At 61.6% G+C, this 46,772-nt stretch carries 37 protein-coding genes (1 of these 37 only partly in view); 34 read left to right on the forward strand and 3 right to left on the reverse strand.

Features of this window, described 5'->3' with window-relative positions:
* Positions 1–95, reverse strand: partial view of a DJ-1/PfpI family protein gene (locus H7B90_RS14920; RefSeq protein ID WP_185136686.1) — the 5' portion only. Its footprint begins 703 nt before the window's first position; the window shows 95 of its 798 coding nt (coding positions 1–95); it begins with the start codon at positions 93–95; the stop codon falls past the left edge of the window.
* A 722-nt stretch (positions 96–817) separates the two neighbouring features.
* On the opposite strand from H7B90_RS14920, the gene H7B90_RS14925 reads away from it, so the two are divergent.
* The 27 genes from H7B90_RS14925 to H7B90_RS15055 all read left to right on the forward strand — a co-directional run bounded on the left by H7B90_RS14925 (position 818) and on the right by H7B90_RS15055 (position 33,302).
* Positions 818–2,140: an ABC transporter substrate-binding protein gene (locus H7B90_RS14925; RefSeq protein WP_185136687.1), complete on the forward strand. Its 1,323-nt coding sequence runs from the start codon at positions 818–820 to the stop codon at positions 2,138–2,140.
* Positions 2,141–2,250: 110 nt separating this feature from the next.
* Entirely contained in the window at positions 2,251–3,138 is an 888-nt protein-coding gene (locus tag H7B90_RS14930; protein ID WP_185136688.1) for a carbohydrate ABC transporter permease, read from the forward strand.
* Entirely contained in the window at positions 3,126–3,968 is an 843-nt protein-coding gene (locus tag H7B90_RS14935) for a carbohydrate ABC transporter permease (RefSeq protein WP_306421788.1), read from the forward strand. Before H7B90_RS14930 ends, H7B90_RS14935 begins: the two co-directional genes overlap by 13 nt.
* A gap of 36 nt (positions 3,969–4,004) precedes the next feature.
* Positions 4,005–5,822 (forward strand): cache domain-containing sensor histidine kinase, encoded by a 1,818-nt coding sequence (locus H7B90_RS14940; protein ID WP_185136689.1) that lies wholly within the window; start codon positions 4,005–4,007, stop codon positions 5,820–5,822.
* On the forward strand, positions 5,816–6,607 hold the full coding sequence (locus tag H7B90_RS14945) for a response regulator transcription factor (RefSeq protein ID WP_185136690.1): 792 nt from the start codon (positions 5,816–5,818) through the stop codon (positions 6,605–6,607). The genes H7B90_RS14940 and H7B90_RS14945 overlap by 7 nt, the downstream gene beginning before the upstream one ends.
* Positions 6,608–6,622: 15 nt before the next feature.
* The gene (locus H7B90_RS14950; protein ID WP_185136691.1) at positions 6,623–8,392 is read left to right on the forward strand and encodes a glycoside hydrolase family 35 protein; all 1,770 of its coding nucleotides are present in this window, start codon (positions 6,623–6,625) and stop codon (positions 8,390–8,392) included.
* A 118-nt stretch (positions 8,393–8,510) separates the two neighbouring features.
* Positions 8,511–9,677, forward strand: coding sequence for a Gfo/Idh/MocA family protein (locus H7B90_RS14955; protein ID WP_185136692.1), 1,167 nt, complete (start codon positions 8,511–8,513; stop codon positions 9,675–9,677).
* Entirely contained in the window at positions 9,674–10,855 is a 1,182-nt protein-coding gene (locus H7B90_RS14960; protein WP_185136693.1) for a trans-sulfuration enzyme family protein, read from the forward strand. The genes H7B90_RS14955 and H7B90_RS14960 overlap by 4 nt, the downstream gene beginning before the upstream one ends.
* A 26-nt stretch (positions 10,856–10,881) precedes the next feature.
* Positions 10,882–12,570 carry a DUF4091 domain-containing protein gene (locus H7B90_RS14965; protein WP_185136694.1) on the forward strand — a complete coding sequence of 563 codons (1,689 nt, stop codon included), beginning with the start codon at positions 10,882–10,884 and terminating at the stop codon, positions 12,568–12,570.
* Positions 12,571–12,763: 193 nt separating this feature from the next.
* Positions 12,764–13,420 (forward strand): response regulator transcription factor, encoded by a 657-nt coding sequence (locus H7B90_RS14970; RefSeq protein WP_185136695.1) that lies wholly within the window; start codon positions 12,764–12,766, stop codon positions 13,418–13,420.
* Between the two features lie 6 nt (positions 13,421–13,426).
* The gene (locus H7B90_RS14975; RefSeq protein WP_185136696.1) at positions 13,427–14,863 is read left to right on the forward strand and encodes a sensor histidine kinase; all 1,437 of its coding nucleotides are present in this window, start codon (positions 13,427–13,429) and stop codon (positions 14,861–14,863) included.
* Positions 14,860–15,618, forward strand: a complete 759-nt coding sequence (locus H7B90_RS14980; protein WP_185136697.1) for a hypothetical protein — start codon at positions 14,860–14,862, stop codon at positions 15,616–15,618. Before H7B90_RS14975 ends, H7B90_RS14980 begins: the two co-directional genes overlap by 4 nt.
* Before the next feature lie 156 nt (positions 15,619–15,774).
* Complete coding sequence (locus H7B90_RS14985) at positions 15,775–16,926, forward strand: DUF418 domain-containing protein (RefSeq protein ID WP_311772730.1); 1,152 nt, start codon at positions 15,775–15,777, stop codon at positions 16,924–16,926.
* Positions 16,927–17,006: 80 nt separating this feature from the next.
* The gene (locus H7B90_RS14990) at positions 17,007–18,680 is read left to right on the forward strand and encodes an acyltransferase family protein (protein WP_376701733.1); all 1,674 of its coding nucleotides are present in this window, start codon (positions 17,007–17,009) and stop codon (positions 18,678–18,680) included.
* Positions 18,681–18,876: 196 nt separating this feature from the next.
* Positions 18,877–19,719: a MerR family transcriptional regulator gene (locus tag H7B90_RS14995; protein WP_185136699.1), complete on the forward strand. Its 843-nt coding sequence runs from the start codon at positions 18,877–18,879 to the stop codon at positions 19,717–19,719.
* A complete protein-coding gene (locus tag H7B90_RS15000; protein WP_185136700.1) occupies positions 19,694–20,056 on the forward strand; it encodes a DMT family transporter in 363 nt (120 codons plus the stop codon). The genes H7B90_RS14995 and H7B90_RS15000 overlap by 26 nt, the downstream gene beginning before the upstream one ends.
* Positions 20,056–20,370 (forward strand): DMT family transporter, encoded by a 315-nt coding sequence (locus H7B90_RS15005; RefSeq protein WP_185136701.1) that lies wholly within the window; start codon positions 20,056–20,058, stop codon positions 20,368–20,370. The genes H7B90_RS15000 and H7B90_RS15005 overlap by 1 nt, the downstream gene beginning before the upstream one ends.
* 175 nt (positions 20,371–20,545) lie before the next feature.
* Entirely contained in the window at positions 20,546–21,526 is a 981-nt protein-coding gene (locus H7B90_RS15010; protein ID WP_185136702.1) for an ABC transporter permease, read from the forward strand.
* A complete protein-coding gene (locus H7B90_RS15015; RefSeq protein ID WP_376701734.1) occupies positions 21,526–22,407 on the forward strand; it encodes a carbohydrate ABC transporter permease in 882 nt (293 codons plus the stop codon). Before H7B90_RS15010 ends, H7B90_RS15015 begins: the two co-directional genes overlap by 1 nt.
* Before the next feature lie 32 nt (positions 22,408–22,439).
* A complete protein-coding gene (locus H7B90_RS15020; RefSeq protein WP_260411048.1) occupies positions 22,440–23,999 on the forward strand; it encodes an extracellular solute-binding protein in 1,560 nt (519 codons plus the stop codon).
* 93 nt (positions 24,000–24,092) lie between these two features.
* A complete protein-coding gene (locus H7B90_RS33420; RefSeq protein WP_185136703.1) occupies positions 24,093–26,423 on the forward strand; it encodes an AraC family transcriptional regulator in 2,331 nt (776 codons plus the stop codon).
* An 11-nt stretch (positions 26,424–26,434) separates the two neighbouring features.
* Complete coding sequence (locus tag H7B90_RS15030; RefSeq protein WP_185136704.1) at positions 26,435–28,132, forward strand: glycoside hydrolase family 2 protein; 1,698 nt, start codon at positions 26,435–26,437, stop codon at positions 28,130–28,132.
* Between the two features lie 183 nt (positions 28,133–28,315).
* Complete coding sequence (locus H7B90_RS15035) at positions 28,316–28,678, forward strand: (2Fe-2S) ferredoxin domain-containing protein (protein ID WP_185136705.1); 363 nt, start codon at positions 28,316–28,318, stop codon at positions 28,676–28,678.
* Positions 28,679–29,123: 445 nt separating this feature from the next.
* Positions 29,124–29,396, forward strand: a complete 273-nt coding sequence (locus tag H7B90_RS32975; RefSeq protein ID WP_260411049.1) for a hypothetical protein — start codon at positions 29,124–29,126, stop codon at positions 29,394–29,396.
* Positions 29,397–29,729: 333 nt separating this feature from the next.
* Positions 29,730–31,064: a sugar ABC transporter substrate-binding protein gene (locus H7B90_RS15045; protein ID WP_185136706.1), complete on the forward strand. Its 1,335-nt coding sequence runs from the start codon at positions 29,730–29,732 to the stop codon at positions 31,062–31,064.
* 100 nt (positions 31,065–31,164) lie between these two features.
* Positions 31,165–32,472: a sugar ABC transporter permease gene (locus H7B90_RS15050; protein ID WP_185136707.1), complete on the forward strand. Its 1,308-nt coding sequence runs from the start codon at positions 31,165–31,167 to the stop codon at positions 32,470–32,472.
* Positions 32,469–33,302 (forward strand): sugar ABC transporter permease, encoded by an 834-nt coding sequence (locus H7B90_RS15055; protein WP_185136708.1) that lies wholly within the window; start codon positions 32,469–32,471, stop codon positions 33,300–33,302. The genes H7B90_RS15050 and H7B90_RS15055 overlap by 4 nt, the downstream gene beginning before the upstream one ends.
* A 57-nt stretch (positions 33,303–33,359) precedes the next feature.
* Here H7B90_RS15055 and H7B90_RS15060 read toward each other — a convergent pair whose 3' ends face one another.
* Positions 33,360–33,707: a winged helix-turn-helix transcriptional regulator gene (locus H7B90_RS15060; RefSeq protein WP_246578781.1), complete on the reverse strand. Its 348-nt coding sequence runs from the start codon at positions 33,705–33,707 to the stop codon at positions 33,360–33,362.
* Positions 33,708–33,851: 144 nt separating this feature from the next.
* On the opposite strand from H7B90_RS15060, the gene H7B90_RS15065 reads away from it, so the two are divergent.
* Positions 33,852–35,330 carry a DHA2 family efflux MFS transporter permease subunit gene (locus tag H7B90_RS15065; protein WP_185136709.1) on the forward strand — a complete coding sequence of 493 codons (1,479 nt, stop codon included), beginning with the start codon at positions 33,852–33,854 and terminating at the stop codon, positions 35,328–35,330.
* Between the two features lie 179 nt (positions 35,331–35,509).
* Here H7B90_RS15065 and H7B90_RS15070 read toward each other — a convergent pair whose 3' ends face one another.
* A complete protein-coding gene (locus H7B90_RS15070) occupies positions 35,510–36,358 on the reverse strand; it encodes a helix-turn-helix transcriptional regulator (protein WP_246578782.1) in 849 nt (282 codons plus the stop codon).
* 176 nt (positions 36,359–36,534) lie between these two features.
* Between H7B90_RS15070 and H7B90_RS15075 the strand changes: the two genes are divergently transcribed.
* From H7B90_RS15075 to H7B90_RS15100, 6 genes are all read left to right on the forward strand, one after another.
* On the forward strand, positions 36,535–38,862 hold the full coding sequence (locus H7B90_RS15075) for a glycoside hydrolase family 95 protein (RefSeq protein WP_185136711.1): 2,328 nt from the start codon (positions 36,535–36,537) through the stop codon (positions 38,860–38,862).
* Positions 38,863–39,016: 154 nt separating this feature from the next.
* Positions 39,017–41,314: a helix-turn-helix domain-containing protein gene (locus H7B90_RS15080; RefSeq protein WP_185136712.1), complete on the forward strand. Its 2,298-nt coding sequence runs from the start codon at positions 39,017–39,019 to the stop codon at positions 41,312–41,314.
* Positions 41,315–41,327: 13 nt separating this feature from the next.
* A complete protein-coding gene (locus tag H7B90_RS15085) occupies positions 41,328–43,037 on the forward strand; it encodes a type 2 periplasmic-binding domain-containing protein (RefSeq protein WP_260411050.1) in 1,710 nt (569 codons plus the stop codon).
* A gap of 299 nt (positions 43,038–43,336) precedes the next feature.
* The gene (locus H7B90_RS15090) at positions 43,337–44,260 is read left to right on the forward strand and encodes an ABC transporter permease (RefSeq protein WP_260411051.1); all 924 of its coding nucleotides are present in this window, start codon (positions 43,337–43,339) and stop codon (positions 44,258–44,260) included.
* A gap of 21 nt (positions 44,261–44,281) precedes the next feature.
* Positions 44,282–45,181, forward strand: a complete 900-nt coding sequence (locus tag H7B90_RS15095) for a carbohydrate ABC transporter permease (protein WP_185136714.1) — start codon at positions 44,282–44,284, stop codon at positions 45,179–45,181.
* A 124-nt stretch (positions 45,182–45,305) separates the two neighbouring features.
* Positions 45,306–46,772 (forward strand): extracellular solute-binding protein (locus H7B90_RS15100; protein ID WP_185136715.1); only part of this gene is annotated, 1,467 nt, incomplete at its 3' end.

Here is a 46,772-nt window from a genome sequence, read left to right on the forward strand (position 1 = left end):
GTCCCCGGCTTGTCCTTGGTTTGCGCGCTTGCCCCCGGGCCGACCAGACCCAGAACGAGCGCTAACGTCAATAGCAATCCCAACGCTTTTCTCATCCTTCAACCTCTTCCCTTCGTTCGTAGTATTCGTCCTCGCATGAACCATGATAAGCGACGAATCTCTCGAACGAAGCTAGGAAACGGTCACGATCCCGTCACGATATCGAACGATTTCCGCGCGCGGCCGCGGAACCCGGCAGGCGAATCTCGAAGACGGTCTTGCCCGGTTCGTCGACCCGCTGCGAACTCGGGCGGAGGAGGCGAGATGTCGGGCACGACCTCCTCTACTTGGACGCCGAGAAGAAGGTTCCGGTGACGAGCTCCGTCCCGGCGGCAACGGCGATCTTCGTCGGCTACATGCAGATTTGGGGACTTTTTCTCCCTCTGATGCGCAAGGGGAGCTGCAGATCCATAAGCGGGCGTCTTCCTTTCGGGAGGCGTCCCGTTTGCCTTATTGGACGGAAGACGGCGACCGGCCGGCAGGCTACAAGATCGCCTAGCCAAGTCCGATGTCGAGGGTTCCGCGGAACGATTGTGGAAAAGAAAAGGGATGTTCGTGTCAGGAAACATAACTCGACAATGAAGATCCTTCCGATAAGTAAACGCTTCCTAAAAATGTAAGCGAAGACAAATAGAAATGAAAACGCCTCATTGTCCGCAAGAAACAAAATCAGGCTAATAAAAGCAAAATGCGGCCATTTGAATGTGATTATAATTTACATACTATTGGATTAGGCACAACAAGAAGAAGCGAGATAAGCACACGGGGAGGACGACAGATGAAAAAGAACGTAGCAGCGGGACTCGTTATGACGATCGGCGTAGGGCTGCTGGCAGGCTGCGGGGGCTCGAACGACGATTCGAACGCATCGCCTTCGGCAAGCGCGCCCGCGGAGACGGGCGCTTCCGCCGGCGCTTCGGCAGGTTCGGACGGCGGCGCTTCCGGAAGCTCGGACATCAAGGGCACGATTACGTGGGCAACGCACCGCACGGAGCTGGCGGAGACGGATTTGAAGAAGTACGTCGAAGCGTTCGAAGCGAAATATCCGGGCACGGAAGTCAAGATCGAAGGCTTGAAGGACTACGAGCAGACGATCCGCGTGCGGATGGCGGCCAACGAGCTGCCGGACGTCCTGTCTCTCGTCGAGACGACGCAATCGGACCTGCCGAAATTTTACGAGCCGCTCGACGATCTCGGGCTTAACGACAAGATCTACTTCAAGGACTACAACTCCTACGAAGGCAAGCTGTACGGCATTACGCAGCAGGTGGCGATCAACGGCTTGCTCTACAACAAGAAGGCGTTCGAGAAGGCCGGCATCGCGGAGCCGCCGAAGACGCTGGACGAGCTGTTCGCCGACGCCGAGAAGCTGAAGGCCGCGGGAATCGTGCCGATGGCGACCGCGTTCAAGGACGCCTGGACGCTGCAATATTGGACCGACCCGGCGGAATTCATCTACGGCAGCACGAGCCTGCGCAACGACAAGATCAAGACGGACACGCCGTTCACGGTAGACGGACCTTACGGTCAAGGCCTCGGCATTCTGAAGCAGCTCTACGACAAAGGCTATCTGGAGAAGGACGTCTTCTCGGCGACGTGGGATCAGACGCAGAAGGATCTCGCTTCCGGCAAGGCGGCGATGATGTACATCGGCAACTGGGCCATCTCGAACCTCGTGAGCAACGGATTGCCGCTCGACGACATCGGATTCGTTCCGCTGCCTTACGACAACAGCGGCACCTACAAGGGCATGATGCGCAACGACTGGGCGTACGCGGTCAGCTCGACGAGCAAGAACAAGCCGCTCGCCAAGGCGTTCATCAAGTTCATGCTCGAGGAATCGGGAGACTATGCGGATCACATGATCATCTCGCCGCTGAAGGATCAGCAGCAGAGCCTGAAGCAGATCACCGACTTCATGGCGTACAAGCCGGAGATGCTGGAAGCCCGGTCGATCAGCGAGGACGTCAAGGCGGTCGAGAACAAGATGCAGTTCGATCCGTTCAAGTTCATTCAGGAAGTGACGGTCGGCAAGATGCAGGACGTCTTCGACGGCTACAACAAGAAGTGGAAGTCCACGAAGACGGCGCTGGGCAAGTAATCCCTTCTTCGGGAGGCGACGCGGTTTGACCGACAGAGCGGGTGGCCGGTTCGACGGAGCATCCGCTTTGTCGTCTGCGCCTCCCCGGAAGGAAGATAGGAGGGTCTCGGATGGTGGGCAACATGTCGTACGGCTTGCAGAAAAGAATCTTGATCATCCTGTTCCTGCTCGTGCCGATCGCCCTTCTGGCGACGTTCGCGCTGTATCCGGCCGCGTATCTCGTCTATCTCAGCTTCATGACTTGGGACGGCTTCAGTCCGGAGAAGACGTGGGCCGGGCTGGCGAACTACAAGGAAGTGTTCGAGAGCAAGGAGGTCTGGGCCGCGTTCGGCCACAACTTCGTCTATTTGGGCTGGGGGCTGCTGCAGAACGCGCTCGGCCTGGCGTTCGCGCTGCTGCTGAATTCTCGCCTGAAGGGGCGCAACGCGTACCGGGTCATGCTGTTCATGCCTTACATCATGAACGGCGTGGCCGTCGCTTACATGTTCAACTACGTGTTCAACTCGGAATACGGTTCCTTCAACACGCTGCTTCGCGGGATGGGGCTCGATTCGCTCGCGATCAGCTGGTTCGGCTCGCCGAAGGCGGTCAATCACGTGCTCGGCTTCATTACGCTGTGGAAGTTCATGGGCCTCAACATGGTCATCTATCTGGCCGCCCTTCAGTCCGTGCCTTCCGAGATCGAAGAAGCGGCCCGGATCGACGGGGCTTCCCGGTTCCAGGCGATCCTCCACGTCGTTCTGCCGAACATCACCAAGGTCATCGAGCTGAACCTGTTCCTGACGATCATCGGCACGCTGGAGATCTTCGACCTGCCGTTCATTCTGACGGGCGGAGGCCCGCTCGGGGCGAGCGACACGTTCCTGACGAAGACCGTCGCGACCGCGTTCAAATTCAACAACTTCGGCATGGCTTCCGCGATGAGCGTCACCCTGATCGCCGCCGTCGTCGTCGTGCTTAGCGTCCAGAGGCTGGTCACCCGGAGGTGGTCGAATTGACGGCGAAGCGCTTCGGTCCCGTCTCCCTGATCAAGCACGCCATCCTGTGGGCGGCCGTCGCCATGATCGTGTTCCCGCCGTACGTGCTGGTCCTCAACGCGTTCAAGAGCAAGGAGGAGTTCTCGCAGACGAGCGTCTTCAAGCTGCCCGACAGCTTCCTGAACTTCGACAACTTCGTCTCCGTCATGACGAGAGCCCACCTGGACCGCGCCTATCGGAACACGGTTATCATCATCGCCGTCGCGGTCATCGGCAACGTGGCCTTGGGCACGATGGTGGCGTACATTCTCGGACGCTTCGACTTCAAGCTGAAGAAGGCCGTCATGGGCGCCTATATCGCGGTGTCGTTCGTTCCGACGATCACGACGCAGGTCGCGACGTTCACCGTCGTCCACAACCTCCACCTGTACAACACGCTGTGGGCGTCCATCGTGCTTCATCTGGGGACGAACGTCCTTCAGATTTTCATCTACCTGCAATTCCTGAGCAATATTCCGAAGGAGCTCGACGAGGCGGCGATGATGGAAGGGGCTTCGCTCTTCCGGATCTACCGGACGATCATCTTCCCGCTGCTCGCGCCCGCGACGGCGACGATCGTCATCATCAAGACGATCGACATCTACAACGACATGTTCATCCCTTACTTGTACATGCCGGCCCAGAAGCTGACCGTCGTATCGACGAGCCTTATGAACTTCTCCTCGGAGCGCAGCACCGAATGGGAGCTCATGTCCGCGGCGATTCTGATGATCATGGTGCCGATCGTCGCGCTCTATCTGTTCTTCCAGAAGTACGTGTTTGCCGGTATCGTGAACGGTGCAGTAAAATAGCTGTACTCGCGAGGCGGACAACGGAGGGATGGGCGCATGAGAAGGCAAGCGTGGCGATGGGCGGACCGGCTGTGGGTGGCGTTCGCGAACCTGAGCATGCAGCAGAAGCTGCTGATCGTCTTCCTGGCGCTCGTCTGTCTGCCGCTCGTCATGATCGGCTACGCTTCTTCTTCCTATTACACCCGTTCGATTCAGGAGAACACGACCGATTACGCGGCCGAGATTACGTCCAAGACGCTGCTTAAGCTCGACGACTATGTGACCGACCTGTACAACATGTCGGCGATGCCGCTGTACAATTCGGACTTCCTGGACTGGCTGGCCGATCCGAACACGACGTTCGCCAAAGAGCAGGGAATGGATCTCTATATTCGGAATCTGAACAAAATCAAGCCCGACCAGGTGTCGGTGTACGTCTTCGACAACTACGGGCACGTCAAATACAACATCCGGACCGGCGGCAAGCGGACCGATCTCGACGAAGTCGCGGGCGAATGGGCGAAGGCCGCGAAGAAGGCCGACGGCAAGCCGGCGCTCGTCAGCCTGCAGGAGAAGGCGGCCGGCGCGGGCAACTATTACGCGTTCTCCGTCGTCCGCGAACTGAAGCAGGTGAAGTTCGATCTCAGCCCGATCGGCTTTATCGTCTTCGATACCAACATCTCGGCCTTCGAGCGCCAATTCCAAGACCTCGACGCCGTGACCAAGGGCGAGACGATTCTGCTCGACGAGAACGACAAGGTCGTGTACGCGAGCGACCGCGCGATGCTGGGCCGCGACCTGTCGGGCGACGATTCGGTGCGGCGGGCTGCGTCGGCGAACGGCGCCGTGCCGGTCGTCATCGAAGGCAAGAAGGATATCGTGACCTTCGCGAGATCGGCTCTGACCGGGTGGAAGCTGCTCGTCTACATTCCGATGGAGGAAGCGACCCGGCAGGCGACGGTGACCCGCAACGTCACGCTTCTCATCTCGGGCGCCTTCGTCCTGTTCGCGCTGGTCATCGCCATCGCCATCTCGTATGCGCTGACCCGCCCCTTGAGCAAGATCAAGAAGCTGATGCAGGAGGTGCAGACCGGCAACCTGGACGTCAGCTTCAACCAGAAGTACCGGGACGAGGTCGGCATGCTGGGCCGGCACTTCAATATTATGGTGAATCGCGTCCGCGATCTTCTCGAGGAAGTGAAGCAGACGCAGTCGCGCAAGAAGGAAGCGGAATTCGCCGCGCTGCAGAGCCAGATCAACCCCCACTTCATCTATAACACGCTCGAGACGATCCGGATGAAGGCGGAGCTGAACGACGACGAGGAAGTGGCCGATATGACGTTCACGCTCGGGAAGCTGCTGCGATACGGCGTCAACCACGAGGAGCAGCGAGCGACGGTCGGCCAGGAGCTGGAGCATCTGCACCATTACTTCTCGCTGCAGAACGTGCGCTTCTCGGGCAAGTTCAAGCTCGTCGTCGACATCCCCGAGAAGGACTACGGGCTAAGCTGCATCAAGCTGATGTTCCAGCCGATCGTCGAGAACGCGATCCACCACGCGTTCAAGAACCGGCTCGGGGGCGGCACGATCGCGATCGGGGTTCGCCGCGAAGGCGAAGACGTCGTCTTCTCCGTCTCGGACGACGGATCGGGCATGGACGCGGCGAGGCTGAAGGCGCTGCGGGAGCGCATCGCCGCCCGCCGGCCGCCGCTCGAAGGCGGCAGAGGCATCGGGCTGCGCAACGTGAACGAGCGGATCAAGCTGCAATTCGGCGAGACGTACGGCTTGCACGTCGACAGCAAGGAAGGCGAAGGGACGACGGTTCTGGTACGGCTGCCGAACCGGACGGACGGGGAGGAGGCGCGGCGATGCTGAAGATCATGGTCATCGACGACGAGGAGCACATTCGTCTCGGGATCGCGAAGATTCTGTCCAAATATCCGGGAGGAGTCGAGATCGCCGGTCAGCACGCCAACGGGCTGGACGCGCTCCTTCAGCTGTCCGGGATGGGGCCGGACGACCTGGACGTCGTCGTCACCGACATCGAGATGCCGATGATGGACGGCCTCAAGTTCATCGAACAGGCGAAGGCGAAGCTGCCGGGTCTGACCATCATCCTGCTGAGCGGCTACAACGACTTCGAGTACGCGAGGCGCGCCATGCGGGCGGGGGCGGCCGATTACCTGCTCAAGCCGATGGACAAGGCAGAGGTATTCCGGCTGCTGGATCGGATCCGGGACGCGAAGGAAGCGGCGGCGGAGAGAGCGGGCGCGGGCGCACCCGGTTCGGCCGCAGCCGCCGGAGAAGCCCATGCGGCGCCTTCGGCGAGCCCGGCGGCTTCGACGGCCGACCGGATCTGCAGGCTGATCGACCGCGAATACAACCGCGACATCGACCTGAAGTATATCGCCGACGCGGTCGGCTTCAACGCGAGCTACATCAGCAAGCTGTTCAGCCGGGAGAAGGGCGAGACGATCACCGATTACTTGAACCGGGTCCGGATCGACAAGGCGAAGCAGTTCCTGAAGGACCATCCGGGCCTGAAGGTGTACGAGATCGCCCATATCGTCGGGTATGGGGACAAGATTTATTTTCAGAAGCTGTTCAAACGGATGGTCGGCGTGACGCCGCTCGAATACCGGGCGGGGGCGGCCGATTAGCAGGGGGATTAGGCCATGGCGGCATTCGAGATCGACGGCGGCGGCTTCGTCCTGGACGGCAAGCCGATCCGCCTGATCAGCGGGGCGATGCATTACTTCCGGATCGTCCCGGACTATTGGGAGGACCGGCTGCGCAAGCTGCGCGCCTGCGGCTTCAACGCGGTGGAGACGTACGTCGCCTGGAATCTTCACGAGCCCCGGGAGGGCGAGTTCGTATTCGAGGGAATGGCGGACGTGGAGCGCTTCATTCGGCTCGCGGGGGAGCTCGGGCTTCTCGTCATCCTGCGCCCGAGCCCGTATATATGCGCGGAATGGGAGTTCGGAGGGCTGCCGTCGTGGTTGCTCGCCGATCCGGCGATGCGCCTCCGGTGCAGCGATCCGCCGTTCCTGGAGAAGGTCAAGGCCTATTACGACGAGCTGCTGCCGCGGCTGAAGCCGCTGCTGTGCACGTCGGGCGGCCCGATCGTCGCGATGCAGATCGAGAACGAGTACGGCAGCTACGGGAACGACAAGAATTACTTGAATTTTCTGAGAGATGCGATGATCGCGGGCGGGATGGACGTGCTGCTGTTCACGTCCGACGGCTCCGAGGACTATATGCTGCAAGGCGGCACGCTGCCGGGAACGCTCGCGACGCTGAACTTCGGCTCCAAGCCGGAGCAGGCGTTCGCGAAGCTGCGGGAGTATCAGCCGGACAAGCCGCTCGTCTGCATGGAATATTGGAACGGCTGGTTCGATCACTGGGGCGACGAGCACCACGTCCGCGGCTTCGAGGACGTCGTCGACGTGCTGGACCGGATTCTCGCGATGGGCGCGTCGGTCAACTTCTACATGTTCCACGGCGGAACGAACTTCGGCTTCTACAACGGAGCGAACCACATCGACTTCTACGAGCCGACGGTGACGAGCTACGACTACAACGCGCTGCTGTCCGAGTCGGGAGACCCGACCGACAAGTATTGGGCGATCCGCGAGGTGATCGGGCGCTACGCGGAGCTGCCGGACGATCCGCTTCCGGCTCCGTCGCCGAAGCGGGCTTACGGGGAAGTAAGGATGACGGAGCGCGCTTCGCTGTTCGAGTCGTTCGACCGGCTCGGAAGCCCGGCGGTGCCGTCCGTCTGTCCCGAGACGATGGAGCGGCTCGGCCAGGATTACGGCTTCGTCTGGTACGAGACGGAGGTGTCGGGGCCGCAGATCGGCTGCGAGATCATCCTGCAGGAGGTTCGCGACCGGGCGTCGATCTACCTCGACGGCAGGTTCGTTGGCGTCGCTGAGCGGTGGGGCGGCGACTCGGCCGTCGCGGACATCCCGGCGGGAGGGGCGAAGCTCGGCATTCTCGTCGAGAACATGGGACGGATCAACTACGGCTCCCGGCTGCGCGACGTCAAAGGAATTACGGAAGGCGTCAAAGCCGGGGCGAGGCAGTACAACCAGTTCCTGTTCGGCTGGACGAACCGCCCGCTAACTTTGGCCGACCTGTCGGGGCTGGCGTACTCGCCGATCGATTCGGACGAGGCGGAATGTCCGAACGAACCGGCGTTCTACCGGGGGACGTTCGTCGCCGAGACGCGCGAAGACACGTTCCTGAAGCTGGACGGCTGGACGAAGGGAGTCGCCTTCGTGAACGGCTTCAACCTGGGACGCTATTGGGAGAGAGGGCCGCAGAGGACGCTGTACGTGCCGGGGCCTCTTCTTCGCGAAGGCGTCAACGAGCTGGTCGTCTTCGAGCTGCACGGAACGGCTCGGCCGGTCGCCGTGCTGCAGGACGTTCCGGAGCTCGGATAGGCAGGTCTTGGGTTCGGATAGGCAGGTCCGGGCTCGAATGGACTGTTCCAGAGCTGGGGCAGACCGTTCCGGGGCCTGGATAGAGAGAGACACAACCATTAGGAGAGGAGAGCCGGCCATGAAGATCGGGATTATCGGGTACGGGACGCGCATGCATTATTTTCTGGATCGGCTGCTGGAGTTGGAGATGGGCGTCGAGGTCGCGGCGATCGCGGACGTCGCGGCGGACAAGGCGAAGTCGCTGCTCGACCGCAAGGGAAGCGTCGCCGACGGAGTGCGCTATTACGCGGACGCGGACGAGATGCTGGAGCGGGAAGCGCTCGACGGCGTCATGATCGGCACGCGATGCTCGCTGCATGCCGAGATGGCGGTCAAGGTCATGAAGCGGAATCTTCCGCTGTTCCTGGAGAAGCCCGTCGGCGTCACGGGGGCGGATCTGGCGAAGCTGCGGGAGGCGGAGAAGGCGTCGACGTCCGAAGTCGTCGTCTCGTTCCCGCTGCGGAATACCCCGATGGCGCTCCTCGTCAAGGAGATCGTCGATTCGGGGCGGCTCGGAACGATCGAGCACGTCCAGGCGGCGAACAACGTTCCTTACGGCGGCGTCTATTATCACGACTGGTACCGGGACGAAGCCGAGACGGGAGGGCTGTTCCTGCAGAAGGCGACCCACGATCTCGACTGCCTGAACTTCCTGCTCGGGTTGAAGCCGGTCGCCATCGCCGCGATGGATTCGAAGCGGGTGTTCAAGGGCGACAAGCCCGCCGGCCTGCGCTGCGGCGAGTGCGACGAATACTTTACTTGTCCGGAGAGTCCGTACGTTCTGCGCCGAATCAGCCGGGAAGATGCGACGGGAGACGGCTGCGCCTTCGCGGTCGATACCGGCAACCACGATTCGGGGAGCGTGCTGATCCGTTACGAGACGGGCATGCACGCGGTCTATTCGCAGAACTTCTATTCGCGCAAAGGAGCGGCTCGCCGCGGCGCCAGACTGATCGGCTACAAGGGCACGGTCGAGTTCGACTGGTACCGGGACGAAGTCAACGTCTTCATGCACGATGCGCCGCGGACGGAGACGTACAAGCTGGAGGCGGCGAAGCTGCCGCACTTCGGCGGCGACGAGGCCCTCGCGAGGAACTTCGTCGGCGTCATGAAGGGCGAAGAGCGGTCGGCGACGCCGCTCTCGATGGGCATCGCGAGCGCCTTGATGTGCCTGAAGGCGGAGCGGGCGGCGAAGACGGACGCCTATCAATCGCTGGCGCCGGAGCGGGAGGAGGACGCGTCTTGAGCGGACGTCCCGACGCGTACACGATCGTCTCGCACGACGCCCACGATGCGAAGCATTACGGCGCCGTCCATCTGCCGGTCTACGACAGCAGCCTGTTTACGTTCCGGACCGTAGCCGATATGGAGCGCGAGGGGAACGAGCCGGAAGGGTTCGTCTATTCGCGGGGCAACAACCCGACCGTCCGGTCGCTCGAGAGGGCGCTCGCCGAGCTGGAGGGCGGGGAGGACGCGCGCTGCTTCGCGACCGGCATGGGCGCGATCTCCGCCGCGGTGCTGTCTTCGATCCGGTCGGGCGATCACATCGTCTGCGTCGACCAGGCGTACGGCCCGGCCCGGCGTCTGATCGGCGAATATTTGCGGCGTTACGACATCGAGGCCGACTTCGCGGACGGCTCCGACCTGGCGGCCATCGAGTCGGCCCTCCGGCCGAACACGAAGCTGCTCTACCTCGAGAGTCCGACGAGCCTCTTCTTCGAGCTGCAGGATCTGCGCGCCTGCACGGCCATGGCCCGGGCGCGCGGCATCCGCACCGTCGTCGACAACACGTGGGCGAGTCCCGTCTTCCAGCGCCCGCTCGAGCTGGGCGCCGATCTCGTCGTCCACTCGCTCACGAAGTACGCGAGCGGACATAGCGACGCCATGGGCGGCGTCGTCGTCGGCCGCGCCGAAGCGATCCGCGAGCTGAGCGGCAGCGAGCTGGTGCTGCTCGGCTCGGTCATGCCGCCGCAGACGGCTTCGCTGATCCATCGCGGGCTTCGAACGCTGCCGCTGCGGATGGAGCGGCATCAGGCCGGGGCGATGGCGGTCGCCGCCTACCTCGAGTCGCTTCCGTTCGTCGGCCGCGTCCGCTATCCCGGCCTGCCGTCCCACCCGCAGCACGAGCTGGCCCGCGCGCAGATGTCCGGCTTCGGCGGCCTGCTCTCGTTCGAAGCGGGGAGGGATCGCGAGAAGCTGGCCCGGTTCGTCGACGCGCTGACTTACTTCCGCATCGGCTTCAGCTGGGGCGGCTACGAGAGTCTGGCGTCGCTCCAGGAGGGGTGCGCCGGCATGCCGCGAAGGAAGACGCACGCCGTTCGGCTGCACGTCGGCCTGGAGTCGCCGGACGTGCTGATCGAGGATCTGGCGCAAGCGTTCCGCGCGGCGGGCTTCGACGAGAGGGAGCGGGATAAGGATGAGTGATTTGTGGTTGGCTGGAGGAGAGGGAAATGAATAATAGGAGCGCTGTCTTCGAGCTGGAGACCCGCTGCCTGAGCTCGCTGGTCAAAGTATTTCCGGACGAGGAGCCCGCGGCCGGGCGTTACGGCTCGGGATCGGCTTTGCGCGGCGAGGCGTATTCGTTCCAGGTCGCCTACCGGGCACCGGAGCTGACGAGGGGCGCCTCGGTCCGCGTCGAGCTCTCGTCGCCGGGCTGGCTCGGGAAGCTGTCCGTCCGGGAGGTCGGGCTGGCGCCGTCGCAGCTGCCGTGCTACGGCGATCCGGACGACGGCGTGCTGCGCGGCAAGCCGGGCCTGTTCCCGGACCCGCTGCTGCCGCTCGGCGACGGCGGGAGGCTGAAGGTGCCGCCGCGCCAGTGGCGGGCGCTGTGGATCGAGGCCGTCGCGGATGCCGGCGAGCTGCCGGGCGTGCACGCGATCTCCGTCGCCTTCCTCTCCGAGGAAGGCGCGACGGTCGCGAAGGAGACGTTCGCGCTGGAGGTGCTGCCTCTGGAATTGCCCGAGCAGGAGCTGCTGCACACGGAATGGTTCCACGCCGACTGCCTGGCGACGCATTACGGCGTCGACGTCTTCGGCGAGCGGCACTGGGAGCTGATCGAGGCCTACGTCGCGACGGCGGCGGCGCATGGCGTCAACATGCTGCTGACGCCGCTGTTCACGCCGCCGCTCGACACCGCCGTAGGCGGCGAGAGGCCGACGGTGCAGCTCGTCGACGTGACGTTGGGCAGGGACGGGACGTACGCCTTCGGCTTCGAGAAGCTGACGCGCTGGATCGGAATGGCCGAACGGGCGGGGATCCGCTACTTCGAATTCTCGCACCTGTTCACGCAATGGGGAGCGAAGCACGCGCCGAAGATCGAGGTGCTGGAGGCGGGCGCGGTGGAGCGGACGAAGCGGTTCGGCTGGCATACGGACGCGGCCGGCGACGAGTACGGCGAGTTCCTCGCGCAATTCCTCCCCGCGCTTGCAGCGTATATTCGGGAGAATGGGCTTGCCGATCGCGTGTACTTCCACGTGTCCGACGAGCCGCGCGAGGAGCATCTCGAGCCGTACCGGATCGCGAGCGAACGGCTGCGCCGGCATATCGGCGGCCTGCCCGTTCTGGACGCGCTGTCGGACTTCTCGTTCTACGAGCGGGGGCTTGTGAGTAGGCCGGTCGCGGCGAACGACCATATCGAGCCGTTCCTCGAGGCGGGCGTGCCGGAGCTGTGGACGTATTATTGCTGCGTCCAATATAAGGAAGTGGCGAACCGGTTCTTCGACATGCCGTCGGCGAGAAGCCGGATCTTGGGCGCGCAACTGTACAAGTTCGGTCTCCGAGGATTCCTTCATTGGGGCTATAACTTCTGGTATTCGCAATATTCGCTGCGGGCCGTCAACCCGTACGAGACGACGGACGCGGACGGCGCGTTCCCGTCGGGAGACGCGTTCCTCGTCTACCCGGGCGAGGAGGGGCCGGTCGAGTCGATCCGGCTCAAGGTCGTGCGCGAGGCGCTGCAGGACCTGCGGGCGCTCCGGCTGCTGGAGCGGCTGGCGGGCCGCGAGGAGACGCTGCGGCTGCTGGAAGATGGACTCGGCGAGCCGCTGACGTTCCGCGCTTATCCGCGCGGGGATGCGTGGCTGCTCGAGCGAAGGGAGCGGATCAACCGGGCGCTCCGCGATCGGCCTTATTCCATTTGACCGACAAGTTAAATAAGGCTTGACTCTGTATGTTCAGCCGTGATAAATTAGGGTTCGCTGACGTTAAAAAACGGAAGCCCCCATTCTTACCATGAACGAGCTCTTGAACTTTCTCCCGCGGAGGTTCAGGAGCTTTTTTTACATCCGATCGGTCCAGCGGGACAATATTACGGGGCGGGAGCGCGGAATCTCATTGAATAGGAAAATCTTAATCGTCGAAGATGACGCCAATATCTCCAAAATCATCAAATTGAATTTGAATCTCGTCCATTTCGATACGGTCGAGGCTTACGGCGGACACGAGGCTCTGGAGGCGATCCGCGGACACAAGTTCGACCTGATCCTGCTGGACGTCATGATTCCGGGAATCGACGGATTCGAACTGATGGAGAGCATTCGACCCTTGGGCATCCCCGTCATTTTCCTGACGGCCAAAAATTCCGTCGTCGATAAAGTCCGCGGCCTGAAGGCGGGGGCGGAGGATTATATCGTCAAGCCGTTCGAGGCCCTTGAGCTGCTTGCGCGCATCGAGACGGTGCTGCGAAGGTTCGGACGGGAGGAGACACTGCTCGAATTCAAAGACCTGCAGGTCTTCCTGGACAGAAGAGAAGCAAGGGTACGCGGGAGGCCGGTGGACCTGACCGTTAAAGAGTTCGAATTGCTCGTCGCGCTGTTGAAAAATAAAAATATCGCGTTGTCCCGAGAACAACTGCTGGATAAAGTATGGGGGATCGCGTTCTACGGAGAGACAAGGACGGTGGACATGCATATCAAGTCGCTCCGCAAGAAGCTGGACCTGTACGAACATATCAAAACCGTATATAAAATCGGGTATCGTCTGGAGGATTAGGCGGGCATGAAGCTATGGCAGAAAATTTACCTGTTCTCGATCCTGCCGTTCCTCCTTCTCTTCCATCTGGCCTCCGTCCTCATCATCGAACGCAATCATAGCAAGCTGCTCCAACAGGAGATCGAAGCGACGCTAAGAGAAAACAGAAGCATTCGTTCCGCGATCGAAGCGATCGTTCCTTTTCTAAGCGTCTATCGATCCCCCGATTACGAACGGACGGTATGGACGAATATCGGGAACGAATTCGCGGCGAAGTCCGGCGACCGCGCGGCTTATCTGAGAATGGAGGAGGAACCGGACCGCACGGCGTTCAGCAACGTCGATTTTCCCCTGCCGACTATATGGACCAAGCTCCAAGCCCCGGGGAAGGACGAGATCCGGTACGGATTGAGCGACGTCGGCGACCGCACGATTCTGTTCACCGCCAGCTCGGTCGAGGTCAACCGGAAGAAGATCAGGATCGGGTATATGAAGGATGTGACGCCCGTGTACGCGGAGCGCGTCGAGCAATACCGGTTTTTCGTTCAAGTGGATATTGCCGCATGCCTCCTCTATCTGGTCCTGATGATGATCATAAGCAAAGCGCTGACCAAACCGATCGAGAGAATGGCCCGTACGGCGAAAGTCATCGCGCAAGGAGAGTTCTCGAGACGGGTCGAGCTGCGATCGAAGGACGAGATCGGCCATTTGGCCGACCATTTTAACCGGATGGTTGCGGTGGTCGAAGACAAAATCAACGAATTGGAGATTCTCAACCTGCAGAAGCAGCGGTTTATTCACGACTTCACGCACGAGCTGAAGACTCCGCTGACCTCCATCATCGGATTCTCCAGTTTCCTGCGGGTGACCAAATACCAAGAGGAAGCCTTTGCGGATGGGCTTAACGTCATTTATGCCGAAGCCAAGCGATTGGAATCCCTTGCTCTGAAAATGATGGATCTCATCTTCATCCGCGAAGAGAATCTGGTCATGAAGCGGGAGAATCTGAAGGCCGTCCTGGACGAAGCGGAGCCGGTTTTGGCCATGAAGGCGGAAGAACGGCGAATCCGGCTGGCGATAGATGGCGGCGATTGCTGGATGCCTATGGATACGGATTTGATGAAGGTTCTTATCTTCAATCTGGTCGACAACGCGATCAAGGCATCCTCGGAACAGGGGCTGGTCGCGATTCGCGTTCATAGCGAAGGTGGGCGGCGTATTCTGGAAGTGGCCGATCGCGGCATGGGGATCGCCCTTGAGCATCTGGACTCCATCTTCGAACCGTTCTACGTATCCGACAAAGCCCGAACGCGTCAATACAACGGGGCCGGATTGGGGCTGTCCATCTGCCAAAGCGTGGCGCGGATTCATAAGGGAACGATCGAAGTCGTCAGCGAAGTGAACGTCGGGACGACCGTTAAAGTCGTCTTCGAGGTTGCCGAGCGGGATGAGGTGAAGGTATGAAGCGAATACGGCCCGTCTTTTTACTCGGGCTCGCCCCCTTGATTTTTCTAGCCGGCTGCGGCCTCTTCTATGAACCGATCGCGAAGGACGCGGTCATGGTGAGAAAGATCGCTCAGGTCGAACCGGACCGGAAGACCGAGTCCCCCGGGATTTTGTCGGAGGATACGGTGAGAACGTTAAGCGTGAACGCGGTAAACCGGGTTTTCGATACCAACTTTTCGCTGGAGGATGTAAATCTGGAGCTTAACGTGTTCGAGCCGAAGCAGGTCAAAAGCATATTGTATAGCCTTAGGGCAGACTCGGATGCGGATCCTCTCGTTCGTTACAAGACGGAATTAAGCGAGATTCCAAGCGGTGTCTACAGCGTCATCGTGAAGAATCGGTATAATATCCGCACCCAATATACCGTCATGGTCAATGCGGCCGACGGCGATATTCTGGATATTCAACAATTCGGAGAAAATTCATCCGGCATCGAGGAAGAGACTCCGTTCAACGAAGACAAGATCGTCTCTGCGGCCCGGCAATGGCTACAGCGTCTGGGCGACATCCTGCTCGACGAGTTGGAGCTTGGAGAACGAACGGTTTTCCGGGACGCGACCCGGGACGCCATCTTGTTTTTCCAAAACAAGAAGACCAAAAACACGCAGTACGTCGTAGTGATCGACTTGAGCACGAAAGAGGTTCACGGCTTCAGCAAGGGGATCGCGACGGCACTGTCGTATTCTTATCTGGTTCCTGCCAAGCTCCGTTGAACCATCGGCGCCTGTCTCCGGCAGGGCGCCTCTTTTTTATGAAGGGCCGACGGCGTTCTTCCTATTTTACGGTTTGTTTACAGGTTGATCTCACTTTCCCTACATCTGTCCGGTATATTGGATGGCAGCAGTCAGGGGGAGGAATGCAAGTTGGCAATCGGGATTCAACGGCCGGACGAGCCGGTTAAGGACGCATCTGGGAAAAGCAGCGGGGCGGGGCGTCTTGCGGCGCTTGACGCGGCGCGGGGGCTCGCGGTCGTCGGGATGTACGTGCAGCACTTCGCGTTGAACGAGACGAATGCCTCGATCGTCTCCGGGAACACGACGCTGCTGTTCGTGCTCTGTGGCGGCATCTCCTATTCGATCATGGCGCGACGCAGTACGGAACAAGGGGCGGGGATGAGCGCGTTCCGGGCGCGGATGCTCGCGCGGGCGGTGTTCGTCGATCTTCTCGGATATCTTCTTATCCTGCTGAACACCGGGTACGGGGTCATCCTGCCCGCTTATGCGGCAATGTTCGTGATGGCGTTGGCGCTCATCGGCCGTTCGACGCGCGCGCTCGCCGCAACGGCGGCCGTTCTGGCCTTGGCGGGGCCGCCGCTGATGGTTCTCGGAGGGAGCGTTCTGTCGGCAGCGCCCCTCCTCGGAGATATAGCGGGCGGCCCGATGTCCGGCCTCGCGCTCGCCCCCGCGTTCGTCGCCGGCATGGCAATCGGTCGTCTCGGCTTCGCCGAATCGAAGCGCACCGCCTTAGCGCTCGCGGGCGGGGGAGCGCTCATGCTCGCCGCCGGCAAGGCGCTGGGCGCCTTCGTTCTCCCCGGATTAAGCCGATCCTTCGAAGGGTGGCTCGTTCGGGTTCAAAGCTTCCCCTCCGTTCAACCGGACCCGTATGCGATCTGGCCGTACAACGTGAATCCGCCGCTGTGGAACAGTCTTCTATGGACGGCTCCGCACAGCGCGTCGACGTTCCAGACGATGACGGGGCTGGGGTTCGCGTTGCTGGTTCTCGGACTCGTCTGCCTCGTTCCGAAGCGGATCTCGGCCGTGCTGGCGCCTTGCGCGGCAACCGGACGCGCGGCGTTGACGTTGTATTCGGCTCAGTTCGTCGCGATCTGGGTCCTCAAGCTGGCGGGGGTCGAGTACGATCTCGGAGGAATTCCGCTCGGCGACCTGATCGTCGCCGTCGCGACGCTGGCGGCCGGATGGCTGCTCGCGCAGTTCCCCGCCGGTCCGCTCGAGGCCTCGATGCGGCGCTTTGACCGGGTATTCGGCGGTTCCCGGCCGGCTGCGGCGCCGGCGTCGAAGTAGGCGGCCGTTCCCGGTATCCCGCGATGAACGCCGCCCGAACACGCCGTACGGAGCCGCCTGTCAAACGTTACATCCCGGGGTTGGACGGGCTAAGAGCGCTATCCGTTATCGCCGTTATCGCCTATCATCTGAACCTGAAGGGGGCCGAGGGCGGATTTCTGGGGGTGGGGATCTTCTTCGTCCTATCCGGCTATCTCATTACGGATCAAATCGGCATGGAATGGAGAAGGGACGGGAAGCTGAATCTTCGGAGGTTCTGGATCCGGAGAATGCGAAGGCTCCTGCCGGCCATGGCAAGTATGCTTGCGCTGTCGGCCTTATGGCTTGCGATCATGGATCCGACCCGATTGCAAGGCTTGAAAGGCGGGATTCTGTCTTCGTTATTTTACGTCTATAACTGGTGGCTCTTGTATCATCGCGTCTCGTACTTCGAGAGCTTCGGCCCGCCTTCTCCGATCGGTCATCTCTGGTCGCTCGCCGTCGAAGAGCAATTTTATCTTGCATGGCCGATCCTGCTCGCGATCGGATTCAAGCTGGCGCGTTACCGAGGCCGCCTCCTGCTCTGGATCCTTGCCGGCGCCGCCGCTTCGGCTTCGGCGATGGCCCTGATCTATACGCCCGGAACCGATCCGAGCCGGGTTTATTACGGGACGGACACCCGGGCGTTCGCTCTCTTGATCGGCGCTGCCTTGGCCGTCGCATGCCCCAGCTGGAAATGGAGCGGCAAGGTATCCTCAAGAGCCCGCGGGCTGCTGGATCTGACAGGGCTCCTTGGGCTTATCCTGTTAATGATCCTGATCTTCCGTACGGACAAGCAGGACGGATGGCTTTATCGCGGCGGGTTTCTATATTTATCGGCGATCTCCGCGGCGGTCGTCGCCGTGCTCGCGCATCCGGCCAGCCGGTTGGGGAAGGTTATGGGCTGCAAACCGCTTCGTTGGATCGGAGTCCGATCGTACGGCCTGTATATTTGGCATTATCCCGTTATCGTGTTATCGAATCCGGGCGCGAAGACGGAGGGAGTCGGCTTCTTGCGCGTCATGCTGCAATTGGCCGTCATCTTCCTCCTGGCCTCCTTGTCTTACAGGTATGTCGAGGAGCCGGCGCGGCGGGGCCGATTCGGCGTCAAAAAAACGGCCTTGCTGCTCCTCCTTATGATCCCGATCTATGGCGCCGTCCACTTGATCGAACCCGAACCCGAAGCGAATGCTCCTGCCGACAATGCGGTATGGGCGCCGATCGAACAACCCAAGCCGGGTCAAGGCGGGGGAAAGATTCAATCCGGAGAAGGAATAACCGCCATCGGGGATTCCGTCCTATTGGACGCCGCTCCTTTTCTCGAAGAGAGGCTTCCGGGGATGGTCGTCGACGGAAAGGTCGGCCGCCAGATGAACCAGGCTCGAGGGGTTATCGACGAGCTGCGTGAGCGAGGAAAGCTTGGGGACCGGATCGTCATCGAGCTTGGGACCAACGGTCCGTTCAATGCCAAGACATTGCGCTCCTTGCTGGATTCGCTGAGCGATAGAAGCGTTTATCTGGTGAATACGCGGGTGCCCAAGGAATGGCAGGATTCCGTCAACAAGACGATTTCGGAAGTCGCCGGCGAGTTCGGCAACGCGACGATCATCGATTGGTATGCCGCCAGCGAGGGCAAGGACGAATATTTCTACCGGGACGGCGTTCATTTGAATCCGGAAGGCGCCGAATATTACGCATCGATGCTGGCAGAGGCCTTGAGGGATACAGGGGGATAAGATCGCCGTCATCGACATGTAAACCGGTTCGCGGCTTGCGGCAACTCCCGGCAGGCCGACAACGCCAAAGGCCGAACGTCTCGAAAGAAGACGTTCGGCCTTTCTCTATGAGCGGATCGGGACCCGCCGAGAAACCTCCTCTTGACTCTACCGTATGCGTGAGGGTTTAGAATAGGATCGGGAGGCGCGATGGGATATGTATAAAATCGGCCAATTGGCCAAAGAAGCCGGGATCTCCATTCGGACGCTGCGCTATTACGACGAACTGGGCATCCTGACCCCCTCGTACGTGTCGGAAGCCGGTTACCGCTACTACAACCAAGAGGATATCATGAAGCTCCATCATATCGCCACGTTGAAGCAGCTCGGCTTCACGCTGGAGCAGATCCGGGGCGTGATCGAAGCGGAATCCGGCCGGACTCGGGCCGAGCAATGGTCGCGCGCGATCCATAAGCAACTGGAATTGCTCCGCGAAGAGAAGCATCGGCTTGAGCTGCTCGAACGCAAGCTTCTGACCACCCTGCGTACGATCGAGCTTCGCGACGAGGTGACGGCGGAGGAGCTGCTTCTGTTCATCCATTCGCTTCAGTCGAGAGAGAGCGATTCGGCAGCCCAATCCGTTCGGCGGGAAAACCGGGCGAAGAGGTTCGCTTCCGACGAGCTCCCGATTATCGAGACGCTGCCGAAGCTCGACGAGGACGATCCCCGGGCGAACGAATGGATCGAGCTGCTCCGGGACATTCGAAGCCGCGTCGGAGAGCCTCCGGATTCTCCGGTATCGAGACGCCTGGCGGAGCGGATTCTGACCATCGGGGAGCAGTGGTTCCAGGGCCGGGACGACGTGCTGGAGAAGTATTGGGACTGGGTTCGCCCGGAACCCGGCGAAGACGAGAAGGTGCTCGGACTGGACGAGGAGACGATGGCTTACATCGACCGCATCGTGGACGAATATTTGCGGCGCGAACAAGCGGAGCCAACGGAGCATTCGGACGAGGAGAAAGGAAGGGAACGAATTGAGCGATCAAGCGACGGCGGTTAAAGCGAAAAAAACGATAAGCAAAAACCGGGCATGGGCGTACGTGGCGATCGGGGGCTCGCTCGAGATCGTCTGGGCCGCGGGATTTAAATACGAGGGGATTCCTTCGATCGTCGTGCTGATCGCCCTATTGACCAGCTTCGATCTCGTGATCCGGGCCACGCAGGCGCTGCCGGTCGGCACGACCTACGCCGTGTTCGCGGGAATCGGCACCGTGGGTACGGTTATCGTGGAGGCCGTTCTCTCCGGCGGGATCGGCTTGCCCAAGGTTGGCATTATCTTGCTTTTGCTGCTATTTATCGTCGGGTTGAAAATGACAAGCGTGGAGGAGCGCCGATAATGGCTTGGACGCTGCTCATCGTCGCCGGCTTGCTCGAAGTCGTCGGCGTCATCGGCATCAAACGGGTGGCCGTTCGCAACGACTGGCCCAATAATCTGATTCTGATCGGAGGCTTCTTCATCAGCTTCAGCCTGCTCACGAGAGCGATGGAGACGATCCCGCTGTCGACGGCCTACGCCGTCTGGACCGGCATCGGATCGGTCGGCGCGGCCGTGGTCGGCATGCTGTTCTTCCAAGAATCGAGGCAAGCGCTCCGGTTGCTCTGTCTCTTGGGCGTGATCGGCTGCGTCGTCGGGCTTCGGCTTGTCGAGTAAATGCGAGAGTGAAGAACAGGCTCAGCCGCGAACCCTCCGTCCTTAGGACGGAGGGTTCTTCCGCGTACAGCCGGATTGCCTTGAAGCCGCGCCGGACAAGGCTTCGCAAGATCGTCGCAGCCCATTCAAGGCCTCTCGCAAGATGTTTTTAATGCAGGCAAGACGGCTAGCGACTATGCTTCGATATGCGGCCGGCGACGAGTCTTCAAGGGGAGGGATCGCCGGGGCGACGGAGCAAAGGAGTGGCTGCAACATGACAACGCTGAGGACGCTCAGACGGGACATCTTCCTGTATCTGCTTGTCCTTCCGGGACTGCTTTATTTTGTTGTCTTCAAGTACGTCCCGATGTGGGGGATCATCATCTCCTTCCAAAATTATTCGCCGTATCTGGGGCTGTGGCACAGCGAGTGGGTCGGGTGGGCGCACTTCGATCGGCTGTTCTCGAATCCGGACTTCCTCGTCATCCTTCGGAATACGCTTGCGATCAACGCGCTCAGCCTGCTGTTCTTCTTCCCGCTGCCCATCGCGCTGTCGCTGATGATGAACGAGATCCGCAACCGCTTATTCAAGGGAGCCGTACAGTCGATCATCTATCTGCCTCACTTCCTGTCATGGGTCGTCATCGCGGGCATTAGCCTCATCATGCTGTCGGAATCGGACGGCATCATCAACGGCTTGCTGGAAGCCGCGGGCTTTAACCGCGTCGACTTCCTGACGAACGCCGATTTCTTCTGGGGGCTGCTGACGCTGCAGTCGATCTGGAAGGAGGTCGGGTGGGGGACGGTCATCTTCCTCGCCGCGATCGCCGGGGTCGACGTGCAGCTCTACGAGGCGGCGAAGCTGGACGGGGCCGGCAAGCTCCGGCAGATGTGGCATGTCACGCTGCCGGCCATTCGCAACGTTATTATCATCCTGCTCATCTTGCGGATCGGCCACATCATGGACGTCGGCTTCGAGCAGGTATACCTGATGATGAACGGAGCGGTGTCAGAGGTGGCCGAGGTGTTCGACACATACGTATACCGGGTCGGCATCCTGCAAGGCCAATTCAGCTTCAGCACGGCCGTCGGCCTCTTCAAATCGGTGGTCGGACTCGCGCTGGTCATTATCGCGAACCGGCTGTCCAAGATGTTCGGCGAGGAGGGAATGTACTAATGAGAGCCAGAGCCATGGAGAGCGCGTTCGACCGCTGGTTCGCCCGGGTCAATGCCGTCTTGCTGGTCGCCGTTGCGTTGATCTGCTTGTTCCCGTTCTACTACGTGTTCGTTGTCTCGTTCGCATCTCCCTGGGAGGTGCGTCAAGGCGGTTTGCTGTTGTTCCCCAAGGAGTGGACGCTGGATGCTTACCGCTACTTGTTCTCGACCGACGCATTCGTTCGAGCAGCGGGGATCAGCGCGTTCCTCGCGATCGTCGGCACGGTCTGCAGCCTGCTGATCACCTCGATGCTCAGCTACGGGCTCTCCCGCAAGCGATTAAAGGGCAGAAGGACGCTCTTGCTGCTGATCCTGGTGACCACGTTGTTCAATCCCGGCATTATTCCCGGCTATCTGGTGGTCCGGGATCTCGGGATGATTAACAGCGTCTGGTCGCTGATCGTGCCCGTGCTGACGAGCGGCTGGTACGTACTGTTGATGAAGGGGTTCTTCGATTCGATTCCGGCCGGACTGGAGGAGGCCGCGCTGATCGACGGCTGCAACGACATGAGCGTCTGGTATCGGATTATTCTTCCGTTGTCGCTTCCGTCGCTCGCCGCGTTCGGCCTGTTCTTCGCCGTCGCTTATTGGAACACCTTTTTTACAGCCGTTCTGTATATCAATAAACCCGACAAATGGCCGCTGCAGATATTGCTGCAGAACCTGCTTATCGATTCCTCTACCTCGTTGGGCGCCATGAGCGATTCCGCTCTTCAGAACATCCCCTCGCAGACGAAGAAGATGGCCGCCATCATCGTCTCGACGGTACCGATCCTGCTGGTCTATCCATTCCTTCAGAAGCATTTCGCCAAGGGCGCGATGGTTGGTTCCGTGAAGGAATGATGACATTATAGAAGATAGAGGGAGGCAGTCACATGCAACGTAAAGGAAAAACAGTCGCAGGTCTTCTCGCCGCGACGACGGCATTGGCCGCGATGCTTAGCGCCTGCAGCGGCAGCAGCGAGAAGGAGAATACGAGTCCGCCCGGAGCGAGCGGAAGCTCCCCGGCGTCGGCACTGGAGGGAGGTTCGCCTACCGAGATCAGCATTCTCTCGATTTTCTATCAGAAGGAGCCCCCGGCCGCGGACAACGAGATTCTGAAGGAAGTGGAGAAGCGCACAAATACGAAGCTCGACATCACTTGGGTGACGCCGAACAGCTTCAGCGAGAAGGTCAACGTGACCCTTGCGTCGGGTTCAATGCCGGATTTGACGCTGGTGACCGATACCGGCAACGCAGCGTTTCGGGCGATGGCTCAGCAGGGAGCGTTCTGGGATCTGACCGAGTTGATTAAGAGTTATCCGAACTTGATGAAGTTCCCCGATATTACGTTTACAAACAATTTGATCGACGGTAGACTATACGGGGTACCGAGGGTGAGGCCGACGGAGGGTAATGCGCAACCGCTGATCCGCACCGATTGGCTGAAGTCGCTGGGGCTTGAGATGCCCAAGACAGTAGACGAGCTGTACGCCGTAATGCAAGCGTTCAAGGAGAAGGCGCCGGACGGCCAAGACGGTACGATCGGTCTATCCGGCTACGTGAACCAGGACAACATGGGCCAGTTCGGCTTCATCGAGGACGCCTTCAACGGAACGAGCGGCAAGTACAAGGTCGTGGACGGCCGGCTTGTCGACGTGACGCTCGAGCCGAGCGAGCGGCAGGCGCTCGAATGGTTCCGCAAGGCGTACGCAGAGAAGTTGATCCCGCAGGACTTCGCGCTGCTTAAGCACGACCAAGCGAAGGATTTGGTCTACGCCGGCAGGGCGGGAATGTTCTCCGACAAGCCGAACCAAATTCCGGGCATGCTGCAGGAACTGCAGAAGGCGGGCCAGAAGGACGCCGATCTGGAATGGCTTCCTTATCTCGAAGGACCGAATGGCAAGTTCGCTTCGAAGGGCAACGGGCACTTCGGCATGTTCGTCATTCCGAAGACCGTGCCGGAGGAGAAGATGAAGAAGCTGCTCGCATTCCTCGATTACGGCGCCTCGGACGAAGGCCACGAGCTCGCCAATTACGGACGCCCGGGCATCGAGTTCAATCTTGCGGACGGAAGCTACGAGCTGACCGACAAGGCGAAGAACGATCCAAGCTTCCAATTCATGCAGAACATCTTCATGAAGTTCGATAAATACGCCAACCTCGGAACGGGTCTTCCCGCCGCGAAGCTGGCCGAAGAGCGCAAGCTGATCGACGAGGCGGCGGAAGCGAGCGTGACGAGCCCGATCAACGGACTTACCTCCGAGACCGCGTTGACGAATGGCAGCGATTACAGCAAGAAGATCCAAGACATGAAGACGAAGGTCATCATGGGAGACCGGAGCCTCGAGGACTGGGACAAGCTGGTCGAACAGCTCAAGACCGACAAGACGTATCTGAAAATTAACGAAGAGTTTAACGCGGCTTATCAAGCCCGCGCTAACGCGAACCCGTAACAAGGGGATGGAACGCTCCCGCCCGGACTTGGCGCCGGCGCGAGAGCGTTCTCCGTTGCGCCCGATGCCGCGTGCGGAGGTGGCGAGTTGCCGGTGGGGAACCAACGGACGAAGATGAGCGGAAGCGGAGGGAAAGGCCGTTACTTCCGCCGCAGCCTGGCGCTGCTGCTCATGATCGCGAGCGTGCCGTCTCTATTTATCGCGGTCAGCAATTACTGGATCGGCATTCGGCAGATCGAGAAGGAAGCGATCCGTTCGCACCAGCTTCGAACGGAGCAGGTGTCGGAGATGCTCGCCAATCAGTTCGACCAGATTGCTATTGTAATGAGCCGATGGTCGACCAACCCGCTATTCGGCGATTATCTGGATCGATTCTCGTTCCTTGAGAATATAAGCCAATCGCAAGAACTGATGCAGTCGCTGACCGTCGTTGGGGGCTCGAACCTGTTCATCGACGAAGCGCGGCTGTATCTCGGACGGCAACGCACGCTCGTGTCTGCCGAAGGCATTCAGTCCTTGTCCGGAGCCCGTCTGGAAGCCTACAGCCGGTTGCTGAAACAGCATGAGGGACTATTCCTCGCCTATGACCTGCCCTTGAATGACAAGGGGGCGATCGCACCGGTCTCCATGATCTTCAAGCTGCCTTGGTATGCGGATAAGCCGTTCGGAGCCTTCGTGCTGAATCTGAGCGGACCCGAGATCGAGAGGTCGGTCGGCTACTTGCAGACGGGCGAACGCGGAGCGGCCTTCCTCATGCAGAAGAACGGCGAATGGATCACGAAGCCGGAAGAGCGGGCGTCGGCGTTGTCCGACGCGTTGCGGAGCGAAGTGCTGGATCGCGCAGACTCCAAGGAAGGATTCTTCCCGTTCGAGTGGCAGGGGAAGGATTACCAAGTCTCGTTCAGCCGGGTTACTCAGGCGGAATGGATGTACGTGACGGCGAGTCCGGTCTCAGAGCTCTTGAAGCCGGTGCTGGCGACGTCCCGTTGGCTGGCCGCGGCGGGACTCGTCGGCCTGGCGGCGGGTCTTGCGTTGTCCTGGGTGGCGACCGAACGCTTGCACCGGCCGATTCGGCGGCTCGTTCGCCTCTTCGGGGACGGTCGGATTCCGCAGGAAGAGGAGAAGCTTCATGAGCTCGAATATCTCGAGCTCCAATGGGCCCGGTTGGGCGACGAGAGCCGGACGCTGCGCGACCGATTGAAGCGCGCCGAGCCCTCGCTGCGGGAAGGGTTCTTGCTCCAGCTCGTTCAAGGACATCTGTACGCCCTTAGCGAGTCCGACCTCCGGGAGCGGATGGAGCATCTCGGCTGGCCCGCAAGAGATAGCCGGTTCGCCATGCTGCTTATCCAGTTGTCCGGCTTATCCGCCGAGCAAGCAAGGTTCCGGGAGAACGACCGCCAACTGGTCTCTTTCGCTGCGGCCAATATCGCGCAGGAACTGGCTGACGAACAAGGTTTAGCCGCCAGCGCGATCAACTTTCAAAACCTGTCTGTCGGCCTTCTCCATTGGAAGGAGAACGGTGAGGACCCGGCGGAGGCCAAGCGGGAGCTGCTTGCGTACTCGCAACGATTGATCGGAGCGCTGTCGAACGTCTTGCGCATGCACGCGACGATTATCGTCAGCCGCTGGACGGACAGACTCGGCAGCGTGCCGGAGCTGCTTGAACAAGCCCGTAAAGCGGTGAGCTTCAGAGATCTGCAAGAGATCCACCAAGTGATCGACCTGGACGAGTTCGGCAGCGGTTCGCCGCGATCGGCCTCGGCCCGGTATCCGATCGCGGAAGAGGACGAGCTTCTCCATGCGATGTGGCTCGGGCTTCCGGAGGAATCCGAATCGCGGTATGAGCTCTTCATGGACGAGGTGGAGAAGATCAGCGAGAGCGATGCGGACTTCCGGAATACGTGCCTGCAGCTTCTAGGCCGCGTACGGGGAATGTTGATCGAACTCGGGTTCACGATGCATCCGCTAATCGTTGAGGGCCGCGTCTATGAAGAAGTGCTGTCTCTCCCCGATCCCATAGAGGTGAGAAGCTGGATGTGGCGTCGGATCGTTCGGCCGTATCTGGACGATTACGGGAAGGCGCAGAACGTCGGGGCGCGCAGGCTGGTCGAACAAGCCGTCGATTGGATCGGCGAACGTTATGCGCAGGATTTGCCGCTTGAAGCATGCGCGGAGCAGCTGCATACGAGCCCTTATACGCTGAGCCGCTCGTTCAAGCTGGTTCTCGGAGTTACCTATGTCGAACACATTCAGAACCTGAGGCTGGCAAAGGCGAAGGAGCTTCTGCTGTCGACGACGCTGCGCATCAACGAGGTGGCCGAGCGGGTCGGCTACCAGCATTCGTACTTCAACAAGCTGTTCAAAGGCGAGACGGGCTTGACTCCTACTCAATACAGGGAGAGCTTCCGACATCATCCGAATTAGGGGGAATCCGCATGGAACGAATGTTCAGGAATCATCGGGTACGCAGCAGCCGGACGATAGACGGGCTGTGGGAATTCGCGAAGACGGAAGGGGCTCCTTCCGCGACGGGTCTCGGCCGGCTCGGCTTCGATTACCGGCTGATGGTGCCGGGGTGCTGGGAGGCGCATCCGGAGCTGCGGACGTATCGGGGGCAAGGGGTTTACCGACGAAGGGTTCGGATCGAACGTTCGGGACCGGCGCGGCTCGAATTCAAAGGCGTCAGCCATACCGCCCGCGTGTACTGGGACGGGAAGGAGATCGCAAGTCATTATAATGCCTATACGGCCTTCAGCGTCATCGTCCCCGACGCGCCGGCCGGCGAGCACGAGCTGCTCGTCTGGGTCGACAATTCGTTCGGGGAATTCTCGTCGCTGCACGTTCCCAACGATTACTATACGTACGGCGGTCTCATCCGGCCGGTCGTTCTGGAGGAGCTGGAAGGTCCGTTCGTCGAGAGGGCCGCGTTCACGCCTTCCGGGGAAGACGGCGCCTGGAAGGGCCGGCTGGCGATTACGCTGGCCAATCCTTCGGCCGCCGCGCGCGAGGTGAGACCGGAGGCGGAATTGGCCGGATGCAAGCTGGAGTGGAATCCGGTCCGGATCGAAGCGGGGGAGACGATCGTTCTCGGCGGCGAATACGACTTCCCGGGGGCGGAGACCTGGTCGCCGGAGAAGCCGACGCTGCACGAGCTGTCGGTTCGGCTGCTCGATGGCGAGACGGGCAGAGCGATCGACGATTGGATCGACCGGATCGGGTTCCGCACGGTCTCGGCGAAGAACGGCCGCATCCAGCTGAACGGCCGGGACATCGTGCTGAAGGGGTTCAACCGGCACGAGGATCATCCGATGGCGGGGGCGGCGCTGACGCCGGAGCTGATGAACCAGGACATCGACCTGATGCTGGACATGGGCGCGAATATGGTGCGGACGAGCCATTATCCGAACGACGAACGCTTCCTCGATCTGTGCGACGAGAGGGGACTGCTCGTGTGGGAGGAGAACCACGCCCGGGGTCTTAGCATCGAGCAGATGCGCAATCCGAACTTCGTCTGGCAGTGCGAGCAGGTGAACCGAGAGATGGCGACGCAGCATTACAATCGACCGTCCATCATCGTCTGGGCGATACTGAACGAATGCGCGAGCGACTGCGAGGAGGGGCGGGTTCACTACAAGCGGCAGCTGGAGCAGCTCCGGGCGCTCGACTCGTCCCGCCCCCTGACGTTCGCTTCGCACCACCGGGAGAAGGAGATCTGCTTCGACCTGGCCGATATCGTCTCGTTCAATCTGTACCCGGGGTGGTATACGGACGAAGATCCCGGGGAGCTGTGCGACCGGGCCCGCGGTTGGGCGGACGCGAGCGGCGGGGCGGGCAAGCCGATGATCATGAGCGAATTCGGGGCCGACGGCTATTACGGGCTGAGGGATCCGTCGCGGGTACGGGGCACCGAGGAGAGGCAGGCCGACATCCTGGAAGCGAACCTGGCCGCTTACGCCGCCCGCCCGTATTTGTCCGGCATGCTGATCTGGCAGTTCTGCGATTGCCGCGTGACCGAAGACACGGGATGGCTCCTCACCCGGGCGGGGACGCAGAACAGCAAGGGCGTCGTCGACCGCTACCGGCGGCCGAAGCTGGCTTATTCGGTCGTACGGCGTTATTTTCGTTCGATTTGAACTCTATCCATCGCGCCGGATGTCGGGTTCCTTCGGGCAGGGGGAACTCGCTTCGCCAGGCTCGACATCCGGCGCAAGCATTGAAACCCGCTTCGTTCCCGTATATAATCGTAACAATTACATATAAGGTCTCGCATAAAACGATCAGACGCGATTTGAACGAGGACGAGAAGGAGACCAGACATGACGACGTGGAATTTGGAGGAGACCCGCTGCCATCTGCTCATCTGCAACGGCGGGAGCTGCATGGCGAAGCAAGCGGACGAAGTCACGCAAGCGATCCGGGATGAGCTTGCGTCGCTTGGCGCGGACCGGCGGATTCATACGACGCGGACCCGCTGCAACGGCCGCTGCGCGGACGCCTGCGTCGTGATCGCCTACCCGGACGGGATCTGGTACAAAGGCATCACCCCTGAGCTTGGCCGGAAGCTCGTCCGCCGGCACTTGTCCGGAGACCGGTTGGACGAACATATCGTTTATTCGTACGACGGCCGCTTCGTCTCTTCCGGCCTCTCGGCAGCAGGAACGGATAAACCAACGAATTGAAGCGTATCGCTTAAGACGATGATATCGCGGCGTTGCCGCCGGAACGGCAGCGTCGACGGAGTCGTCGACTGCATGTTCAACATTCCGCTGCTCTACTGGGCGACGGAGGAGACGGGAGACCCCCGCTTCCAGCAGATCGCGATGAAGCACGCGGACACGGCGATGACGGCGTTCGTGCGCCCGGACGGCTCCGTTAACCACATCGTCGAATTCGATCCGTTCCATGGCGGCGTCGTCAAGACGTACGGCGGGCAGGGCTGCGAGGAGGGCTCCTCCTGGACCCGCGGCCAGACGTGGGCGCTCTACGGCTTCATGATGAGCTATATCCATACGGGAAAAGAAGAGTACCTTCAGACCGCGAAGCGAATCGCGCACTACTTCATGGCGAACATCCCGGAGAGCGGCCTCGTCCCGATCGACTTCCGCCAGCCGCCGGAGCCCGCCTATGAGGACTCGACCGCCCGCCGCCTGCGGGTTGATCGAGATCGCGAAGGCGGTCGGCGAGCGGGAGAAGGAGGTCTATCTGCGGGCGGCGCTGAAGCTGCTGAAGACGCTGGACGAGCGGCGCTGCGACTGGTCCGGGGACGTCGACCACCTCGTGACGCACGGCTCGGCCGCGTATCACAATCCGAACCGCCATACGCCGATTATTTACGGAGACTATTACTTCATGGAAGCCGTGTTCAAGCTGAAGGGCGACGATTTGTATTTGTGGTAGTCCGGGCGCGGCGAGCTAGGTTCTGGCATTCCGAGGTCGATCTCCCGGATGAATACCGAAAATACAAAAATTAGAAATAAGAATGAGAGAGCAAGGTCGAGCATTCCCGAGCAAACGAGAGGGAAACCGGTATCTCTTGGAAATAACGCCAATTGCAAGCGTTTTATCCGCCGCCTTATAATCAAGGCACAAGTTGAAGGCCATGCTACCCGACAGGGTACAACCTCGGTACGGTCCCTTACCGCCGAGGTTGTGCCTTTTTTTGCTGTTGCGCAAACGTCGTTAGCATAGCCTCGGCCTGTGCCAATCCAGAGAAGGGGAGAGTCGATGTTCATGTTGGGAAGCAAGCAAAGGATTCGTTTGGCCGCATTGTTGACAGCGCTTACAGTGGTGCTGGCCGGCTGCGGAGGAGGCAACTCGTCAAGCGGAGGGAATTCCGGTTCGGAGCCGACGGGCGGCTCGTCGGCATCCGCCTCCCAAGGCGGAGATCAGGCCGGATCGTCCGGAGAAGGGGAGGACGAGCTGAAGCCGGAATCCGGCGCGAAGCTCGTCGTATGGGAAGGCCAGGAGCAATTGGAGTACATGAAGGCGATCGGCCAAGATTTCGAAGCTCAGTACGGAGTGCCCGTCACGGTCGAGGTCGTCGCGGGCGGAGACCAGGGCAAGCGGCTCGCGACCGACGGTCCGTCCAAGACGGCGGCCGACATCCTGACGCTGCCGCACGACCAGCTCGGACTCGCCGCGAAGGCCGGACTTCTGCTTCCGAACGACGCGTTCGAGGAAGAGACCCGCGCGTCCTCCGCCGAGACGGCCGTGCTCGCCTCCACCTACGACGGGGTTCTGTACGGCTATCCGAAGTCGGTCGAGACCTATGCGCTTTTCTACAACAAGAAGCTGTTCCCCGAACCGCCCAAGACTTGGGACGAGATTCTGAAGTTCGGGGAGACGTACACCGAGGCAAGCCAGAAGAAGTACGCGATCATGTGGGAATTCGTCGGGTATTACTCGTATCCGTTCATCGGCGGCTTCGGCGGATACATGTTCGGAGACGACAACACGAACGCGAAGGACATCGGCTTGAACAAGGGCGACACGGCGAAGGGGTTCGAGTTCCTCCGCCAGTTCAAGAAGATTCTGCCGATGAACGCGGGCGACATCACCTACGACGTCAAGACGCAGCTGTTCAAGGAAGGCAAGCTGGCGCTGAACGTCGACGGCCCCTGGTCCGTCGCCGCGTTCAAGGGCTCGGTCGACTTCGGAGTCGCTCCGCTGCCGAAGCTTCCGAACGGCAACGACGCGATGTCCTTCTCCGGCATCAAGTCCTATTACGTCAATTCGTACACCGCGTATCCGCAGGCCGCCCGCCTGTTCGCGCGCTTCGCGAGCAGCAAGGAGAACCAGCTCAAGAACTATCGGATGACCGGCGCCATCCCGGCGAACAAGGAAGCGGGGGCGGATCCGGCCATCGCCGGCGACCCGATCACGAGCGGCTTCTTCCAACAGTTCGAGCGCTCGGTGCCGATGTCGTCGGTCCCGGGCGTCGACCTCGCCTGGGATGCGTTGAAGGCGACCTTCGTCTCTCTCTGGGACGATCCGAGCCTCGATATCCAATCGACGCTGGACGACATGGTGAAGAAGATCGAAGACGGCATTTCATCCAAAGGCTGAACTTAAACGTTTAAGAGGCGGGCTCGCGTTTTTCCGTTCCCCGAATGGAAGCGGCGCGGGTCTGCCCTTCACCTTGTCAGAGAGAGAGGTCTTCGCCGCCATGAAGAAGCCAGCCGTCGCCGCGGTTCTATCCGTCGTCTTCATCGGATTCGGGCAAGCGTACAACCGCCAGTGGATCAAAGGGATTCTATTCGCCGCCTTCGGAGCGGCGGGGCTTTATCTGTTCGTCTTCGAGCTGTTCGATCTGCTGCGAGGATTGACGACGCTCGGGACGCAGCCTTCCGGCTTCGTGAAGACAGGCAAGCTGACGAAGATGGTGGAGGGCGACCACAGCATCTTCATGATGATCAAGGGGCTCGTCGCCTTGGTCGTCGCGCTGCTGTTCGTCTTCTTCTACGTCCTGAACGTCCGGGACGCGTATCTCGTGGCGAAGGCGAGCGCCCAAGGGACGGCTCCGCGCCGGTTCGGGCAATCGCTCGCCATGCTGGGCCAGAAGCACTTCGCGTACCTGGTGCTGCTTCCGCCTCTCGTCGCGATCGCGTTCCTGACCGTGCTGCCGCTCGTCTTCTCGGTTCTCATCGCCTTCACGAACTATGCGGACCCGATTCTGCCGCCCGCCAAGCTCGTCGATTGGGTCGGATTCGCCAACTTCGCGAAGATGCTGTCGCTGAAGCAGTGGAGCTACACGTTCGGCGGCATCCTTCGCTGGACGGTCGTCTGGGCGATTCTCGCCACGGCGACGACGTACGTCGGCGGGATTCTCGTCGCGGTGCTCATTCAACAGCCGCGCGTCCGGTTCAAGAAGTTCTGGAGAACGGCGCTCATGATCCCGTTCGCCATTCCGAACATGGTCTCGCTGCTCGTCATGCGCAATATGTTCAACAATCAGTTCGGCCCGATCAACCAATACTTGCGGAAGCTGGGCTTGGAAGGCCCGCCGTGGCTGACCGATCCGTTCTGGGCGAAGGTCACCGTCGTTCTCGCGAATATGTGGATGGGAATTCCGATTACGATGATCCTGGCCGTCGGGGTGCTGACGACGATTCCGAGGGATCTGTACGAGGCGGCGGAGGTGGACGGAGCGGGCTCGTATCAACGGCTTCGATCCATTACGATGCCGATGGTGCTGTTCGCGACCGCGCCGATTCTGATCATGCAATTCGCCGGCAACATCAACAACTTCAACGTCATCTACCTGCTCACGAACGGGGAGCCGGTCAACGTTCGCTACCAGTTCGCCGGCGATACGGACCTGCTCGTCACGTGGCTGTACAAGCTCGCCTTGAACCAGTCGCAATTCAGCTTCGCGTCGGTGATCGGCATCTTCATTTTCCTGATCGTCGGTTCGCTGTCCGTCTGGAGCTATACGCGCACGCGATCGTACCGGGAGGAGGACATGATCCAATGAGAACGAGATCCGGCCATGCGAAGCTGGTCCTCACGTACGCCATCCTGTGTCTGCTGACGTTCGCGAGCCTGTATCCGGCCCTGTGGATCGTCCTCTCCTCGTTCAAGGCCGGCAACAGCCTGTACAGCGACACGTTCATCCCCCGGGAAGCGACGCTCGTTCATTATGAGGACTTGTTCGAGAGGACGATGTATCTCCGTTGGTTCCTGAACACGTTCAAGGTGGCCGCATGCTCGACGGTTATCGGCACGTTCCTGCTGCTGATCGCTTCCTACGCGATCTCGCGGTTCCGATTCGCGGGGCGCAAGACGACGCTGAAGGCGTTCCTCGTCCTTCAGATGTTCCCCGGCTTCATGGCGATGATCGCGATCTTCGTCATGCTGAACGCGATCGGGCTGCTGAACTCCCATCTCGCGCTGATTCTCGTGTACAGCTCCGGATCGGTCATCGCGAACGTATTCGTGGCCAAGGGGTTCTTCGATACGATTCCGCGCAGTCTCGAGGACGCCGCGAGAATCGACGGCGCCAGCCACATGAAGGTGTTCCTGGCGCTGATCGTGCCGCTGTCGAAGCCGATGCTGACGTACGCCAGCCTGATGATCTTCAACGGGGCGTTCGTCGACTTCATCTTCGCGGACCTTATCCTCCGAACCGAGGAGCAGCGGACGCTGGCCGTCGGCCTGTACCGGATGGTGAGCCAGCGCAACTCGACGGAATTCACGCTGTTCGCCGCCGGGGCCGTGCTGGTCGCGGTGCCGGTGACGCTGCTGTTCTTGTTCCTCCAGCGATATCTGGTCGAAGGCCTGACCGCCGGAGCGACCAAGGGATAGGGATAGGAGGGGCCGTCCGGAAGGTTATTCGACCTTCCGGGACGGCCCCTCTTCGCGTTATTGCGCGCCGCCTCTCCACTTGATGCCGCAGCGGCGAATGGCTTCGATCAAGCCCGCGTAATCCATCCCCTTCTCGGTGAGCGAGTATTCCACGGTGACGGGCAGCGTCGGGAACACCTCTCGCCGGACGATTCCGCTCCGTTCCAGCTGCCTCAGGAACACCGCAAGCGATTGCGTGCTGATGCCGGCGATCCTTCTCTTCAATTCGTTGAAGCGCACCGGGCTTCCCTTCAGATGGGCGATGACGAGAAAAGACCACTTGCCCCCGATTACCTCCAAAACCTCCTCGATCGCGGATTGGCATTCCGCCGCCCCGTCGATCTCCCTGTCCGTTGCGGGCATCATTCCGATTCCTCCCTCGATTCCGCTCGCTATCCGCCGAGTAAGCAAGTCAGATTTATACGCGGTAATCATCTATTTTTGCCTTCTTATGCGCGGATTCCGACTGGATTACAATGTCAATTAAATCATATGGAGGTGGTGCCCGCAATGTCCATCCAGAACTCAACCGCTTCGGAACCGGCCGCCGCGCAGGCGTCGGCGGAGAGGCCGCCAAGCTCGCTTGTCCGAATTCTCGTCCCGTTAGCCGTGCTGATCGCCGGCGCGTTCATGGTCATGTTCGACAGCACGGCCGTCAATCTGGTCGTTCCCCGCCTGATCGAGGAGTTCGGCAGCTCCTACCCCGTCGTCCAATGGGCGGTCACGGGGTACGTGCTCGCCGAATCGGCGGTCATCCCGCTGACGGGCTGGCTGTGCGACCGCTTCGGAACGAAGCGGATCTCGCTGCTGGCGATCGGAACGTTCACGGCAGGTTCCCTGCTATGCGCCTTGGCGCCAAGCATCGAGACTCTGATCGCCAGCCGGATCGTGCAGGGTCTCGGCGGCGGGATGATCGTCCCGATTCTGTTCGCCTTCGCCTACCGGATCAGTCCCCCCGACCGGATCGGCAAGATCATGGGCATCGTCGTCATCCCGATTCTGTTCGCTCCGGCTCTCGGGCCGGTGCTGTCCGGATGGATCGCCGATAGCGGTTCGTGGCATTGGATCTTCGCCGTGAACGTCCCGATCGGAGCGATCGCGATCGCGGCCGGCATCCGCAAGCTTCCGGCCCTCGAACGGCAGCCCGTCGCCAGGCTGGATCTTCCCGGCATGCTGCTCGCTCCCGTCGCGTTCGCCGGGCTGTGCTACGGCATAAGCGAAGGCGGCAGCGGCTGGGGATCGGCGAAGGCCGTCCTCGGCATCGGAATCGGACTGGCCGCGCTCGTCGCCTTCGTCGCCGTCGAGCTGAAGAAGCGGGATCCGCTTCTCGAGCTGCGCGTCTTCGGAGCGAGGGGCTTCGCCGTCAACATCGTCGTCTTATGGATCGCGGTGTTCGTGCAATTCGGCTCGCTGTTCCTCGTTCCCCAGGCGCTGCAGTACGCCAGAGGATTCCGCCCGTCCGAGGCCGGACTGATCCTGCTGCCGTACGTCCTCTTCGCCGCGATCTCCAATCAGATCGGGGGCCGGCTGTACGACCGGCGGGGAATCCGGCCCGTCGCCTTGACGGGCTTCGGACTTCTGAGCGTCGCCATGCTCCTTATGTCCACCGTGAGCGGCGAGACGAGCGCGTATGGAATCGTCATCTGCCTGATCGTGATCGGCGCGAGCGTCGGGTTCTGCGTCATGCCTCTCACCGCGCATCTGATGAAGCTGTCCCCTCCGCCTCTGATCGGCCGGGTCACCTCGCTGTCCGGCTCGATCCAGCAAGTCGTCGTCGCGCTGGCCGTCTCGACGCTCGCGACGCTTATCGCGAGCCGATTCGCGAGTTACTCCGGGGCGGGCGGAGCTTCGGACGACGCCTGGCCTCCGGCCTTCCGGGACGCCTTCCTCCTCCTCGCGGGAATCTCCGTCGCCGGATTCGTCCTCAGCGTCCGGATTCGGAAGCCGACGGGGGCAAGGGAGTTAGGAGACGAACAAGAAGAGGGATGAGGCTGAGCGCAGAGCGAACGGAAAGGGAGCGAGAGTGGGAGCGGAGAGAGAGGGAGCGAGAGAGGGAGCGTGAGTGAAAGGGAGGGGAGTGAAAGGAAGCGAAGTGGACGGAGAGGGAGCGGGAGAGGGAGCAGGAGAGGGGGAAGGATCGAGGGACCGGCGGAGAGGCGACGAGAGGGCTAGCGAACGCCGCCGCGGGGGCCGAGCCGGAATTGCCGCGGGCTGACGCCGTAATAGGCGCCGAAATGCCGGGTGAACGGGTGGATCGAAGGATAGCCGAGCTTCTCGGCGATCGCCGTCACGCTCAGGTCGCTCTCCTGCAGCAGCTGGGCGGCGCGCTTCATGAGCTGCTTGTGCTGGTACGCCTTGGGCGTCAGCCCGGTCTCCCGCAGGAACAGCTCGTGGAAGTACGTCCGCTTCAGCCCGCACGACTTCCACCAGTCCGCGACCGGCTCCCGCAGCTCGGGCCGGGCGTCCAGCCTCTCGAGCAGCCGCACGATCCGGTAATCGCTCGGGCGTCTGGTATGGATCGCGTCGTGCCAGCTCAGCATCCAGGAGTAGAACAGGCCGTTGACCGCTTCGAAGCGGTATCGGGACAAGCCTTCGAACTGCCTGGCGATCGTCAGGAACAGGTCGTACAGATGCGGATGCGCCTGGAGCGAGGAGACGCTCGGCAGGGCGTCCAATTCTTCGCATGCGGGCGCGGGCGTGCCCGTCTCGGGCTCATAGATCTCGGGATAGCGGAAAAAAATCCGGTTCAGCGACCGCGGCCGCTCCCGTTCCCAGAGGTCGAAGTACAGATTGTGCGAGGACAGCGGCTGGCGCGGAGAGATATGGAACGCGTGCGGCTGCCCGGGGCGCAGGAAGACGAGCGTCCTCTTGCCGATCGGGTGGCGGACGCCGTCGACCTCCATCTCGCCCGGACCTTCGGGGAACAGATGAATGGCGTATACGTTGCTGGTCCGAAGCCCCTCGTTCGAGCTCCCGTCGTACAGATACGGCATATAGTCCCCTACGAAAGGCGTCATCTCGCTTAGCTTCTTCAACTCGTCGCTCCCTCTCGCGTTGGCGGATGAATCGTCAAATGATTGGATGCGCCAGCAAATACAGAATCCTCTCTTGATGATACGATAGAGGAACCTTTCGCGAAAGAGAAACAAACAAACGACGGATCATTCGATAACTTAGCAAAGAGGGAGACAACATGAAGCTGCGGTATGATCGTCCCGCGACGGACTGGAAGCGGGGCTTGCCGATCGGGAACGGGAACGTCGGAGCGGTCGTCTTCGGAGGAGGCGGCGCCGAGACGTGGTGCGTGACGGAGTCGACGTATTGGTCGGGCCGAAGCGAGCGCACGCCGAGCCGTTCCAACGGGAAGGCCGATCTGGAGCGAATGAGGCGGCTGTTTTTCGAAGGCGATTACGAAGCCGGGGAGCGGCTCGCGGGCGAGCTCCTGCAGCCCGAGAAAGGCAACTTCGGCACGAACATGCCGGTATGCGACGTCGTCCTGAGCTTCGGACACGCGGAAGAGGAGGAATTCGCACGCGAGCTGTCGCTGGACGACGCGATCGTCCGCGCCAGCTACCGCTGCGAAGGCGTCGCCTACGAGAGGGAGACGTTCGCTTCCCATGCCGACGGCGTAATCGTCTCGCGCCTTCGCGCCGACCGACCGGGAAGCCTCGCCTTCCGGGCGGAACTGCGGGGCCGGACCGAGAGCTTCGCCGGCCAAGCCGATGAAGGCGGGCCATCGCTTCGCTTCGAAGGCCAGGCGACGGAACGCGTCCACAGCGACGGAGAGTGCGGAGTCAGGGGCGCCGGCGTCTTGAAGATCGCGCTGCGCGGCGGAAGCGCGCGGACGGACGACGCGACGGGGGCGCTCGCCGTCTCCGGGGCCGACGAAGCCTGGCTCTTCCTGGCGGTGTCGACCGACTACGGGAGAACCGGCGCGGCCTGGATGGCGGAGCCGCTCCTCGCCGTCGAACGCGCGGCCGCCAAAGGCTACGAGCGGCTGAAGGAGGACCATCTGGCGGACTACCGGCCGCTGTTCGCCCGGGTGACGCTCGAGCTCGGAACGTCGGAGCGGGAAGAGCTGCCGACAAACGTCCGGATCCGAAGGTTGAGGGATGACGGCCCGGAGCGGGATCCGTCGTTGTTCGCGCTTTTCTATCAGTATGGACGTTACTTGACGATCGCCGGGTCGCGCGAGGATTCGAAGCTGCCGCTGCATCTCCAGGGGCTGTGGAACGACGGGGAAGCGAACCGGATGGCGTGGAGCTGCGACTATCATCTCGACGTCAACACGCAGATGAACTATTACCCCGCCGAGACGGGCAACTTGGCGGACTCGCACAAGCCGCTGCTTCGGTTCGTCGAGTGGCTGGCCGAAGCGGGACGCGCGGCGGCGCGCGACTTCTACGGCTGCGAGGGCTGGGTCGCCCACGTGTTCACGAACGCATGGGGGTTCGCGGCGCCGGGCTGGCATTATTCGTGGGGGCTGAACGTGACGGGAGGATTGTGGCTCGCGGCGCAGCTGATCGAACATTACGAATTCGGCCGCGACGAGACGTTCCTGCGGGAGACGGCCTACCCCGTCCTCCGGTCGGCGGCCGAGTTCTACCTCGACTACATGACCGTTCACCCGGCCGGCGGATGGCTCGTAACCGGGCCGTCCAACTCGCCGGAGAACAGCTTCTACCCGGACGAGGCCGCGAGAGCCGAAGGCCGCTCGTACGCCCTGTCGATGGGCCCGGTTATGGACACGATGCTCGTCCGGGAGCTGTTCGGGTTCTGCCGCGAGGCGTCCATGAAGCTCGGGACGGACGAGCCGTTCCGCAAGCGGCTGGAGGAGGCGCTGGCGCTGCTGCCGCCGCTCGCGGCCGGCCGCGACGGCCAGCTCCGGGAATGGCTGGAGGATAACCTCGAAGCCCAGCCGGACCATCGTCACCTGTCCCATCTGTACGGCCTGTACCCCGGTGCCGAGATTACGCCCGACCGGACGCCGGAGCTCGCCGCGGCCGCGCGGAGGACGCTCGTCAACCGGCAGCGCGGAAGCGGCCTGGAGGACGTCGAGTTCACGCTCGCCCTGTTCGCGGCCGGCCGCGCCCGGCTAAGGGACGGGGATGAGGCGGCCCGGCACCTGGCCTACCTGATCGGCGAATTGTGCTTCGACAATCTGCTGACGTTCTCGAAGCCCGGCATCGCCGGAGCGGAGACGTTCATCTTCGTGGCGGACGGCAACTTCGGCGGAGCCGCCGCCCTCGCCGAGATGCTGGTCCAGAGCCACGCCGGCGAGATTCATCTGCTGCCGGCGCTGCCGGCCGCTTGGCCCGCGGGACGATTCGCCGGACTGAGGGCGAGAGGGAACGCGGAGGTGGACGCGGCGTGGGCGGACGGCAAGCTGGCCGGGGCCCGGGTGAAGGCGTTCTCCCGCCTGCGGACGAAGCTTCGGTACGGGGACCGGATCGTCCTCCTCGATCTGGAGCCTGGCGAGGCCGTCTCGCTGGACGGGGAACTGCGACGGACGGAAGGCTAAAGCCGCCTGCCGACAAGGAAGCGACCGCGACGAGGACCGTCGCGGTTGCTTTTTCCTCTCTTCCGGAGGGAAATCGGGAGTGCGCTTGAATCGTTTTTGTACGATAATGAAGTCAGATTCGTTGATAGCGCTGTCATAGTGGCAAGGGGGGGCTATGATCCAGATGTCCGGCGCGTTCCGCAGCTTCCTGATCTCTTATATCGTCATCCTGATCATTCCGAGCATCGCCGGCTACATGTCGTACCTCACGTCCATCTCCGTCACGGAGGAGCAGTCGATCGAGAACAGCGTCACGCAGCTGCAGAAGAGCCAAGAGATCCTGGAGCGGCGGATGGCGGAGGTCGAAGGGTTCACGAGGCAGCTCGCGATCAACCCGGACTTGAACGTGCTCATGAACGAGAAGGTGGCGGACGACCGGACGAACGTTTACGGCATCTGGAAAATGCTGAGAGACGTTCTGACGTTCGGGCAGACGAACGATTTTCTCCAACAATTCTATATCTATCTGAGCAACTATAACGTCATTCTGACCCCGGGGTCCGCTTATGTCCGCCCGGAGCATTATTACGACAGCTTCCATTACGAAGACCAGTCGCTCGCGGAATGGAAGCAGACGATTCTCGGCCGCACCCACCGGAGCGAGACGATGCCGCTCAGGCCGTACGTCGGCAAGGGGACGAAGACGTCCGTGGTGACGTACATGCAGTCGTTCCCGCTCGACAGCTTCAGCGGCTCGTCGCCGGCCGTGGCGGTCGTCGTCATCGACGAGAGGACGATCGCGAGCCTGCTCGCCGGCATCACCGACCGATACGGCGGCTGGGCGCGCGTCAGCGACGCCGAAGGCAAGACCATCGCGCCGCAGGGAAGCGGCGCGCCGGACATGGAGAGCCTGGGCAAGGCCCCGGGCTTCGACGGCGGCAAGATCAGCCAGTATTACGACGACGACCTCGTCATTACGATCCGCTCCGACGCGAACGGCTGGGTGTACCGCGCCGGCATTCCGCGGGACGCGCTGCTGGCGAACGCCAACCGGATCAAGCTCATGACGTGGACCGTCACCGGCATCGCCTTGGCGGTCGGCCTGCTCGTCGGCCTGCTGCTCGCCTACCGCAACAGCGCGCCGATCCGCCGCCTCGTCGGCTTCATGAAGGAGCAGCTCGGCATGCAGGAGTCGGCGGGCCGCGACGAATACGACTTCCTGCACGGAAATATCGCGGAGATGATCCGCAACAACAACCGGCTCGAATCGGAGCTGCTCCGGCAGGTGCCGCTGCTTCGGGACGCCTTCCTGAAGCGGCTGCTCGCCGGCGAGCTGCAGACGCACGAAGAGATCGCCGCCGCGGCGGCTCAGGCGAACACCGGCATCTACGGCCATTCGGGCTACGTCTGCATCCTGCAGATCAAGGGCTATTCCGGCATGGACAGCGTCGAGATCCTGAACGAGCTGAACGCCGCGAGGCTCGTCCTGAAGCAGGCGCTGCTCGATCTCGCCGGATTCACTCTGACGACCGACTGGGGCTCCGACCGGATCGTCATCGTGTTCGCTTCCCGCGAAGCGGAGACGGGCGGCGAGCTCGGACGCGCCGACATCGAAGAGCTGCTGGGCCGGCTCTCGCGCAAGGCGTTCGCCGAGTACCGCATCACGTTCACCGCGGCGCTCGGAGGCCGGTTCCAGGCGGACACGGAGGTAAGCGGGTCTTACGAGCAGGCGAAGCAGGCGCTGGAGCACGCCCTCCACGCCAACCGGACGGACGTCGTCTGGTACGAAGAGACGAGAATGGAGAGCGCGACCTACTACTATCCGATGGAGGTGGAGCAGCGGCTCATCGGCACGATCCAGGCGGGCGAAGCGGAGGAAGCGAAGAAGCTCGTCCGCTCCGTCGTGGCGCAGAATACGGAGCAGCGGGAGCTGAGCCTCGAGATGTGGCAGCAGCTCGTCGGGGAAGTGAAGGGCACGCTGCTGAAGCTGCTCGACCGGAAGACGTTCCTGGAGTCGGGCCGGTTCGAGCCGCTGAAGGATCGGATCATCGCCGTTCAGGCGGCGGACGGCGACTCGTTCCGGGCCGAGATCGAAGAGATCGCCGCGGATCTGTGCGGGATCGTCGTCAGCCGCAAGAACGATCATCATACGAGGATCGTGGAGCAGATCAAGAAGTTCGTCGAGGAGAGCTTCGCGGACGCGGACCTGACCTTGTACCGGATCGCGGAGCGGGCGGAGCGGCCGGAGAAGTACATCTCGCAGCTGTTCAAGGAAGCGACGGGGACGAACCTGTCCGACTATCTCGAGAGCGTCCGGATGGAGAACGCGGTTCGGCTGCTGCGGGAAAACCGGTATACGGTCGACGAGATCTCCTCCCGCGTCGGCTACAACAGCTCCCATTCGTTCCGCCGGGCGTTCAAGCGGGTGACCGGCGTCTCTCCCAGCTCGTACCGGCAGACCGCCGAGGATTAAGGAGGAGATCGCGATGTCGATGAAGAATGCCGGACCTTCCAAGAGACCCGTTCGACGCCTCCGCTCCTCCTGCCCGCCGGCCCGCGCCGCCGTCTTCTTCGGCTTCGTTATCGCGCTCGCCATGCTCGCCCTATTGCCCGCTTGCCGGTCCGCCGGACCAGAGGCGGCGGACGGCGCGTCGGCGGGCGCGATCCGCATCCGCGCGTTCGCGCAGCAGGACCCGGCCGTCGATCTCCGGACGAACCGCTTCACGAAGCTGGCCGAGGAACGGTTCGGGATCGCCTTCGACTGGGTGACGGTTCCGTTCGAAGGGGCCAAGGAGAAGCGGCAAATCTCGCTCGCCAGCGGGCAGTATCCCGACGCGTACATTCTGACCAGCTACATCGACCAGTTCTCGCGCGAGGACGTGCTTAGATACGGGAAGCAGGGGATTTTCTACCCGCTTAACGACTTGATCGAGAAGTACGCCCCCCATATCCAAGCCGCCTTCGAGGCGGATCCGGAGCTGAGGGAGCTGAACACGGCTCCCGACGGCAACATCTACGGGCTGGCCGCCTTCAGCGACTGCTATCATTGCTCGTACCCGTACAAGCTGTGGATCAACGCGAAGTGGCTGGACAAGCTGGGGCTCGGCATGCCTTCCGCGACGGAAGAGCTGAGGAACGTGCTGCGCGCGTTCAAGACCCGGGACCCGAACGGGAACGGCCTGGCGGACGAGATTCCGCTCAGCGGCTCGACCGAGGACTTCGGCGTCCGGCTCGTTCCTTATCTGATGAACGGCTTCGTCTACGACGACGACCGGACGTACTTGACCGTCCGGAACGGGAAGGTGAGCTTGGCGGCGGTCAAGCCGGAGTGGAAGGAAGGGCTGGCCTATATCAAGTCGCTGTATGACGAAGGGCTGATCGATCCGGGAGCCTTCGCCCAGAACGCCGACGCCTTCAAGAGGCTGGGAGAGAACAAGGGTGCCGAGCTTCTCGGGGCGGCCGCGGCGATGCACCCGGATATCTTCGTCGATACGGGCGCGGGCAACGAGCGGGGGAGCGACTACGATCCGGCGCCTCCGCTGCGGGGACCGCACGCCGACTACTCCGTCTACTTCCGGGCGGGGCTGACGCCGGGCGCCAAGTTCGCGATCACGGACAAGGCGAGCCCGGAAGCGAGAGTCGCGCTGATCCGGCTCGCCGACTATCTGTACACGCCGGAAGGACAGGCGAACGCCGAGGTCGGCATGGAAGGCGTCGACTGGCGCCGGCCGAAGCCGGGAGAGCTGGCGCTCGGACCGGACAGCCCGGCCTCGTTCGCGAGAATTCCCGTCAAGCAGGGGGATCCGCCGCGCAACTCGGGCTGGGGCGGCATGGGCCACTTCTACATGCCGAAGTCTTATCGCGACAGCTGGGTGCAGGACGCGGATATTTACTCCCCGGACGGGTACGAGCGAAGGCTGTACGAGGCGACTCGGCTATACGATGGACACGAGCCGAAGGAGCTGTTCCCGTCTTGGGCGGTCTGGATCGACGCCGAGGACGCCGACGAAGCGAGCATGCTGCAGGCGAATCTGCGGAACGGCATCGATCAGGGCGCGCTTCAGTTTATTATGGGAGACAAGGAGCTCGGACGGGACTGGGACGAATACGTCGCCGGCCTCCGGTCGCTGGGCGCGGACCGGTACGTGCAGATCATGCAGCGCGCCTATGACGCTTGGAAGGGCGAGAACGGATAATCTTTTTTGGAGTGGGCCGATCGCGGGAACGCGTTCGGCCTTTTTTTGGTTTGCCGCCGCTGCCAATCGATTCCGCCTCATTCCCGCCGCTAGGAGGGGCGCTGCCGAACAAATGGCCTCCCCGCGCGGAATTGGCCCCCGCGAATCGGGAGATCTGTACCCCGAACGACGCAATTGTACCTACCTCGAAGCCCGGCTCATCCCCTATGATCGTTCGTGTGGAAAGCGCTATCACATCCAGGCAAGCCGCACCGTGCTCATCGCATCGCGTCGCGCCATCATTCGGGAGGGGATCCGACTTGGAAGCCGCCGGCAAACGTCACGGCCTAACCAGAAGCATCGCAAGACACTGGCAATTGTATCTCATCGTCGTGCCGCCATTGTTGTTCTTTTTGATTTTCAAATATTACCCGATGCTCAACGCGGTGCTCGCCTTCAAGGACTACTACGTCACGAAGGGCATCTGGGACAGTCCCTGGGTCGGGTTCAAAAACTTCGAGCTGTTCTTCGAGAACCCGATGTTCTGGACGCTGGTCAAAAACACGCTGTTCATCAGCTTCTATCTGCTGCTCGCCGGGTTCCCGATTCCGATCGTGCTGGCGCTTATGCTGAACGAGGTGCGAAGCCGCAAGTTCAAGCGCGCCGTGCAGCTCGTGACGTTCGCGCCCTACTTCATCTCCACGGTCGTCATGGTGTCCATCATCATGCTGTTCCTGGCGCCGCGGCTTGGCTTCGTCAACGTGTTCCTGAACCGTCTGGGGCTCGATTCGGTCAACTTCCTCGGCAGCCCGGGGATGTTCTCCTCGATCTACGTCTGGTCCGACATCTGGCAGACGGCCGGCTATTCCGCGGTCATCTACCTGGCGGCGCTGGCGGCGGTCGACCCGACGCTGTACGAAGCGGCGAAGGTGGACGGGGCGTCGCGGTTCCAGAAGATCGTGAACGTCGACCTGCCCGGCATTCTGCCGACCGTCACGATCCTTCTGATTCTGAACGTGGGCAGCGTCATGGCGATCGGCTTCGAGAAAATCTATTTGCTCCAGAACAACCTCAATATCGCCAATTCGGAGATCATCGCGACCTACGTGTACCGGATCGGCCTCCTGAACGCCAATTACAGCTTCGCCACGGCGGTCGGCCTGTTCAATTCGGTCATCAACCTGGTTCTCCTGTTCTCCGTGAACGCTCTGGCCCGTCGGTTCTCTCGATCCAGCATCTGGTAGAAAACAAGAGGTGATCTTCCCATGGCAGCCGCCACGCGCAAAATCAAGGAATCCACCGGCGACCGCGCCTTCCTGTTCGCGGTGTACGCCATCCTGACCGTCGTGCTCGTCGTCGTTCTGTATCCGCTTCTCTACATTATAAGCAGCTCGCTCAGCAGTCCGGCGGCCGTCTCGGCGGGGCGGGTCTGGCTGTGGCCGGTCGACTTCTCGCTGAAGGGCTACGAGACTCTGTTCCATAACCCTCAGGTACTGACCGGTTACGGCAACTCCCTGTTCTACACGGCGGCGGGGACGCTGATCAGCGTGACGCTGACGGTGATGCTGGCCTACCCGCTGTCCCGCCGCACGTTCGCCGGCCGCAACGCGCTGATGATGATCGTCACCTTCACGATGCTGTTCAGCGGAGGGCTTATCCCGACGTACATGGTCGTCAAGGAGCTCGGCATGATCGATTCCCGGTGGGCGCTGCTCATTCCGAACGCGGTCTGGGTGTGGCAGGTCATCATCGCCCGTTCTTTCTTCCAATCCTCCATCCTGGAGGAGCTCGTCGAAGCGAGCGACATGGACGGCTGCAGCGACCTGCGCTTCATGGCGAGCGTCGTCCTCCCGCTGTCCAAGCCGATCCTCGCGGTGCTCCTGCTCATGTACGCGGTCGGACAGTGGAACGCCTACTTCGACGCGCTCATCTACCTGAAGACCGCGGACAAATTCCCGCTGCAGCTCATCCTGCGCAGCATCATCATCCAGAACAACAGCGGCAATTCGATCATGGACGCGATGAAGCAGGTCGAGCGCCAGCAACTGGCCGAGCTGCTCAAGTATTCGCTGATCGTCGTCGCCACGCTGCCGGTGCTGCTGATTTATCCGTTCGTTCAGCGGCATTTCGTGCAAGGGATGCTTGTCGGTTCGGTGAAGGGCTGACCGGCGGAGGCGCCGGCTCATCGGAAGGGGTGATCGTCATGTAGCGGGACGCCGCGCGAACGCGGCGATAGAGCCGCGCCGATTCCATACGAACCATACCTCGAAAAGGGAGAGAAAAAAACTCATGACAAAGAGAATCGCAAGTCTCGTGGCCGTCGTTCTGCTGCTCGGTTCGGTACTGGCCGCTTGCGCCAAGTCCGGGGACAACGGCGACGCGTCCTCTTCTTCGCCGGCCGCGTCCGGCGGATCGGGCGCCTCCTCCGAAGCGTCGGGCGAGCCGGTGAAGATCAAGATGTTCGCGGTGCAGGAGCCGAACATCGACCTCGCGACGAACAAGTTCACCTTATTCGCCGAGGAGAAGTTCAACCTCAAGTTCGACTTCGAGGCGGTTCCATCCGACGGCGCCAAGGAGAAGCGGCAGATCTCGCTGGCGAGCGGAGATTATCCCGACGCTTATATGCTGACGGCTTATATCGATCAATTTTCCCAGGCGGATCTTCTCAAGTACGGCAAGCAAGGGGTGCTCATTCCGCTGAACGGCCTGATCGACCAGTACGCGCCGAACATCAAGAAGGCGCTCGATTCGAACGCGGACTTCAAGGCGTTCGCCGTCGCGCCGGACGGCAACATCTACGGGCTGCCCGCCTACGCCCAATGCTTCCACTGCTCTTACCCGAACAAGATGTGGATCAACACGAAGTGGCTCGAGACGCTGAAGCTGGAGATGCCGAAGACGACGGAAGACTTCAAGAAGGCGCTCGAAGCGTTCAAGAACGGCGACCCGAACGGCAACAAGCAGAAGGACGAAGTGCCGCTCAGCGGTTCGACGGAAGACTTCGGCGTGCGCGTCGTGCCTTACCTCATGAACGCGTTCGTGTACGACGACGACCGCAACCATCTGCTGCTGTCGAACGGCAAGGTCGGCTCGGCCGCCGTGACGCCGGAGTGGAAGGAAGGGCTCGCCTACATCAAGTCGCTGTACGACGAAGGGCTGATCGATCCGGGCGCGTTCACGCAGAACGCCGAAGCGTTCAAGAAAATCGGCGAGAACGGCGACGCCCAGATTCTGGGGGCCGGCGCGGGCATGCACCCGGCGATCTTCGTCAACATCGACGCCGGCAACAAGAACGCCAAGGACTATAACCCGGTGCCTCCGCTGACCGGACCGAACGGCGTCTCGCTGACGACGCACGACGGCGGCGGCGTCTCGCCGGGCGCGAAGTTCGCGATCACGAACAAGGCGAGCAAGGAAGCCCAGATCGCCCTCATCAAGCTCGTCGACTACATGTTCACGCCGGAAGGGCAGACGAACGCGGCTTCGGGCATGGAAGGCATCGACTGGCGGAAGCCGAAGGAAGGCGAAGTCGCTCTCGGCGAAGGCGTGACGCCGCAAGTGGCGACGATTCCGGCGGTCGAGGGCGAAGCTCCTCGCAACGCCGGCTGGAGCGGCATGGGCCACTTCTACATGCCGAAGGAATACCGCGACAGCTTCGTGCAGGGCACGGATATCTACGATCCCGCCAACTACGAGCGCCGCCTGTACCAGGCTACGCTGCTCTACCAAGGCCACGAGCCGAAGGAGCTGTTCCCG

It is taken from the genome of Cohnella xylanilytica (genome assembly GCF_014212175.1).
Taxonomy (GTDB): domain Bacteria; phylum Bacillota; class Bacilli; order Paenibacillales; family Paenibacillaceae; genus Cohnella; species Cohnella xylanilytica.

Excerpts from the sequence above, each read along its gene's own strand:
- H7B90_RS14965 (WP_185136694.1), top strand. The coding sequence starts at position 10,882 with ATGAATAATAGGAGCGCTGTCTTCGAGCTGGAGACCCGCTGCCTGAGC.
- H7B90_RS15035 (WP_185136705.1), top strand. The coding sequence starts at position 28,316 with ATGACGACGTGGAATTTGGAGGAGACCCGCTGCCATCTGCTCATCTGC.
- H7B90_RS15020 (WP_260411048.1), top strand. The coding sequence starts at position 22,440 with ATGCAACGTAAAGGAAAAACAGTCGCAGGTCTTCTCGCCGCGACGACG.
- H7B90_RS14925 (WP_185136687.1), top strand. The coding sequence starts at position 818 with ATGAAAAAGAACGTAGCAGCGGGACTCGTTATGACGATCGGCGTAGGG.
- H7B90_RS15065 (WP_185136709.1), top strand. The coding sequence starts at position 33,852 with ATGTCCATCCAGAACTCAACCGCTTCGGAACCGGCCGCCGCGCAGGCG.
- H7B90_RS15095 (WP_185136714.1), top strand. The coding sequence starts at position 44,282 with ATGGCAGCCGCCACGCGCAAAATCAAGGAATCCACCGGCGACCGCGCC.
- H7B90_RS14980 (WP_185136697.1), top strand. The coding sequence starts at position 14,860 with ATGAAGCGAATACGGCCCGTCTTTTTACTCGGGCTCGCCCCCTTGATT.
- H7B90_RS15045 (WP_185136706.1), top strand. The coding sequence starts at position 29,730 with ATGTTGGGAAGCAAGCAAAGGATTCGTTTGGCCGCATTGTTGACAGCG.
- H7B90_RS14940 (WP_185136689.1), top strand. The coding sequence starts at position 4,005 with ATGAGAAGGCAAGCGTGGCGATGGGCGGACCGGCTGTGGGTGGCGTTC.
- H7B90_RS14975 (WP_185136696.1), top strand. The coding sequence starts at position 13,427 with ATGAAGCTATGGCAGAAAATTTACCTGTTCTCGATCCTGCCGTTCCTC.
- H7B90_RS14930 (WP_185136688.1), top strand. The coding sequence starts at position 2,251 with ATGGTGGGCAACATGTCGTACGGCTTGCAGAAAAGAATCTTGATCATC.
- H7B90_RS15070 (WP_246578782.1), bottom strand. The coding sequence starts at position 36,358 with ATGACGCCTTTCGTAGGGGACTATATGCCGTATCTGTACGACGGGAGC.
- H7B90_RS14945 (WP_185136690.1), top strand. The coding sequence starts at position 5,816 with ATGCTGAAGATCATGGTCATCGACGACGAGGAGCACATTCGTCTCGGG.
- H7B90_RS15050 (WP_185136707.1), top strand. The coding sequence starts at position 31,165 with ATGAAGAAGCCAGCCGTCGCCGCGGTTCTATCCGTCGTCTTCATCGGA.
- H7B90_RS15005 (WP_185136701.1), top strand. The coding sequence starts at position 20,056 with ATGGCTTGGACGCTGCTCATCGTCGCCGGCTTGCTCGAAGTCGTCGGC.
- H7B90_RS14955 (WP_185136692.1), top strand. The coding sequence starts at position 8,511 with ATGAAGATCGGGATTATCGGGTACGGGACGCGCATGCATTATTTTCTG.
- H7B90_RS15080 (WP_185136712.1), top strand. The coding sequence starts at position 39,017 with ATGATCCAGATGTCCGGCGCGTTCCGCAGCTTCCTGATCTCTTATATC.
- H7B90_RS15015 (WP_376701734.1), top strand. The coding sequence starts at position 21,526 with ATGAGAGCCAGAGCCATGGAGAGCGCGTTCGACCGCTGGTTCGCCCGG.
- H7B90_RS15060 (WP_246578781.1), bottom strand. The coding sequence starts at position 33,707 with ATGATGCCCGCAACGGACAGGGAGATCGACGGGGCGGCGGAATGCCAA.
- H7B90_RS15010 (WP_185136702.1), top strand. The coding sequence starts at position 20,546 with ATGCTTCGATATGCGGCCGGCGACGAGTCTTCAAGGGGAGGGATCGCC.
- H7B90_RS15085 (WP_260411050.1), top strand. The coding sequence starts at position 41,328 with ATGTCGATGAAGAATGCCGGACCTTCCAAGAGACCCGTTCGACGCCTC.
- H7B90_RS14995 (WP_185136699.1), top strand. The coding sequence starts at position 18,877 with ATGTATAAAATCGGCCAATTGGCCAAAGAAGCCGGGATCTCCATTCGG.
- H7B90_RS14950 (WP_185136691.1), top strand. The coding sequence starts at position 6,623 with ATGGCGGCATTCGAGATCGACGGCGGCGGCTTCGTCCTGGACGGCAAG.
- H7B90_RS15075 (WP_185136711.1), top strand. The coding sequence starts at position 36,535 with ATGAAGCTGCGGTATGATCGTCCCGCGACGGACTGGAAGCGGGGCTTG.
- H7B90_RS15055 (WP_185136708.1), top strand. The coding sequence starts at position 32,469 with ATGAGAACGAGATCCGGCCATGCGAAGCTGGTCCTCACGTACGCCATC.
- H7B90_RS32975 (WP_260411049.1), top strand. The coding sequence starts at position 29,124 with ATGAGGACTCGACCGCCCGCCGCCTGCGGGTTGATCGAGATCGCGAAG.
- H7B90_RS15030 (WP_185136704.1), top strand. The coding sequence starts at position 26,435 with ATGGAACGAATGTTCAGGAATCATCGGGTACGCAGCAGCCGGACGATA.